Here is a 55,904-nt window from a genome sequence, read left to right on the forward strand (position 1 = left end):
GGGATGTCTCCGAACACATGTCAACTATGTCTCAAGGCCATACAACAAGGGCGGGGATGAGGGGAGTTTAACCCACACGGTTTCCTCAAGTGACCTGCCGGATTACCTTTGTCAGCAGCCTGCTACACCGCTTCGCGCAGCTGCTCGGCCGTCTGCAGATCGACGGAGACCAATTGGGAGACGCCCTGTTCGGCCATGGTGACGCCGAACAGGCGGTTCATGCGGGCCATGGTGATCGGATTATGGGTGATGATGACGAAGCGCGTTTCGGTCGAGGCGGCCATCTCGTCCATCAGGTTGCAATAGCGCTCGACATTGTGGTCGTCGAGCGGCGCATCGACTTCGTCGAGCACGCAGATCGGCGCCGGGTTGGTGAGGAACACCGCAAAGATCAGGGCCATCGCCGTCAGCGCCTGTTCGCCGCCCGACAGAAGCGTCATCGTCTGCGGCTTCTTGCCCGGCGGGCGGGCGAGGATTTCAAGGCCAGCATCGAGCGGATCGTCGCTCTCGATCAGCTGCAGCTCGGCCGTGCCGCCGCCGAACAGGTGGGTGAACAGCCGCTGGAACTGGACATTGACCACATCAAAGGCGGCCAGCAGGCGTTCGCGGCCTTCGCGGTTGAGGTTCTGGATCGCCGAGCGCAGCTTGCGGATCGCGTCGATAATGTCCTCGCGCTCCTTCAGCATCGCCTCCAGCTTGTCGGAGAGTTCCTTCTGCTCCTCCTCGGCCCGCAGGTTGACCGCGCCCAGCCGCTCGCGTTCGATCCTCAACCGGTCGAGTTCGCGCTCGATCTGGCGGATATCCGGCAGCTCCGCATCGACGGCAAGGCCGGTGAGCCGCATCACCTCATGCGGGGCGCAGTGCAGCACATCGCGGATACGGGCTTCGCTTTCCAGCCGCTTTTCGCGGGCGGAGACCAGCCGTTCTTCGGCCCGGCCACGTTTTTCGCGCGTCTCGGCCAGTTCCGACAAAGCCGTCACGGCAATCCGGTCGGCATCGCGCTGGCGGGTTTCGGCTGTGGCGAGCACGTCGGCCGCCGCGCGGCGCGCCTCCTCCGCCTTCGACAGCTCGTTCATCAGCGCGCGGCGCTTTTCGTCGAATTCATCGGGGGCTTCGAGCAGCTCCTCGACCTCCTCGCGGGCTTCGCTTTCGCGCTCGCGCAGGGTCTCGATATGCTCCTGCGCGCTGGCGGCCCTTTCGGTCCAAGTCTGGCGCTCGGTGGCGATGGCACGGATGCGGCGTTGCCGGGCTTCGTTTTCGCGGGCAAGGCCGTCATTGATGGCGCGGGCTTCCGCAGCCAGCGCCCGGTCTGTCGCAACCGCCGTCATCTGGCTGTTCAGCTTCTGCTCCAGGGCGGCCACGTCGGGCGCATCCTCCAGCGCGTCGCGCGCGCCCTCCATCTGCTCGCCGATCTCCTCGACCTGCAGCGAAAGCTGGCTTGAGGTTTCGGCAAGCACCGCCCGGCGGCGGACGAGATCGCCGGAGGCACGCTCGGCCTGCGCCAGCGCATCGCGGGCCTCAGACAGCTTGCGCACCACCATGCGCTGGGTCTCGCGCGACAGCCGCAGCCGCTCGTCCTCAGCACGGATACGAGCGGCAGCGGCGGCAAGCCCGGCCTCGCGCTCCGCCAGCTGATCGCGGGCTTCGGTCAATTCGCCTTCGAGCTCGGCAAGGCGATTTTTCTGCGCCAGTCTGAGCGCTGCCGCACTCGGCGCATCGGCGCCCGTGACATGGCCGTCCCAGCGCCACACCGCACCATCGCGCGTCACCAGCCTCTGACCGGCCTTCAGCGATGGCAGGAGGCGCTTTGCCTCTGCATCATCATCGACAATGCCGATCTGGCGCAGGCCGCGTTCCAGAATCTGCGGGGCACGCACATGCTGGGTGAGCGAAACGGCGCCACCGGGCAATTGCGGATCATCGGCGCCGTCGCCCGGTGCCCGCCAATGGGCAGGCGCCTGCGGATCGAGCGGCGATTCCAGATCTTCGCCAAGGGCTGCACCCAGCGCCGTCTCAAAGCCGCGATCGACCTTCATGTCATCGACGACCGGCGGGGCAGCTCCCTGCACGGCCGATGCCTCCAGCATACGCCGGATGGTGCGGGCTTCGGTCTCGATACCATTGACCGTTGCGCGGGCGGCATCGACGGACGGGCGGGCGGCGATTTCGGCCTGGCGGGCCTCAACCAGCGCCTCCTCGATATCGGCAACGGCATTTTCCGCCTGCTCGAGAGCGGATAAGGCGGCTTCGACGTCCTCCTGCTTTTCAGCGGGATCGGGAAGCGCCGCAATCTGCCGGTCGAGTTCGTCGAGGTCGCGGCTCTGGTCGGACAGCTGGCGGGCAAGACGCGCCTGCCGTTCGCTCAGGTCGCGGATGGTTTTTTCCAGCTGGTTGCGCGATGCCTGGGCCTCGGCCTTTTCGGCCGTCAGCAGGCCGAGCAGGCTTTCGCTTGAAGACAGTTTTTCGCTCGCATCGGCCAGCCGCTCGCGGGCGTCCTCGGCCCGCTCGCCGGCTTCCGAAAGCATATCGGCAAGCTCGCGCTCTTCCTCGTCCAGCCGGGTGAGAATACCGGCATTGTCGGCAACCAGCCGCTCTTCGCGCACGATATCTTCCCGCAGCTGCGACAGGCGGCGCTGCAGTTCGTCGCGGCGGCGCAGGATACGGCCGGCATCTTCCTCCAGCTGCGACTTGGCGATCTGCAGGCGCTGCAGGGCGGCAGCCGCCCTCGCCTCGGCTTCGCGCAGTTCCGGCAATTTCAGGCTGGCGATCGCCTGGGCCTTGGCCGCTTCCATCTGACCTTGCGCCTTTTCGGCCACCAGCGATGTCGCTTGGTTCAGCTGGCTATCGGCCTCGCCCTCGGCCTCCTTGGCCTGCACCCAGCGGATATGCAAAAGCATCGCCTCGTGGCGGCGGATATCGGAGGACAGAAGCTTGAAACGATTGGCCTGGCGCGACTGGCGCTTCAGGCTTTCGATCTGGCTTTCGAGCTGGGAGGTAACGTCTTCCAGCCGCTCGAGATTGGTTTCGGCCCCCTTCAGCCGCAGCTCGGCCTCGTGGCGGCGCGAATGCAGGCCCGAAATGCCGGCGGCTTCTTCGAGCAGCTGGCGGCGCGCCTGCGGCTTTGCCGCAATCAGCTCGCCGATCCGGCCCTGTCCCACCATCGAGGGCGAGCGCGCGCCGGTCGAGGCATCGGCAAACAACAGTTGCACATCCTTGGCGCGGGCTTCCTTGCCGTTGATGCGGTAGACCGAGCCGTTCTCCCGCTCGATCCGCCGCGTCACCTGGATCTCGTCGCTGTCGTTGAAGGCGGCGGGCGCGGTGCGATCGGAATTGTCGAGATAGAGGCCGACCTCGGCCGTATTGCGGGCGGGACGATTGCCGGAACCGGAAAAGATCACGTCGTCCATGCCGGACGCCCGCATATTCTTATAGGAATTCTCCCCCATCACCCAGCGCAACGCTTCCACCAGGTTCGACTTGCCACACCCATTCGGCCCGACCACCCCGGTCAGCCCGCGCTCGATCACGAATTCGGAGGGTTCGACGAAGGACTTGAAGCCAAGAAGACGAAGCTTGGTGAATTTCATGGTTTTACCCTCCCCTTGAGGGGGAGGGTCGGAGCGAAGCTCCGGGGTGGGGTGACGCCTTGCCAGATACGGCGGGGGNNCCCCCCTCAAGGGGGAGGTATACAAAAACGGGCGCACTGAGGCGCCCGCCGGTTGTTCCTGAGAACTGCGATGGATCAGAGCATCGAGTCGATAAGGGCCGACATGGTGTCAACCGACATTTCTCCGGAATACTTCTTGCCATTGACGAAGAAGGTTGGGGTGGCCTTGACGCCGAAATCCTTGTCACCCTTCTGCATCGTTGCCTGCACATCATCCAGAAGTTTCTGGTTCGTCAAGCAGGCCTCGAAGCTCTCCTGTGTAAAACCGGCGAGTTTCGACATCTGCAGCAGCGCATCGCGGCCGTTTTGTGCGGCGGCCCACTGTTCCTGCTGCTTGAACAGCATCGAGATCATCGGGAAATACTGGCCTTCCGGGGCGCAGCGCGCCAGCATGAAGGCGGCAGCCGCACGCGGATCGAACGGGAATTCGCGCACCACGAAGCGGACCTGGCCGCTATCGACATATTTCGCCTTGATGGCGTCATAGGTTTCATTGTGGAAACGGGCGCAATGCGGGCAGGTCATCGACATATATTCGACGATCGTCACCTTGGCATCGGCCTTGCCGACGGACATTTCCGGCAGCGGGCCGGGCGCCATCAGCTTGGCAATATCGACTTCGCCTTCCGATTGCGGAACCTCGACCTTGGCTGCGGGCGCTGCGGCCTGCGCCACCTGCGTCTGCCCGGCATCGGCCGTTGCCGGCGTTGCAGCAGACGATGTGGTGGAGGACGTCGTCGTGCCATCCACAGGCTTGGTGGCGGCCGACATCATCGAACCACCTTCAGCCGGCTTCATCGCCGATGTCGATGACATCATCGATCCACCGGCAGCGGGCGTCACTTCGGTCTTGGCGGCTGTTGCGGTGCTTTCTGCGGCAGGCGTGGTGGCGGCCGTCTCCTTCTTCTCGTCGCTGCAGGCGGCGAGCGTCACAGCAATGGCAGCCACGGCGACGCCGCTCAGGAGGCGCTTGAAAGGGCTCAGTTCAGAAAGGGACATGGGTTCACCTGTGTGAGGGGATGGACGAAATCGGTCTGAAATTCGATAACTTGCCTTGTTCGGGGCGACAAGGGGCTGTTGCTCATCACCATTCAAACAATTGTGACCGGCTGATGGCCCGGTCACTTTTTTCCAGGCGCCAGCACCGCCGTGCCGAGCCGGGTCAGCGCCGCTTTGAGCGCATCGTTCTCGATACCATCGACCAGCGTCTCCAGCCGGCGGGCTGGCTCGCCCGTCAGCGGCTTGGGCTTGCGATAGGGCTTGGGCGGGGCAGAGACCGGTTTTTGCACGATGCGCATCTGGTTGATCGCCGGAAAACCGAAGAACCCGTTGATCCGCTGGATCAGTTCGCCCTGCGCGTGGGTGAGAAACAGGGCGCGCGCGCCTTCGCAGGCAATGGTCAGCACCCCCGGCTGATAGCCCCCCTCGCCCGTCATTTCGGAGGCCCGGCGCGGCCAGGCGATCTTTTCCGGCCGGGTGCAATCGGCGAAATCCTCGCCGGCGATCTCATCCCAGGAACCGAGCAACAGCGTGTTGATCCCGGCGCGCTTGGCCAGCACCGGATCGATCATGCCATTGGCGATCTCGCTGATCTGCCGGCCGCCCTTGCGAGTATAAGGTTGTTTCAACAGATATCTTTCAGGTTTCGAATCCGCCTTGAAGGATGGCGAACACTTCGCCAATGATAGACCCCAACCAACATTCCGGCAAATGATGCAGCAGACAATGACCCCGGCCGATGCGGCCAACCGGCTCCTCTCCTGGTATGACCGGCATCACCGCGACCTGCCGTGGCGCATTTCCCCGCCGATGGCGCGCGATGGCGTGGTGGCCGATCCCTACCATATCTGGCTGTCGGAAGTGATGCTGCAGCAGACCACCGTGCAGGCGGTGAAACCCTATTTCCACAAGTTCCTGGCGCTCTGGCCAGAGGTGACCGATCTTGCCTCAGCCGATACCGAAGAAGTGATGAAAGCCTGGGCGGGGCTTGGCTATTATGCCCGGGCGCGCAACCTGAAGAAATGCGCGGAGGCCGTGGCCCGCGACCATGCCGGCGTGTTTCCCGATACCGAAGAGGGTTTGCGGGCGCTGCCGGGCGTTGGCGACTATACCGCAGCCGCCGTCTCGGCCATCGCCTTCAACCGGCAAAGCGCTGTTCTCGACGGCAATGTCGAGCGGGTGATTTCGCGGCTCCACGCAATTGAGACACCGCTGCCGGCCGCAAAACCACAGATGCGGGCGCTGGTGGCCGCCATGACGCCTGCGGACCGGCCCGGCGATTTTGCGCAGGGGATGATGGATCTCGGCGCGACCATCTGCACGCCGAAGCGCCCGGCCTGCGCGCTCTGTCCGCTCAACGACGGCTGTCTCGCCCTAAAGACGGCCGATCCGGAGACCTTTCCACGCAAGGCGGCGAAAAAGGAAAAACCGCTGCGGGTGGGCGCTGCCTTCGTTGCCATGCGTATCGACGGCGCGGTCTATCTGCAAAAGCGCGGCGAGACCGGGCTGCTCGGCGGCATGACGGAAGTTCCCGGCACGCCCTGGACCTCGCGCATCGACGGCGACAATACCATTTCCGCCCAGCCTTTTGCCGCCCCATGGGAGCCGTGCGGAACAATCACACATGTTTTTACGCATTTTGAGTTGCGCTTGTCGATCTATCGGGCCAAGGTCACAAATGAGAACAAAACAGGAAACGGCTGGTGGGAACCGCTTGTCTCTCTCAAGGCGCAAGCACTCCCGACCGTCATGAAAAAAGCAATCGCCCAGGCTATACCGGACGCTTTCAAGGACGGTCCGGACAGCCTTGGAAACTGAGGAATACCCGATGAGCAGCGTCGAAATCCGCCACATCGTCTTCGACATCGGCAAGGTGCTGATCCACTACGACCCGCATCTCCCGTTTTCGCGAATCATTCCCGATGACGCCGAGCGCAAATGGTTCTTTGCCAATGTCTGCACCCATGACTGGAACATCGAGCAGGATCGCGGCCGCGACTGGCGCGAGGCGGAAGACCTGTTGATCGCGCAGTATCCGGATCATGCCGACAGCATCCGGGCCTTTCGCACATACTGGCACGAGATGGTGCCGCATGCCTATGTCGAATGCGTCTCCATCATGGAAAGCCTGATCGCCAAGGGCTACGACGTGACAATGTTGACCAATTTCGCCTCCGACACGTTCAAGGAAGCGCAGAAGCGGTTTCCCTTTCTCACCTTGCCGCGCGGCGTCACCGTGTCCGGCGATATCCGGCTGATCAAGCCGGATGTGGCGATCTACCAGACGCATGCGGACAATTTCGATCTCGATCCGGCGGCAACCCTGTTCATCGACGACAGCATGCCGAATGTCGAAGGCGCGCGCGCCGCAGGCTGGCAAGCCGTGCATTTCACCGATCCGCAGACGCTGCAATCGGACCTTCTGGCCTATGGACTTTCGGTGTGACAATGACCCTCAATACCTTTGATCCGGCCGCTGCAGCCGAGCGTTTTCATGCGGCAATCGGTGATCTCGACTTCGATACGATCGAAAATTTCTTTGCCGATGACGCCACCTATTCATCCGGCAAAGTCGGCGGGCTGGAGGGACGCACCGACATCATGGCAGCGTTCCGGCGCTATTTCGCCGAATATCCCGACCAGGTGGCGGAAGACAGCCTGATCGTCAAAATCTCGCCGCTGGCAGCCCGCGCCGTCTGGAGCCTGCAGGCCACCAGTTCCTCGACCGGGACGCCGCTCGTCCGCCGGGGCGAGGAGACCATCACCTTCAACGACCAGGGCAAAATCATCAGCGTCGATGTCACCGACTTCTGACACCAAAAGCCCTTTTTGAAATCACTAAAACGCCGCAATTGGTTCAGCTGTCATTCACCTGATCGAGGGCATGATCGGCTTCGAAATTCAGCATCCAACTCATCCGAAAGGCCGCGTTTCCATGGCAAAGATTATTGATGGCACCAACGGCAGCGATACCATCGTCCAGGGCGATTACACCGGACGCCCCGTCGAGATTTACGGCTATGGCGGCAACGACACCATCTATCTCAACGTGACCAGCAGCTATGGCGGCGACAACTATGTCAATGCCGGCTCGGGCAATGACAAGGTCGTCAACTATTTCGAAGGCGGCAACGATATCGTGCTGGGTGACGGCAACGATCTCTACATCGCCGATATCCGCGCCGGCGACAGCAACGGCTACGACATCGTGCATGGCGGCAACGGCAATGACCGTTTCGAAGTGGATACCGAAGCCAGCAAATATTACGGCGATGCCGGCAACGACACGTTTCTCTCCGTCGGCGTCGATAATTACTTCAACGGCGGCAGCGGCACGGACACGATCAGCTACGCACTGCAGGACGATTACGCCTCGCAGCGCGGCAAGGGCGTGACCATCGATCTCGGCAGGCAATGGGCCTCCACGACAAATGGCCACCGGGAAACGCTGATCAGCATCGAAAATGCTACCGGCACCGACAGGGGCCATGACGACATTACCGGCAGTTCCGGCCGCAATATCCTTCAGGGCCTGGGTGGCAACGATATTCTCGACGGCCTTGGCGGCAATGACGATCTTTATGGCGGTGCCGGCAATGACGATCTCTACGGCGGCACGGGCGACGACGATCTGGTCGGCGGTTCCGGCGATGACGATCTCGTGGGTGGTACCGGGGCAGACTATCTGCTTGGCGGCTCGGGCTTCGATTTCCTCAGCGGCGGCTCTGGTGCCGACATTTTCGATTTCGATTTTGCCAGTGAATCCGCCGTTGGCAGCAAGCGCGATATCATCAGCGATTTCCGCGCCTCGGAAAATGACATCGTCGATCTCAGCACGATCGATGCCAATGAACGCGTCAGCGGCAACCAGAACTTCAGCTTCATCGGCGGTTCGGCCTTCCATGGCAAGGCGGGCGAGCTGCAGTTCAAGAACGGCATCATTTCGGGCGACACCGATGGCGACGGCCGTGCCGATTTCCAGATCAAGATGAACGGCGTCACCAAGATGTTTGCCGACGATTTCATCCTTTAACCGGGTGCGTTCCGGCGATCAAAACACAAACGCCCAGGATCATCGCTGATCCTGGGCGTTTAAGTCTCCGTCCGGGACTGAAGGTACGAAACCGGACGAAAACTATCTCTGAAACGGGCGGCTTTCACCGCGCCGTCAAGCATTCTACGGGCTGGCCCGCGCGCCTCGCGTGGTTGATCACACGGTCGTCCTGCTTGCTGTGCAGATTACAGGCGGGATGGTTAAATTGTTCTAAAAGGCGGGCGTCCAGCAACTGATTTGAAAGAGGAAATGGCGGGGCAAACATTGGCTATTCAAGCCCGTTGACACCGGACAATTCAGGACATCCCACCTTGCGGGCGGCACCAAGAATTCCCGTAAATCCGGCATTCTTGCTTCAAGGGAACAAGCCGGGCAGACAATGCGCAAACGCCCACATGGCCGTGATTCGCGGCAGTCACAGTCCCTGTGCGATGGGCGAGGACGCGTAAAAAATCTGTCCCATTTTGAAACTTGTTTTTTCAAGACCTCGTTCAAACCGACAAACGGGGCCAGCCGGGAAACGGGCCAGCCGGCAGACAGAAAAGGCAGAGCATATGAACGAGACCACCGAGATTTCGAAAAAATCCAAGGACGGGCAGCTCGGCCCGGACAACAATTCCGAAAGCCCGGCGCGTTGGGTCATCCATTGCATCGCTTGCGAAGAGCCGGTCGAGCCATGGCAGACCAGCGGCTATGAGTTCGGCTATTGCGCCCGCTGCTTCGACGTTTTGATGGAACCGTCAGGCAAGTCGTGAAGGCGGTCTATTGAGAGTTTCATAACTGCATACACAAACGCCGCGCATCCGATCTGGAGCGCGGCGTTTTGTATTTCCGGGTTGGAAATGATCAGTTGATCTTGGCCATATCACTGCGGATGACGGCGCGCAGGTCGTCGATCGGCTTGAGCGACGTGCCCTCTTCATAGTGCCAGAAGGTCCAGCCGTTGCAGGCGTCGAGCCCTTGCACCTTGGCGCCGAGGCGATGGATCGAGCCGGCGTCGCCGCCGCTTGCCACCGTTCCGTCGGCGCGCACGATGGCGCTGTAGCGGCGCTTCGCATCGGTCAGCACCGTGCCCGGCTTGATCATGCCGCTCTCGATCAGCGTGTTGAAGGCGACGCGCGGTTCCGCCTTCTTGCCGGTCATGACCGACAGGGTTGCCTTGCCGAGCGGCTCGACAGCGGCGATGCGTTCGGATGCCGCATCGATATAGGCCTGCTCGCGTTCGATGCCGACAAAATGGCGGCCGAGGCGCTTGGCGACCGCACCGGTTGTGCCGGAGCCGAAGAAGGGATCGAGCACGATATCGCCCGGCTTGGTCGAGGCCATCAGGATACGGGCAAGCAGCGCTTCCGGCTTCTGGGTCGGATGCGCCTTCTTGCCGTCGTCGCCCTTCAGGCGCTCGCCGCCCGAGCAGATCGGAAACAGCCAGTCGGAGCGCATCTGCACGTCGTCGTTCGAGGCCTTCAGGGCATCGTAGTTGAACGTGTAGCCTTTGCCCTTGGCGCTGGGCCTCGCCCAGATCAGCGTCTCATGGGCATTCTGGAACCGGCGGCCCTTGAAGTTCGGCATCGGGTTGGTCTTGCGCCAGATGATGTCGTTGAGGATCCAGAAGTTCAGGTCCTGCAAGGTCGCGCCGACGCGGAAGATGTTGTGGTAGGAGCCGATGACCCAGAGCGTTCCGGTCGGCTTCAGGACGCGGCGGCAAGCCAGCAGCCAGGCGCGGGTAAAAGCATCATACGCCTCGAAGGATACGAACTGATCCCAGTCGTCATCGACCGCATCGACCAGCGACTGATCGGGCCGGTGCAGCGAACCGCCGAGCTGGAGGTTGTAGGGCGGGTCTGCGAAGACGACGTCAACAGAGTTGTCGGGAAGCGCCTCAAGAGCGGCGACGCAATCGCCTTTGATGATGGAATCGAGCCAGCCTGCAGGGCTGACGCCGCGGGAGATTTCGGCCAACGAAACAACTGATGACATGGACACGCACCTACGCTTACTCGGAACTGATTTCAGCCCTTATGGTTACCGAACTTGGTTACCAAATGCTGAAGGCGGAGGCGGAATTTGTGAAATGATACAGGAGGATGGAAAGTTTAGGGTGGATGCGTTACCCTCTTTCCATGAACCGGAGCGACGCCCCGCGCCTATTTGCGGTTCTCCCTTGCCGCATGAAACACCCGGCTATCCTCCGGTGCCTCGTCCCGCTCGGTCATGCCATAATCGCGGATGACGGCGGCGATGCGCAGGCGGTAGGCGGCGAAGGTGCCGTTGCGGCCGGCGTGCTGGGCGGCCCGGTGTTCGGGGCCGTTGCGCCAGGTGGCGATCGCCGCCTCGTCGCGCCAGAACGACAGGGACAGGATCTTGCCGGGAACCTTCAGGCTTTCGAACCGCTCGATCGACAGGAACCCGTCGATCCCGTTCAGCTTGCCGTGAAGCTGGGCTGCCAGATCCAGATAGGCGCTGCGCCGGTCATCCGCCGGCTCCACCTCGAAGATCACGGCGATCAAAACGACACCGCCTTTGCATGCGGGCCGGAGACGTTCTTGAGGAAAATCCGGTCCTCCTTGAGAATAAACCGTTCTTTCCTTGCGAACTGATAGTTTTCCGCCCCGAGCGGATCGGCGGCAAGGCGGGCGCGATAGGCTTCGTAAGCGGCGAGGCTGTCGATATTGTAGGCGGCATAGGCCGTCGTCGCCGAGCCCTCATGCGGGGCGAAATAGCCGATCAGGTCGGCGCCGTTGCGCGGGATGGCCTGTCCCCAGTTGCGGGCATAGGCGGCGAATTCCTCGCGCTTGAACGGGTCGATTTCATAGCGGATGAAACAGGTGATCATGGGACGCTCCTTCGATTGCGGGTGTCTCCTTGTGCCAGTTTCGAAGTGCCGGATGCTTCGATGACGATCGAAGTGTCGGGCCTTGCCGGTGCTTCTCGCTGCAGTTACCATCGCGGCATGAAAGAAGGTCCAGATATCGCTCTCATCGGATCGCTGATCGGCGATCCCGCCCGCGCCAATATGCTGACCGCGCTCACCAGCGGCAAGGCATTGACGGCGACGGAGCTTGCCGGGACGGCGGGGATCACCCTGCAGACGGCGAGTTCGCACCTCTCCAAGCTTGAGGCCGGTGGCCTGATCGCCCAGCGCAAGCAGGGCCGTCACCGCTATTTCACCCTGGCCGACGACGATGTCGGGCTGATGATCGAGGGGCTGATGGGCTTTGCCGCCTATCGCGGTTTTACCCGCCATCGCACCGGCCCCAAGGACCCGGCGCTGCGCAAGGCCCGCATCTGCTACAACCACCTGGCGGGCGATTACGGCGTGCGCATGCTCGATAGCCTGATCGCCGAAGAGGTGATCTCCGGCGCCGGCGATACGCTGCATCTGACGGCGTCGGGCGCTTCCACCATGACGGCGCTCGGCATCGACCTTGCGGCGCTGAAAAGGTCACGCCGCCCGCTTTGCCGCGCCTGCCTCGACTGGAGCGAACGCCGCTCGCATCTGTCCGGCTCGCTTGGCCAGGCGCTGCTCACGCTGTTTCTCGACAGGGGCTGGGCCCTGCGCGAACCCGGCAGCCGCGCTATCCGGTTTACCGGCACCGGCGAGAAAGCGTTTGCCAAGCTCTTCCCCCTGCCCGCGCCGCCGCCAGCCGAGCGCCAGCACGCGGACGCTATGGGCGTGTGAACCAAAAGGCTGCTACAGCTCCGACCAATTCCTCTCCCTCGAATGCGGCCCATGACAGTGTCCCCCGGTTTTCGCGAGCGCATCGCGCTCTATGCCTGCCTGACCTCGCTGACCTCCATCAGCATCGATGCCCTGCTGCCGGCATTGCGCCAGATCGGCGCGGATGTCGGCGCAGCGCCGCCGCTCTCCACCCAGCATGTCATATCGCTGTTCATCTTCGGCATGGCGTTTGGCGAATTGCTGCTGGGGCCGCTATCGGACGCCTTGGGGCGAAAGAAGGCGCTGGTTCTGGGGCTTTGCGTCTACACGCTGGGAACGGTGATCGCCATGCTCGCCACCTCGCTCGAAATGGTCATCCTTGGACGGTTTGTCCAAGGCATCGGCGTTTCCGGGCCGAAGATTGCGACAAGGGCGATGATCCGCGACCAGTTCGAGGGCGATGCGATGGCCCGGGTGATGTCGCTGATGTTCACGCTGTTCATCCTCGTGCCGATGCTGGCACCGGCGCTTGCTCAGGGCATCATCGCGCTCAGCGGCTGGCGCAGCGTCTTTGCCGTCTATCTGGCCGTCGCAGGCCTGCTTGGGCTCTGGCTGGTGACGCGCCAGCCGGAAACTTTGGCGCCCACCCGCCGCATTCCGCTGCGCCCCCGGCTTCTCCTGTCCAACGGACGGCGCATCCTGTCGAACCGGCGCGTGGTCTTGCTGATCTCGGCAACCGGGCTCGTCTTTGGCGCACAGCTCGTCTATCTCAGCACGGCGGCCGATCTGTTCTTCGACGTCTATGGGATCGCCGATACGTTCCCGCTCTATTTTGCAGGCCTTGCCACCGGCATCGGGCTTGCCTCGTTCCTCAATGCCAAACTGGTTGAGCAATTCGGTGCGCAGACCATGGCGCGCTTCGGTTTTTGCGGGCTTGCCGGGGCGGGATTGATGATGCTGGCGGCATCAGGATATTGGAACGGACGGCCGCCCCTGCCTGTCCTGATGATCACCGCCTTTTCGGCGTTCTTTGCAATCGGCGTGTTGTTCGGCAATCTCAACACCATGGCCATGCGCTCTCTGGGGGACGTCGCAGGTCTCGGCGCCTCGCTGATCGCGTCGGGGTCAAGCCTGATCGCCACCCTGTTCGCCGTCGCATTGGGCGCCTTTTACGACGGCACAACACTTATCCTCGCGGCGGGCTTCTTTGCAGCCGGGATCGGCGCGCTTGCTCTTTGTGAGCTTGCCGTGCGGGCGGATGCCACGCCGGTTATTGCCCTGCGATAAGCCGCTTGCGCTCTAACAACCGGCTCGCGCCACAAGCACGCCGTCGAAATCCGAACCGGCAATGCTGGTACAGAGCGGCGACCATTCGCAGCGCTGGCAGGCATCGCGGATCGAGCCCTCCGCAAAGGCCGCACGCATCCGCGCGAGCCTGCCGGTGCTCAGCTGGATCGATGCGCCGGGACGCGCGGATATGCCGAGCAAAGCCTCGACCGCCTCGCTTGCCTTCAAATCCCGATGCGGCACGCTCTCCTCGTTCAGGCAGTGCATGCCCGGCTCGCCCAGCATCGGCGCACAGATATCGTCCGGCCCCTCGACCACCTCGATATCCTCGCCTGCGGACAGGCGGGCGGCGATGCGGATGTAGTTTTCGGTGAAGGCAGCCGTATAGCCCTTGCCGACGAAGGTCAGCATGCAAAGCAGGTGATGCGGGCGCAGACGGACGGTCATGGAAGCCTTGGCCGGGACAAAATCCGGTCTTACCCGGCAATGCCGCCGGCGGCAACTGCTCGCCGGGCGGAGCCCGCCAACTCAGGCATACGCCATCCGCTCCACCGCCGGGAAAGCGCGGCGGAGCGGATGATGTGCGGTGTCCGGATCAAATCAGGCGGCGATCTCACCAACCTGATCGAGTTCCTTGACGACTTCATCGGACAGCACCAAAGCTGCTGCAGCCAGGTTTTCGCGGAGGTGACCGACGGAGGATGTGCCGGGGATCAGCAGGATATTGGGGGCGCGGCGCAGCAACCAGGCGAGCGCCACCTGCATGGGGGTGGCGTTCAGCCGCGCGGCGACATCCGACAGGGTCGATGACTGCAGCGGGCTGAAGCCCCCGAGCGGAAAGAACGGCACATAGGCGATACCGCCGCTCGCAAGGTCGTCGATCAGGGCATCGTCGCCGCGATGGGCGAGATTGTACTGGTTCTGGACGCAGACGATCTTGGTAATGGACTGGCCCTCGGCGATCTGCGTGGCCGTGACGTTGCTGAGCCCGATGTGGCGGATCAAACCCTGGCGCTGCAGATCCGCCAGCACGGTCAACGGTTCTTCCAGCGATCCTTCCGCCGGACCGTGCACATCAAACATCAGGCGAAGATTGACGACATCGATGACATCGAGGCCGAGATTGCGCAGATTGTCATGCACGGCCTGCGTCAGCTCCTCGCGCGAGAAAGCCGGGTTCCAGGACTTGTCCTCGCCGCGCCGTGCGCCGACCTTGGTGACGATAACGAGATCGTCGCGGTAGGGATGCAGCGCCTCGCGAATGATCTGGTTGGTGACATGCGGACCGTAGAAATCACTGGTGTCGATATGATCGACCCCGCTTTCAACCGCCTCGCGCAGCACGGCGAGCGCCGCATCATGGTCTTTCGGCGGGCCGTAGACGCCGGGGCCGGCGAGTTGCATGGCGCCGTAGCCGAGCCTTTTGACGCTGCGGCCGCCGAGGGTGAACGTACCGGACTGTTCGATAATGGACATGATCTCACTCCTTTCAAGAGCTGATCTGAACATAGGCGTTGCTGGCTTACGTGATAACGGGTCATAATCAGCACAGGCTGTGCGGGATGGCGAACAATGAAGACGGACCTTGGTGATCTCAACGCATTCGTGGCGGTGGCGCGCGCCGGTGGTTTTCGCGAGGGCGCCCGCATCACTGGCGCCAGCGCCTCCTTCCTCAGCGAAGCCGTGCGGCGCCTGGAGACGCAACTGGGCGTGCGGCTGCTCAATCGCACCACCCGCAGCGTGGTTGCGACGGAAGCGGGCAAGGGCCTGCTGGAGCGGCTTGGGCCGGCGCTGAGCGAGGTCGAGGCGGCGCTGGAAGTGGTCAACGGCTTTCGCGGCCGGCCGGCGGGAACCCTGCGGCTGAATGTGCCGGTCAGTGCGGCGCGGCTGGTGCTGCCGGCCATCGTACCGCCATTCCTGGCTGCCTATCCCGATATCCGGCTGGAGATTATGGCCGAAGACAGCTTTGTCGATATGCTCGCCGCCGGTTGCGATGCCGGTATCCGCTACGACGAGCGGCTGGAGCAGGACATGATCGCAGTGCCGATCGGGCCGCGTGTGCAGCGCTTTGCCACTGCGGCCTCGCCCGGCTATCTGAACCGCTGTGGCCGCCCTTCGCACCCGCGCGACCTGCTTGACCACGCCTGCCTGCTCGGCCGCTTTTCCAGCGGCAAGACGACGGCACCCTGGGAGTTCGAGCGCGACGGCGAGGTGGTGCTTGTCGATCCGGCCGGACCGCTGATCGTCAGTGTCGGCGGCTCCATCGACCTTGCCGTCGATGCCGCCATTGCCGGGACCGGGATCATTTCCTTGTTTGAGGACTGGCTGCGCCCGCATCTCAACGCCGGCACGCTGGAGCCGGTTCTGGAACCGTGGTGGCAATCCTTCTCGGGGCCGTTTCTCTATTATCCCGGACGGCGCCTGGTGCCTGCGCCGCTCCGGGCCTTCATCGATTTCGTCAAGGCGTTGCCTGGCCAGAAATGACGCCGCGCGTTGGGAAGACCCCGCACATAGGGAACGGCTGTGCCATCGGCATCACCTTCGTCCGTTGCGCCTCCCGCGCATGGCAGGTTTCCGCCGGGCGCGGTTGAGCTTTTCGAAGGCATCGTGTAAACGGCCAGCATCTCCCCCAAGGATTCTCCCGGCATGACCAGCATTGATCTCATCATCTTCGATTGCGACGGCGTTCTCGTCGATTCGGAAATCATCGCCAGCGAAGTCGAAGCCGAGCTTCTGACGGAGGCGGGTTACCCGATCAGCACCGAGGAAATGGCCGAGCGCTTTGCCGGGATGACCTGGCACAACACGCTGCTGGCCATCGAGAAGGAAGCCGACATCCCGTTGTCGGCCTCGCTCCTCACCAAGTCGGAAGCCATTCTCGACAAGCGCCTGGCAGAAGACCTCAACATCATCGAGGGCGTCAAGCCGATGCTGGCGCAGCTCAAGCTGCCGCATTGCATCTGCTCGAACTCGACCTCGGCGCGGCTTGCCTCGATGCTGACGAGGGTCGGCATCAAGGATCATTTCGGCAAGCATATCTATTCCGCCCGCGATCTCGGCGAAGACCGGGTCAAGCCGAAGCCGGACATTTTCCTGCACGGCGCCAAGCAGTTCGGCGTCGATCCCTCGCGCGTCCTGGTGATCGAGGATTCCGTCCACGGCATTCACGGCGCGATTGCCGCCGGCATGCGCGTCGTCGGCTTCACCGGCGCCTCGCACACCTATCCCTCGCACGCCGACAAGCTGACGGAAGCCGGCGCCGAAACTGTGATTTCCCGCATGAGCGCCCTTCCGGGCGTGATTGCAGCGCTGTCGGAATGGTCGGAAACGCTGACGGCTTGATAACTTTGCTGCAAGGGGCATCTTTACCTCTCCCCTTGCGGGAGAGGACGCAAAATCAACATCTTGGCTTTAGCCAAGTGTTAGATTTTGCTGGTGAGGGGATCGCTTTCCTTTTCCCAGACCTACCCCCTCTCTTGCAATTTCTAGCACTTAGCTAAAGCTAAGATGCTGAAATTGCTTTCTCCCCCGCATGGGGGGAGATAAATCCGGCGCCCGCCTCCGTCTCATTTGATACTGATGATGGGGTGCAAAACAGCCTTCGGAAACGCTGCGAGTTTGAGTCACCCTACCTCTCCCCTTGCGGGAGAGGACGCAAAATCAACATCTTAGCTTTAGCTAAGTGTTAGATTTTGCTGGTGAGGGGCTCACTTCTTTTCCCAATCCTTATTTCTTCTTCTTCGCCGCAGCCGGGCCCTCGTCGAAGCCGATATAGACCTTGGCGAAATCGCCGGCGCCGCCGGGGAGTGCGATGTTGGTCTTGGTGAAGATGAACTGGGTGGTGCCGACGCCGGTGGGGACTTCGACGGGGTATTGTGTCAACTCCGAATAGAGCGTGTTCTTGCCGTCGGTTGCGGCAACGCGGATCGGCAGGTTGACGGTGCCGGCACCACCGGCAGGGCCTGCAACGACGCGGCCCTGGACGACGACGGTCATGACCAGCTGGCTCTCGTTCTGGACGCATTGGCGGGTCGTGTCGGCGAGCGACGCCTGGTAGACGATCTTGGTCGGATCATCCTTGGCGCCCTTGGCATAGGTGCGGTAATTGGCGGTGCCATCGAGCAGGTAGACCTGCGGGCATGTGCCCTGGATGACGGCCGGTGTCGGTGCTGCCGCATTGCCGCCAGCGTCGATCGCGCCGCCCGTGTCTGTCTTGTTGCAGCCTGCGATGACCACGAGAAGTGAAATTCCGAGAAGACGGATGGAAACTTTACCAAACACCTGACTTGACCCCCTGCCTTGCACAAATTGATGCCGCAGGCGTGACTGACCGTAAAATAAGGTATTTTTCGGTTTTCTGCCCTGCAACTTGAGCCTTTCAAGACCCTTGGCGATGGTCTATAGCAGCGACGCATTGAAAAATCGATTGGAGTCTGATGCCGCAACGCCAATTTTTCAGCGCGCGCTGAAAGGGACGGTGACAGACGAAAATCCGATATTTCCGTCAGCTTTGCCAAGGGCTGACGCAAAGAGAACCGCAATTCCCGCCCGCTTCCACTAGGGTGCGGCTCAATTCCCGCCGCAACGTCTGCGGCAGCAAACAGACGACGAAGGATGGTCACGGTGAAGTATATCTCGACGCGGGGCGAAGCCCCTTCGCTGGGTTTTTGCGATGCGCTTCTGGCGGGGCTTGGCCGCGACGGCGGGCTTTATGTGCCGGAACAATGGCCAAGCTTCACCAAAAAGGAAATTCGGGCGCTGCGCGGACAATCCTATCAGGATATCGCGTTCACGGTTCTGAGCCCCTTCATCGACGGTGAAATCCCGGACGCCACGTTCCGCGCGATGATCGACGAGGCCTATTCGACCTTCCGCCATCCGGCCATCGCGCCGGTCGTCCAGACCGGGGCAAACGCCTTCATCATGGAGCTTTTCCACGGCTCGACGCTCGCCTTCAAGGATGTGGCGATGCAGCTTTTGGCGCGGCTGATGGATCATGTTCTGACAGAGCGCAACGAATGCGCCACCATCGTCGGCGCCACATCGGGCGACACCGGCGGTGCCGCGATCGACGCCTTTGCCGGACGCGACCGCACCGACATCTTCATCCTCTTTCCGCATGGCAAGGTCTCGCCGGTGCAGCAGCGCCAGATGACCACCTCGACGGCCAGCAATGTCCACGCGGTGGCGATCAACGGCAATTTCGACGATTGCCAGAGCCTCGTCAAAGAAATGTTCAACGACATTTCCTTCCGCGACAGCGTGGCGCTCTCCGGCGTCAACTCGATCAACTGGGCCCGGATCATGGCCCAGATCGTCTATTATTTCACCACGGCTCTGGCGCTCGGCGGTCCCGACCGGATGGTGTCGTTCACCGTTCCGACCGGCAATTTCGGCGATATTTTTGCCGGCTACGTGGCCCGCCAGATGGGTCTGCCGATCGACAAGCTGGTCGTTGCCACCAACGAGAACGACATTGTCGCCCGCACGCTGGAGACCGGCCGCTACGAGATGCGCGACGTCAAGGCGACCACCTCGCCATCGATGGATATCCAGATCTCATCGAATTTCGAACGGCTGCTGTTCGAAGCCTATGGACGCGACGCTTCCAAGGTGCGCGGCGCCATGGCCAGCCTGAAGCAGTCCGGCTCCTTCGAGATCGAGGAGGATGCGCTGAAATCCATCCGCAAGGTGTTTCGCGCGGGGCGCGCCACCGAGAAGGAAGTGGCCAAAACGATCGCCAAGACGCTGGAGACCACCGGCTATCTTCTCGATCCGCATACGGCGATCGGCGTCTTCGTTGCCAACAAGCACGAGACATCCAGCGTTCCCATGGTGACGCTTGCGACCGCGCATCCAGCGAAATTCCCGGCCGCAGTTAAATCGGCCAGTGGTATTGACCCGGCGCTTCCAACGTGGCTTGCTAATCTGATGGTCAGGGAGGAGCGTTTCGACGTTCTTGACGCCGAGCTAAAAGCTGTTGAAACCTTTATCAATGAGCGGGCCCGCATCCGGAAATAAGGACGCAGAAAGACGTATGATGAAAGTTGAGTGCACCCGGCTTCAATCCGGGTTGACGGTCGTCACCGAGAACATGCCGCATCTTGAAAGCGTCGCACTCGGGGTCTGGATCAAATCCGGTTCACGCGATGAAACCACGGACGAGCACGGAATTGCCCATCTGCTGGAACATATGGCGTTCAAGGGCACAGCACGGCGCACAGCCCGCGACATTGCCGAGCAGATCGAAAATGTCGGCGGCGAGGTCAACGCCGCGACGTCAACCGAAACCACCTCCTACTACGCCCGCATTCTTCAGGACGACGTTCCGCTCGCGGTCGATATTCTCGCCGACATCCTGACGGAATCCTCCTTCGACGAGGACGAGCTGCAGCGCGAAAAGCAGGTCATCCTGCAGGAAATCGGCGCCGCCAATGACACGCCCGACGATGTCGTCTTCGACAAATTCGCCGAAACCGCCTTTGCCAACCAGACGATCGGCCGCCCGATCCTCGGCACGCCGGAAACGGTTCTATCCTTCACGCCCGAACAGATCCGCACCTATCTCGACCGCAACTACACCACAGACCGCATGTTCGTCGTCGGTGCCGGCGCGATCGATCATGATAGCTTTGTGCGACAGGTTGAAGACCGTTTTTCCAGCCTGCCGCAAAAGCCGGTAGCGTCGCCGGTTGCCGAGACCGCCCATTATACCGGCGGCGACGTGCGCGAAGGCCGCGACCTGATGGATGCGCAGGTGCTTCTCGGCTTCGAGGGCAAGGCCTACCATGCCCGCGATTTCTACTGTTCGCAGATCCTTGCCAATATTCTCGGCGGCGGCATGTCGTCCCGGCTGTTCCAGGAGGTGCGCGAGCATCGCGGCCTGTGCTATTCGGTCTATGCCTTCCACTGGGGCTTTTCCGATACCGGCATCTTCGGCGTGCATGCGGCGACCGGCGGCGAGAACCTGCCGGAACTGATGCCCGTTATCATCGATGAGCTGCGCAAGTCCTCGATGAACATCGAGCAGCAGGAAATCGACCGTGCCCGCGCGCAGATCCGGGCCCAGCTTTTGATGGGGCAGGAAAGCCCGGCAGCGCGCGCCGGCCAGATTGCCCGCCAGATGATGCTCTACGGCCGCCCGATCCCGAATGAGGAACTGATGGAGCGCCTGTCCGGCATCACCGTGGAACGCCTGACGGATCTTGCCGGCCGCTTGTTCTTCGACACCGTACCGACGCTGTCGGCGATTGGTCCGGTCGAGAAGCTGGCGCCGATGGGCGATATTCTGGGTGCACTGTCCAACAAGGCCGTCCGGGCTCGGGCTGCCAACGGCTAATTCTTTTCTGATGAGCGACCTCCGGGCGTTCGCCGAGCGCCCGGCACTCTCGCATATGGTATCAACCCATCCGCTGCGGAGGCTTCCATGACACGATCGGTGTTTCGGTTTCTGTCGAGGCAGCCGGGTCCGATCGAAATTGGCAATGCGGCGCACATGCTGCGCCTGCCCAAATCCACCGATTACCGCCAATGGTACCAGCTGCGCAGCGAAAGCCGCGCCTTTCTGGAGCCTTGGGAGCCGACATGGCGGGCCGACGAGATGACCGAAAGCGCCTTTCGCACCCGCGTCATCCGCAATGAACAGGAATTTTCCTCCGGCCAGGCCGTTCCCCTGTTCATCATTTCACGCGACGAAGACCAGCTGATCGGCGGCCTGACCATCGGCTATATCCGCCGGGGCGCCGCCCAATGCTGCATGATCGGCTACTGGATGGGCGAAAGATTTGCCGGCAAGGGGCACATGGCGCAGGCCGTCAAGCTCGCAATCCCCTATATCTTTTCGAGCCTTCAGTTGCACCGTATTGAAGCAGCCTGTATTCCCGAGAACCACAGAAGCATCCGGCTCCTTGAAAAGGCCGGGTTTCAGCGCGAAGGCTATTTGCGGGAATACCTGAAAATCAACGGGCAATGGCGGGATCATCTGATGTTTTCCCTCCTCTCGCAGGACAGCATGCAACATAAGAATTCGAGTGATTGATGTTTTTGACCCGCCTGCCACCTCACCCGTCAGCACGCAGACTTTTGGCGCTTCTCACCGCCATGATGATCGCGTTCTGCCTGATCGGGAGCGGTGCTGCGCTTGCCACCGAGCCAGTCAAGATTTCGCGCGAGGACACGGCGCTTGATCTGACGGCAACGACGGAAATCTATACCGGCCGCGGCGAAGCTTTTCAGGTTTCGACGGCGCCCGGCACAGACGGCATCGTGCGGCGCATCGAGGTTCGTTCCAGCGCCGACAACCATCAGGGCGACTGGGCGGTGTTTGCGCTGGCCAACGTGTCGGAGGAGCAGCTGGAGCGCGTCATCGTCGCCCCGCATTTCCGTCTGGTGAATTCGAAGCTGTTCTGGCCGGACCTCGGCTCGCAGCGCATCCTGTCGATCACCCCGAGCGAGGGGTTTGCGCTCGACCGCCAGCCGAGCGACGAGGCCGACGTGTTCCGCATCACGCTCAATCCCGGTTCGGTCATCACCTTCGTCGCCGAACTTGCCGGGCCCGACCTGCCGCAGATCTATCTCTGGCAGCCGGACGCCTACAAGGACACGGTGAACGCATTCACGCTCTATCGCGGCATCGTGCTCGGAATTGCCGGCCTCTTGGCCGTGTTCCTCACCATTCTCTTCGTCGTCAAGGGAACCTCGATGCTGCCGGCGACGGCGGCACTGGCCTGGGCGGTGCTTGCCTATATCTGCGTCGATTTCGGCTTCCTGTCGAAGCTGATCTCTATCACCGCAGGCGACGAGCGCATCTGGCGTGCAGGCAGCGAGGTGTTTCTCGCCGCCGGTCTCGTCATCTTCCTGTTCACCTATCTCAACCTCAACCGCTGGCACCAGCACCTGAGCTATGCGACGCTCGCCTGGATCCTCGGACTTGGCCTTTTGTTCGGCGTGGCGATCTACGACCCGGCGATTGCGTCCGGTATTGCCCGCCTCTCGTTTGCGCTGACCGGTACCGCCGGTATCGTGCTGATCGCCTATCTCGGCTTCAACCGCTACGACCGCGCCATCCTTCTGGTGCCGGCCTGGCTTCTGATCCTCGTCTGGCTGTTCGGCGCCTGGCTGACCGTCACCGGCCAGCTGGCCAACGATATCGTCCAGCCGGCGCTCGGCGGCGGCCTTGTTTTGATCGTGCTTCTGATCGGCTTCACGGTGATGCAGCATGCCTTTGCCGGCGGCGCCTATAGCCAGGGGCTGTTTTCGGACCTGGAGCGCCAGTCGCTGGCGCTGACCGGTTCGGGCGATACCGTCTGGGACTGGGACGTGGCGCGCGACCGCGTCGTCACCATCCCGGATATTTCCGGCCAGCTCGGCCTCTCGCCCGGCACCATGCACGGCGCTGCCCGCAACTGGCTGCCGCGGCTGCATCCCGACGACCGCGACCGGTTCCGCGCCACGCTCGACGTGCTTCTGGAACATCGCAGGGGCCGTCTCAACCACGAGTTCCGCGTGCGCGCCGAAGACGGGCATTATCACTGGCTCTCGATCCGCGCCCGCCCGGTGCTGGGCGCCAACGGCGAAATCATCCGCTGCGTCGGCACCATCGTCGATATTACCGAGCAGAAGAATTCGATCGACCGGCTGCTGCACAATGCGCTGAACGACAACCTCACGGGCCTGCCGAACCGGCAGATTTTCCTCGACCGGCTACAGTCGCTTCTGTCGCTGGCACCCGGCTCGACGGCGGTGCGCCCCACCGTCATCACCATCGATATCGACCGCTACAAGCAGGTCAACGACATGCTGGGCATCGCTGCCGGCGACAATATCCTGATTGCGCTGACCCGCCGCCTGCGCCGTCTGGTCAAGCCCCAGGACACGCTGGCGCGGCTTGGCGGCGACGAATTCGGGCTGATCCTGATGTCGGAGCGCGACACGGCCAAGGTCGCCGATTTTGCCGACGCCGTTTCCAAGGCGATCATGGTACCGCTCAATTTCGGCAACAGGGAAATCAACCTGACGGCCTCGATCGGCCTCGTCTCCTGGGTCGATCAGCAGGAAAATGCAGCTGGCCTGCTCGACGATGCCGAGCTTGCGATGTTCCGCGCCAAGAAGGCCGGCGGCAACCGCGTCGAACCCTTCCGCCCGGCCTTCCGCGCCTCGGGCACCGACCGCCTGCAGCTCGAAACCGACCTGCGCCGCGCCATCGAGCGCAAGGAACTCAGCCTCGTCTATCAGCCGATCGTGCGCCTGGTCGATGCCGAGATCGCCGGTTTCGAGGCGTTGATGCGTTGGGAACATCCCAAGCGCGGCAGCATCTCGCCGTCGGAATTCATTCCGATCGCCGAAAATTCCGATCTGATCAACGAACTCGGCATGTTCGCCTTCGAAAAAGCCACCAGCGACCTGACCGAATGGCAGATCCAGACCGGCGAGTTGCCGATCTTCGTTTCCGTCAACCTGTCGAGCGCGCAACTGCTCAACAACGAACTCTATGACGACATCCGCGCGGTCTTGAACAAGAACCATTGTGACCCGCACAAGGTGAAGGTGGAACTGACCGAATCCGTCGTCATGGAAAACCCGGAACAGGCGCGGCTTGTGCTGGAGAAGCTCAAGGATGCGGGCTTGCGGCTGGCGCTCGACGATTTCGGCACCGGCCATTCGTCGCTTGCCTACCTTACCCGCTTTCCGTTCGACACGATCAAGATCGACAAGTCGCTGGTCCGCGACCCCAGCGACAAACGCTCCATCCTCCTGCGCTCCGTCATCACCATGGCCCGCGAACTGGAGATGCAGGTCGTCGCCGAAGGCATCGAATCCGAGGAAGACGCCATCCAGCTCGCCCAGATGGGCTGCGATTTCGGCCAAAGCTTCCTCTTCGGCCCCCCCATCGGCTCGGACTCGATCCAGCGGCTGCTGAAGGAGCGGTTTCCGTTGATGAAGCGGGCGTGATGTCAGAGGGCGAATTTGCTACGATGTAGCCAGTTCGACAGGCGTCAGCTTTGGCTGAAAGCGGTTACGAGAGGTAAGGCAATCACTTCAGTCGTAGGAAGTGGACCCATACCGACATTCCTCGTTTCTGCATTCTGCGTCTGGTCGGTATTTTGCAAGATGACGGCAAACCATCCGCTCGGAGCAAATCAATTGCATCAGTGCCCCGTTGAACAAATGGCAGCCATTCCGCTTCCGACTCTGTGTGGCTTCCCGAGTGCCTCTGTACTCGTATCGCGGCTAGCTTGGTGATGCCGTTCTTAGTCTACTTACTCGAGTATAACCCCTAGAACGACCAAAGCCACCCGCGAGGGTGGCTTGGCTTATGAGTCTCCTTGCGGAGAGACGGCGACCTCATCGGCCCCGCGAATGATCTATATTTAGCTTTGGACTCTGTCGTAGTCAACACCCATGAAGCCGTGCTGTATCGAGATCGATCACGCTGCGTCATCTCAGAGGCTTCCGTTCCGTCTTCGTTTGTACTGTTTCTACCGTCCCAGCAACGGCCGTTGATGGGGTCACTCGGACGGCCGTGTTTTTGTAACTGCTACGTTCGCCGGCAGAGGTGGCACCCACCCCGCAATGATGGCATGCGCCTTCTGTAAAATCACCGTTAGTTCGTCACCCTTTAAACGCGGCGGAGTGTTGCTCACATTGTCGAGCCTGCTGGTTGCCACTGTCATGAGATGGTCACACACTACCCATGTACGCTTGCCATCAATCCTGCCTTGCATTTCGGCGCTGATCTCAATGGCGTTCGCATTCTTCGCGTTGTCGTCATCCGTAGTCATCGGCAATACCGTGACCTTACCGTGCAAGGTTGCGTTCTTGCTGACGACAACGACAGGGCGCTTTTTCCAGAATTCAGGGATATGGATCACGTTTTCGGGGTGTAAGTCACACCAGTAGATGTTTCCCACTTTGGGCGCAGCTTTTATACGTATTCCATACTTCGTTGCCATTGTTATGCCGTTGCGTGTCCAACAAGCGATAGCTCCGGATCGCAATTAGCCCGTTGTCCGCTTTTGGTGCAAGACAGACGAGGCGGCTGACGGTTATATGACCCAATTTGGTCACCCGACGAGCGATCCGACGGCAACGTCTGTAGACAAACAGCCGTCGGCAGCACCTAAGCCACCGACGGCGTTTACGACGTAAAATCGGGGTATGCCGCCTTCCGTCAACGGCGGCCGATGTTCAACCTACTGCCCGTACACCGCCCCTGCACGGCGGATCAAACTGTTGATGAAATCGAGTTTTTGCACCACCGGGGGTGACAGCACGAACGGGTAGCTGTCGGGCTGGCCCATGCTGCGCTGGATGCTGTTGAGTGCTACGCTTAAGGGGACCCAGGCATCGACGAGGCGTTGGGCATCGTTCGCGCGGTAGGGGTCGAAATCGACTTCGGCGGCCATGTCCTCGTGGCGGCGGGGCTCGGTGGACAGGCCGAAGGAGCGGGCTGTCTCCAGCGTATCGACGATGTGGAAGAAATGCGCCCAGCATTCGGCGAAATCTTCGGCCGGGTGGGCGCTGGCATAGGTGCTGATGAAGTTCAGCTGCCAGTCGGCCGGCGGTCCCTGCTCGTAGTTGCGCTTCAGCGCCTCGGCATAGTCCTCGCGCTCGTCGCCGAACAGGGCGCGGGCTTCGGCAAGCGTTTGCTCGTCGCGCACCAATTGCGCCCAGTAGAAATGGCCGATCTCATGACGGAAATGGCCAAGCAGCGTCCTGTAAGGCTCATTCATCGAGACACGCACGCTTTCGCGCGTCGCGTCATTGGCCTCGGCTGCACGCAGGCTGATCAGGCCGTCTTCGTGGCCGGTCATGGCGGGAACCACATTGCCATTCGCATCCACCTCGTCGGCCAGGAAATCGAACACCAGGCCGCCTTGCGGATCGGCGTCGCGGCCGGGGCGTGGCAGTTTCCAGCGCAGGAGCGAATAGAACAGATGCCGCTGCGCCTGGCCAATCTTCTGCCAGCGCGCCAAGCCCTCCGGATTGTCGGTCACCGGGACGATGCGGTTGTAGCGGCAGGCCTGGCAATAGGCGTGATCGTCATTGGTGGAGATCAGCCAGTTGCAGATATCGTGGGCCGCATTGGCGCAGAAGCGCACATCGGCCACCGGACGCGAAGATGCCTGCCACAGGTCTTGCCCTGCGGGTGTTACCGCCTGCATCGACATGGCCTCCGGCAGAAAGCCGAGTTGCGATCCGCAATTGATGCAGACGCGATTGTCGAAATGGACGGGATTTCCGCAGTTACCGCATTCGTAAAGTCTCATAAAAATCGCCCCGCCTATGGCTCCGCCGATGATGAATGAAAAAGAGTGACTGCCGTAACAGCCATCGCCCGAATATGTGGTGTGTCGCAAAGAAATGCCCGCCGGCACAAGGCACAGCGGGCATCGGCGCTGAAATCTTCTATCCAGTTGAACCCGTCAGGACAGTCGATTCGCGCACTTGGGAGCCGCCGGTGGCCAATGAGGCCTGCCAACGGCAAACCGGATTACATGCGATCAACGGTACCCTTGACGGCGTCCTTGGCCTTGCCTGTGGCCGTCTGGACCTTGCCCTTGACTTCCTGGCCCTTGCCTTCAGCCTGCAGCTTTTCGCTGCCGGTTGCCTTGCCTGCTGCCTGCTTGACCTTGCCTGCTGCCTGATTGGCGGCGCCGGAAATCTTGTCGGAAGTGCTACCCATGATCAGTCTCCTTGAGAGGTTGAGGTCAGGATCGGATCGTCCTGTCCTTACGACTGGAAAACGGAGAGCGGCTGAATTTGTTCCGGCTTAAGACAACAAAGTCGAAAATAGATTGGCCCTATGCATGGCCGGCATCGACCGACAGCATGGCAGGCGCCACACCCATCGAGGCCAGAGCCCGGTCGTATTTGTCGCCAAGGCCGCGGTCGAAGATCAGCTCTTCGCTGGCCGGGCAATTCAGCCAGCCATTGTTGGCGATTTCATTTTCAAGCTGGCCCGCACCCCAGCCGGCATAGCCAAGCATCATCATCGCCTTGGCAGGCCCCTCGCCGCGCGAAATCGCCCGCACGATATCGAGCGTTGCCGTCAGGCAGATGTCGTCATTGACGGGAATGCTGGATTCGCTGAGGTAATCATCCGAATGCAGAACGAAGCCACGGCCGGTTTCCACCGGGCCGCCGGTCTGGATCTGGAAATCGCGGGTAATGCCCGGAAGCCGGATGGCCTGCTCCTGATCGATGATCTGCAGATGCAGGAGAACGTCGGGAAATGTCAGCTGCTGCGGCCGGTTGAGCACGAAGCCCATGGCGCCGTCGTCCGAATGGGCGCAAACGAAAATGACGGTGCGGGCAAAATTGCTGTCGAACATGCCGGGCATGGCGATCAGGAACTGACCGTCCAACACCCCGCGTTCGCGCTTTTTCTGGAACGTCGCCATCATGGTCTTAGCCTCAGGTTCAAATGAAAAGCGCTTCCACTCTGGTCTTTTCTCGAGGATGTTCCGCGCCTTGAAGCCGTGTGCCATCAAGAGAAAATGATCGCGAGGTGAGAGCCGGCATCTTTCAAGCCTGCCTCAAAACCGGTAAGCCTCAGCGTCATGAAACATCATCGCCTCCGAGAGATTGTGCCTCATTTGGCTGCGCTGGCAACCCTTGCAGCGTATTTTTTTATTGCCCCGGCCGCCATGGCCGCACAAAGCCAGTGGGTGCAGTCGCAAGGCGGCGAGGTTCGCATCGTCGCCGCCAAACCGCTCGCTGATGGCACGATCCCGGCCATTCTCGACATCCGGCTGAAGCCCGGCTGGAAAACCTACTGGATCGAGCCCGGTGCCAGCGGGATCCCACCGCAGGTCACCATCGACCCGAAGGACGGCATTGTCTTTTCCGGTCTGCGCTTTCCAGCGCCGAAGGCATTTCACGACGGCATTGCGGGGTATGCGGGCTATGATCATTCGGTGGCCTTTCCGCTCTCTCTGAAGCGCGAGAAAAGCGGCGATCTCAGCCTGAATGCCTCGGTGTTTCTCGGGATCTGCAAGGATATCTGCATCCCGGTGCAGGCAGACCTGCACCTTTCTTTGCCTGAGGGACTTGCGGAAAACCCGCTCGACCGGGCCCGGATCGAGGATGCCGTCGCGGCGCTGCCGATGCCGCCGTCCGGCACGTTCAAGGTGACGGCCGCCGCCTTCGACGCGGCTGAAAAACGCCTGCACCTGGAACTGGTAACGCCAGCGGCAATGCCTGCGGAAATCTTCCTGTCCGGTCCTGCCGGCTATAGTTTCGGCACGCCGGACACTGTTGTCGCGCAGGATGGCAAGGTGACGGCGGTGGTGCCGGTCAGGGTTCCCGCCAAGGGCGGCGCCTTGAAAAGCGGCGCGGTGACGCTGGTTGCGCGTTCGGGCGATCAGAGCATCGAAACCCCGCTTGCCTTTGACTGAACCGAATCTATATTCCCATCGACCACGGAGCCTTCAGCGCTCCGGCCTTCCCGAAAAAGACTTCAAGGAGTGAGACCGTGACCATTTCCGTCGGAGACAAGCTGCCTGCCGCCACCTTCAAGGAAAAGACCGCCGATGGCCCGGTCGAAATCACCACCGACCAGCTGTTTTCCGGCAAGAAGGTCGTGCTCTTTGCCGTTCCCGGCGCTTTTACGCCGACCTGCTCGCTCAACCACCTGCCGGGTTACCTGGAAAACCGCGATGCTATCCTTGCCCGCGGCGTCGATGATATCGCCGTCGTTGCCGTCAACGACCTGCATGTGATGGGCGCCTGGGCAACCGCATCGGGCGGCATGGGCAAGATCCATTTTCTCTCCGACTGGAACGCCGCCTTCACCAAGGCTCTCGGCATGGATATCGATCTCTCGGCCGGCACGCTCGGCCTGCGCTCCAAGCGCTATTCGATGCTGGTGGAAGACGGCGTGGTGAAAACCATCAATGTCGAGGAAAGCCCCGGACAGGCGACCGTCTCTGCCGCTGCCGCCATGCTCGAGCAGATTTGAGGTCTGGCGTTCAGGCCGGATGATCGCAGCATTGCCTGCCGGTTGAACCGGCAGGCCTTGGCGCCGGTGAAACTTACTGAACCCGCTTCTCGACCAATGTTGCAAGCTGGCCAATGACCGTGCCCCAGCCGTCGAAGAAGCCCAGCTCTTCGTGCATTGTCCGGTCGGCATTGCTCTTGTGCATGACATGAGCATGGTAATTGGTGCCGTCTGGATGATCCTGCAGCGTGACGATGGCTGTCATGAAGGGCTGTTCGGCCGGGCGCCAGCCGCCGGTCAGCGCGTTGGTAAAGACGATCCGCTCGCCGTCCCGCACATCCAGAAAACAGGCGGAGAGATGCGGCTGGAAATCGCCGCCGTTTTCGCTCATCTGCGTCGTAAGGGCTCCGCCCGGGCGCAGGTCCATGGCGACCACCTTGCATTTGGCCGGTGCGGGGATCCACCATTGCTCGAAGCGTGACGGATCGGTCCAGGCGCTCCAGACAAGCGATCGCGGCGCCTTGATGATCCGGGAAATCGTCAGGTCGAGCCTGGGGTCGGGTGTGGTCATTGTCAGCCTCCTTGTTTCTTAAGTCTTGGTTTCTTGTGTCCTGGTAACGAACTGCTCAAGCCTGTCGGTACGGCCCTCCCACAGCGAACGCTGCGCCGACAGCCACGCATCGACTGCGGCAAACTGCTGTTTCTCGATGGTGCAGGTCCGGACCCGCCCCTGCTTGCGGGTCTTGATCAGGCCGCTGCCCTCCAGAAAATGAATGTGTTTCATGAAGGACGGCAAGGCCATGGCGAAGGGTTCGGCAAGGTCGCTGATGCTGGCCGGTCCATTGCCCAGCCGCACCAGCACGGCCCGCCGCGTCGGGTCTGCCAGCGCCTGGAAAATGCCGTCGAGCTGGTGTGAATACTGATCCATAAGGCTAAGTATCACGACGTAACACTTACCGCAAGGGCTAAGTGTTTTCCTCCGGTCCTTGACTTGCCATGGCGAGAGGGCATGTTTTCATGGAAGACGAATTCGGGAGGTCACGATGAAGACGTTTTTTCGTATCGGTGCGGCTATTGCCGTCATGACGGTGGCTGGCCAGGCCGCAGCCAAGATTCCGCTTGTGAACGCCACCTGCCCCGGCAATATCGAAGTTCATGCCGATCAGGGCGGTCCGGTCTATATCAACGGCAAGGAAGGCAAGCTCAAGGTCTTCAACGAGAACTATTATGAAGCCAAGGGCGGCGGTGTCACCATATCGCTCACCATCAGTCCGGATGGATCGGCGGATGTGTCCTATACCGGCAAGGGCGGCGCCAATGGTGTCTGTACCGTGAAGTAACCGGCAAGGGGATGTCATGAACCAGAGCATCGCGCTGATCGCGCTCGTCGTTGCCGATTATGACGCGGCGATTGCTTTTTACGTCGGCAAGCTCGGTTTCGTGCTGGTCGAGGACAGTTACCAGCCCGAGCAGGCCAAACGCTGGGTGGTTGTGCGGCCGCCTGGCAAGGGCAGCACAGCGCTGCTTTTGGCAAAGGCGTCCTCGCCGGTCCAGGAACCGTTCGTCGGCAATCAGGCGGGCGGGCGCGTGTTCCTGTTTTTGCAGACCGATGATTTCTGGCGCGATCATGCAAAGATGGTCGAGACAGGAATCCGCTTTATCCGCGAACCGAAAGAGGCTCCCTACGGCATCGTCGCCGTGTTCGAGGACCTCTATGGAAATCTCTGGGACCTGGTCGAGTTTACCGACGGACGATAGAGCTTACCGCTTCTTCTTGAACGGTTCCATGCCCTTGCGGGCGAGTTCGTCGGCGCGTTCGTTTTCCGGGTGGCCGGCATGGCCCTTGACCCAGTGCCAGGTGACCTTGTGGCTCTGGTTGGCGGCATCGAGCGCCTGCCAGAGTTCGCCGTTCTTCACCGGCTTCTTGTCTGCGGTCTTCCAGCCGTTCTTCTTCCAGCCGTGGATCCACTTGCCGATGCCGTCCATGACATATTTCGAATCGGTATAGAGATCGACTTCACACTGCGTCTTCAGGCTCGTGAGCGCAGTGATCGCCGCCAGCAGTTCCATGCGGTTGTTGGTGGTTTCCGCCTCGCCGCCGCACAGGTCCTTCTCGGTTTCGCCATAGCGCAGCACCGCGCCCCAGCCGCCCGGACCGGGGTTTCCGGAGCAGGCGCCATCGGTGAAGATATCGACATGTTTCATGCGGGCATTGTCTCGTTGGTGAGGCCGTATTCGGCTGATGTTGCGACGGAGCGGTGGAACTGCAGCTTCTTCAGATATTCGAGCGGGTCCTTCTTGACCACGAGGGCACCGGCCGGCGTCATCAGCCAGTCGTAGAGCCGCGTCAGGAAAAACCGCAGCGCCGAACCGCGCGCAAGCAGCGGCAGCGCTTCGATCTCGGCAGATGTCAGCGGCCGCACGCTCTGGTAACCCGCAAGCAGCGCCATGCCCTTGGTGATGTTGAACGCGCCGTCCTTTTCGAAGCACCAGGCATTCAGGCAGACCGAGACGTCATAGGCGAGCAGGTCGTTGCAGGCGAAATAAAAGTCGATCAGCCCGGACAGTTGGTCGCCAAGGAAGAAAACGTTGTCGGGGAAGAGATCGGCATGGATGACGCCCTCCGGCAGGTCCTTCGGCCAGTTGGCCTCGAGAAAATCCAGTTCATGGGCAATCTCATCCGCCAGCCCCTGTTGCACCTCGTCGGCGCGGTCGCGCGAATTGTTCCACAGCGGCCGCCAGCCGCCGACGGACAGCGCGTTCGGACGGCGGATCTCGAAGCCCTCGCCGGCCACATGCATGGCGGCGAGCGCCTTGCCGACCTCGCGGCAATGGCTGGCATCTGGCTTGCGCAGCCACATGCCCTCGAGGAAGGAAATGACGGCGGCCGGACGGCCCGAGAGATGGCCGAGCAACGCACCATCGGCACGCGGCAGAGGCAGCGGGCAGGACAAACCGTTGCCGGCCAGATGATGCATCAGCCCGAGGAAAAACGGCAGATCGTTCTGGTCCACCCGCTTTTCGTAAAGCGTCAGGATATAGGCGCCCTTGGTGGTGTGCAGCAGAAAATTGGTGTTCTCGACGCCTTCGGCAATGCCCTTGTAGGACGTCAGCGTGCCGACATCATATTGCTTCAGAAAGCCGTTGAGATCGTCTTCGGTGATATCGGTGTAAACTGCCAAGGTCGGATCTCTGAGCTAGAATAGGTGGAAGGGGTTTGCCTGCGAATGGATCCTCGGGTCAAGCCCGAGGATGACGGAGAGTGGGACGGCCACAGCGCAGGCAATTGGCTTCAAAACATAACAAACTCGAAGCCGTCATCCTCGGGCTTGACCCGAGGATCCACGCCGCATGCACGTTTTGCCGTCACTCCCCATTCACAAACGCCATGTCCTGCGCCGTCAAGGGAACGTGGCGCAATTCGCGGTTGACGAGGAAGTTTTCGGTTTCCTCGACCGTGTCGGCCAATTCCACGGCGGCATCATAGCGCACGCGAAAAGCCTCGATAATCTCGTTGACGATGACTTCCGGTGCCGACGCACCCGCCGACAGGCCGACTGTAGAGATATCGGCGAAATCATCCCAGTCGATTTCCGACGCCCGCTGGACAAGCACCGATTTTTTTGCCCCGGCGCGCAGTGCCACTTCGACCAGCCGCTTGGAATTGGACGAATTCGGTGCGCCGACGATGATGAAATGATCGCAGCCAGGAGCCGCCTGTTTCACCGCTTCCTGGCGGTTGGTCGTCGCGTAGCAGATCGAATCGGCGGCAGGCGCCGTCAGGTTCGGGAAGCGCTCGTGCAGCCGCTTGATGACGCCTGCCGTATCATCGACAGAGAGCGTGGTCTGTGTGACGAAACCGAGATTGTCGGCATCCGGCGGCATATAGGTTTCGGCGTCCTCGACCGTTTCCACCAGCGACACCGCACCTTCGGGCAATTGACCCATCGTGCCGATCACCTCGGGATGTCCGGCATGGCCGATCAGCACCACATGGCGGCCGAGCTTCTGGTGGCGCATGGCCTGCTTGTGGACCTTGGAGACCAGCGGGCATGTGGCGTCGAGGTAGAAGAGATTGCGCTGCGTCGCATCGGCCGGAACCGATTTCGGCACGCCATGGGCGGAAAACACCACCGGTTGCTTGCGATGCTCAGGCGGGATCTCGTCGAGTTCCTCCACGAAGATCGCGCCCTTGGCCTCAAGCCCCTCGACGACATAGCGGTTGTGAACGATCTCGTGGCGGACATAAACAGGCGCGCCAAATTCCTTCAGCGCCAGAACGACGATCTGGATCGCCCGGTCGACCCCGGCGCAGAAACCGCGCGGGCCGCACAGGCGCAGGGTGATCGGGGTCTTTGCTGGAAGGGACGTCGCCATTGATCAGAATGCCAGTAAGGTGAACACAAGGCCGAGAATGGCCGGGCCGCCCTGCACGAGCAGGATGCGCGGCTTGACCGACCATGCGCCATATATAGCGGCAACGATCACGCACACAAGGAAGAACAGCTTCAACTGCACGGCAAATTCGGGCGGCGCAGTGATCAGCGACCACAGAAGTCCGGCGGCGAGAAAGCCGTTATAGAGCCCCTGATTGGCGGCCAGAACCCTGGTCGCCTCCGCCTGTTCCGGTGTCATCCGGAAGATTTTTCGCGCCTGCGGCCCGGTCCAGAGAAACATTTCGAGCACGAGAAACCCGGCATGCATCAGCGCCGTCACGGCGATCAGGATGTTTGCAAGAATGGCCATTAGATTCCCTCCGGCTCAGGACTGGATCGACCTTATGTCTTCCGCCGGAAGATGAAAATCCCGCTGATGACGACCAAGGCTGCGGCCAGCCCGTACCAGGTCATCGCATATTGCAGATGGCTGTTGGGAAGATCGAACTGCGTCACGCCGCCGATCGGCATGCCGCCGTCATGCGCCGTCGCATCGGCATCGATGAAGAAAGGCTCGACCTTGGCGGGATCGAGGCCGGCGCTCGATGCCATGACATCGAGATCCTTCCAGTAGAAGATGTTCTTGGCGATATCATTGTCCGGCACGGCCCAGGATGGTTTTGCAAGCAACTTGGCGCGGGACAGCCCGGTGACGGTCTGCTCGCCGGTCAGCTGGCCCTGCTTGCGCATTTCCGGTTCCTTCGCCTCGAAAGTGACGAAGCCGCGATTGACGAGAACGATCCGGCCATCGTTCAGCTCAAGCGGCGTATAGACGTAATAGCCGGTGCGGCCGCCGAAAGTGGCGAAGAAATGCCTCTCCTTGTTGTTGAGATAGGTGCCAGTAACGCGCACCGTGCGGTAATCGACGTCGTCTCCGGCCTTGGCCAGAGCCTCGATGGCCGCGAGGTCAACGGGCGGTGCCGCGCGCCGCTCCGCAATCGAGGCCAGAAGCCCCTCTTTCCAGGCCAGCCGTTCCATCTGCCATGTGCCGAGCGCCAAGAGGATCGCCAGCGCGACGAGGACCAGCACGATGCCGGCGATGCGGCCGACCAGACCGCCGCCCTTCTTCGTTGACACGCTATCAGCCACGATCGATCTCACCCTGGCGCGCATTGTTGCGGAACTGGACATTGATGAGCACGCCCTTGAGCATGCGCATCAGCGCCAGACTAAAGACGATGGCGAGCGGTATCCACAACAGGAAATGCACCCAGAGCGGCGGATTGATATTGACCTCCATCCAGAGTGCTGCGCCCACAACGATGAAACCGACGATCAGGATGACGAACACCACCGGCCCATCGCCGGCATCGGCAAAGCCATAATCCAGGCCGCAATTGGCGCAGGCCGGCTTCAATGTCAAAAAGCCGTCAAACAGCTTGCCCTGTCCGCAGCGCGGGCAAAGCCCCTTGAGCCCGGCCCTCACCGGCTCGACCGGTGGAAAATGTGCGCTGTCTTCGTTCATCCGGTTCTTCCAAACTGTTCGCGGCGGCTGTGTGCCAATGAGTCAGCCGACTACGTAACCCCAGCGCCCGCCTTCGTCCAATGGCAAAGCCTGCGACAAAGACGCATCGTGCGACGGGGAGCAAAGTTGCACTCAAGGTGTTGGGCGATCGGCAACAATCGTCATCTTCAACCCGAGCGTATTAACGATCTTGTGGAGCGTTTCAAACCGGGCCTTCGATCCGCCCCGCAGCGACTTGTAGAGGCTTTCGCGGCCAAGCCCCGAGGCCCTGGCAATCTCAGTCATTCCGCGCGCCTTGGCGACATCACCAAGAGCCGCGATGAAGACATCGGGATTGTCATCCTCCATCGCAGCCGTGAGATATTCGGCGACAAGGTCATCGTCATCGAGAAACTCGGATGCGTCAAATCTGGAGACCGTTGTCATGATTTACCCTTCTAAAGCGACTTCGCCATCTTCAATGCGGCTGCTATGTCCCGCTTCTGGCTGGACTTGTCGCCCCCGGCGAGCAGGAGATAGACAACGTCGCCACGTCGTTTGAAATACAAGCGATACCCGGGTCCATAATGGATCCGCATTTCCGAGACACCCTCGCCAACCGGTGCGCAGTCTCCCAGATTGCCGAACTCGGCGGAGCGTATCCGCGCAAGAATTCTGGCCTTCGCCTTCACGTCCCGCAGCGAAAACAGCCAATCCTTGAACACATCGGTTGTTTCAAATACGAGCATGATCAATCGTATCCGAAAGGATACATTCCGTCAATTTACCCTCAGCCATCGCTTCAAACAGAAACGGCCGCATTGCTGCGGCCGCCCGAAAATTTTGTGTATCGTCCGATCAGCCGTGGATCGGGGCACCCCAGCCGCCCCAGACGTAGATCGAGAAGAACAGGAAGAGCCAGACCACGTCGACGAAATGCCAGTACCAGGCGGCGGCTTCGAAGCCGAAATGCTGCTTGGGGGTGAAGTCGCCCTTCAGCGCGCGGATCAGGCAGATGGCGAGGAAGATCGTGCCGACCAGGACGTGGAAACCATGGAAGCCGGTCGCCATGAAGAAGGTCGCGCCGTAGATCGAGTCCTTGAAGGCGAACGGAGCGTGGACATATTCGTAGGCCTGAACGCCCGAGAACAGGATGCCGAGCAGGACCGTCAGCGTCAGGCCGTTGATCAGGCCCTTGCGGTCGCCGTGCAACAGGGCGTGGTGCGCCCAGGTGACCGTGGTGCCGGACAGAAGCAGGATGACGGTGTTGTAGAGCGGCAGGTGCCAGGGATCGAGAACCTCGATGCCCTTGGGCGGCCATGTACCGCCGGTGAAGGCGGCGCGGGTGGCCTGGATGGCCTCGCCCGGAAACAGGCTGGCATCGAAATAGGCCCAGAACCAGGCGACGAAGAACATCACTTCCGAAGCGATGAACATGATCATGCCGTAACGCAGGTGCAGCGACACGACGCGGGTATGATGCCCCTCATGCGCTTCCTTGATCGTATCGGCCCACCAGCCATACATCGTGTAGAGCACGACGGCGAGACCGATGAAGAAGAACCACGGATGCGCCCAGTTCAGGCCGAACAGGTGCAGCGTGCCGCCCGACAGGTATCGCATATAGCCGACGCCGCCAAAGGCCATGACGAAGGCGCCGATCGAGGCGATCAGCGGCCAGGGGCTCGGATCGATGATGTGGTAGTCGTGATTTTTCTGGTGCGCATCGGCCATGTGGACTATCCCCGATAAGTCTTTCTCATGTCGTCATTTCCGGCTTAGCCGAAAACTGTGATCTGTCAAAGTTTTCTGTCAGTTTCGGCAGGTTTTGCCTTGAGCGCCGCGACCGGCTTCGACGGCTCGCGGGCGTAGAATGTGTAGGAGAGCGTCAGCGTGTTGATCCCCTTGGTCTCAACCGCCTTGACGATTTCCGGATCGATGAAGAACACCACCGGCATCTTCAGGTCTTCGCCCGGCTGCAGCGTCGTCTCGGTAAAGCAGAAGCACTCGACCTTGTTGAAATAGGCGCCGGCCGCCATCGGCGTGACGTTGAAGACCGCCTGACCGGTCGTCGCTTTCTTCGCCACATTGGTTGCTTCGAACTCGACCTGCACGGTTTCGCCGATCTTCAGTTCGATCTCGCGCTGCACGGGCTTGAACACCCAGGGCAGGTCCGATGCGATATTGGCATCGAACGTCACCTTGATCTTCCGGTCGAGGATGACGTCGGACGCCTGCTCGACGCGTTTGGTCGTGCCGTTATAGCCTGTCACCCGGCAGAACATGTCGTAGAGCGGCACGGCGGCATAGGCCATGCCCGTCATGCCGACGACGAAGGCGATGCAGGAGGCGACGATGACGCCGTTTGCCCGCTCCTTCTTCTGCTCCGGTGTTTTGATCGGGGCCATGATCTCTCCCTATTGAACCATGCCGTTGCTGAACTTGATCAGCGTTACGACATAGAAAATGGCAACGAGACCGAAGAGGACGGCACCCAGCGCGATATTGCGGCCGCGGCGCGACTTCTTCTGGGCGTCCGTGAGTGTCACGAGTTCCATCAGGCAACCTTTCCGGCAGTAAGCCACAGCGTGGCAATCAGATGATCGACCATCAGCGCGGAGAAGATCGCGAAGAGATAGAGGATCGAAAATGCAAAGAGCTTCTTGGCCGGCACCATCTTCTCGTCCCCTTCCGGCATCCGGTGCACGCCGATGGAGTACCAGATGAAGCCGAGGCCAAGCGCTGCGGCAAAAGCGCCGTAATAGGTGCTCGAGAAACCGAGGATGGACGGCACGACGCCGATGATCGCGGTGAGCACGGCGTAGATGACGATCTGCGTCTTGGTGGTCGCCTCGCCCGAAACATTCGGCAGCATCGGCACGCCAACGGCGCCGTAATCGCGCATCTTGAACAGGGCGAGCGCCCAGAAATGGGCCGGCGTCCACAGGAAGGTGATGAGGAAGAGCACGATACTCTCGATGGCGATGCCATTGGTAACGCAGGCCCAGCCGATCATCGGCGGGAAAGCGCCGGCAGCACCGCCGATGACGATGTTCTGCGGCGTCGAGCGCTTCAGCCACATCGTGTAGATCACCACATAGAAGAAGATCGTGAATGCGAGCAAGCCGGCCGACAGCCAGTTGACGACGATGCCGAGAATGCAGACGGAAAAGGCAGACAGCGTCATGCCGAACGACAGCGCTTCCTGCGCCGTGATCTTGCCAGACGGGATCGGCCGCTTTGCCGTGCGGGTCATGACGGCGTCGATATCCGCGTCGTACCACATGTTGAGGGCGCCTGACGCTCCAGCACCCACGGCGATACAGAGGATCGCAATGAAACCGATGAACGGGTTGATGTGCCCGGGTGCCATCACCATGCCGGCGAGACCCGTGAACACCACCAGCGACATGACGCGCGGCTTCAGCAGCTCGAAATAATCGCGCGCAGAGGCCTCAGAGAGACGAACGCCGCCTTCCGTGCCGATTGCTTCGTGATTGTCGATAACCTGCATGTCCGTTCCGTTTCTGTTGTCCGGTTTTGCTGTCCGGGAGAGCAGGCCTCATGGCCTCCCTCTCCTTCGTCACCGCCGGGCTACTCTACCCCATTGTCATCCTCAGGCCTGACCCGAGGATCCATTCCCAAGCATGCCAGCCCAGGCATACCGGAGGGAATGGTGTGGATCCTCGGGTCTAGCCCGAGGATGACGGAGGGTGGTTTGCCGGGTTTGGCCTAACGAACCATCGCTCCCGGCCGGTATCAGCTTTCCCTCAAGTCGAGGAGCCGCCGTTGCCGGCGGCCCAGGTTTTGCAAGCGCTTACTTGATGCGCGGCAGCTGTTCCCACTGGTGGAACGGCGGCGGCGATGTCAGCTGCCATTCGAGCGTGTTGGCGCCCTCACCCCAGGGGTTGTTGCCGGCAACGCGCTTCTTGGAGAAGGCTTCAAAGACGCCGAACAGGAAGATCAGGACGGCGAAAGCCGAGATGTAGGAACCGTAGGACGATACGGCGTTCCAGCCGGCATAGGCATCCGGATAGTCGATGTAACGGCGCGGCATGCCGGCAAGGCCGAGGAAATGCTGCGGGAAGAACACAAGGTTCACGCCGACGAACATGACCCAAAAGTGCAGCTTGCCGATCAATTCCGAATACATGTAGCCGGTCATTTTCGGGAACCAATAGTACCAGCCGGCAAAGATCGCAAACACCGCGCCGAGCGACAGAACGTAGTGGAAATGGGCAACCACGTAATAGGTGTCGTGCAGCGAACGGTCGAGGCCGGCATTGGCGAGCTGAACGCCGGTGACGCCGCCCACGGTGAACAGGAAGATGAAACCGATCGCCCAGACCATCGGCGTGGTGAAGCGGATCGAACCGCCCCACATCGTCGCAATCCAGGAGAAGATCTTCACGCCGGTCGGAACCGCGATGACCATCGTCGCGAAGACGAAGTAGCGCTGCGTGTCGAGCGACATGCCGACGGTGTACATATGGTGCGCCCAGACGATGAAGCCGACGGCGCCGATGGCGACCATGGCATAGGCCATGCCGAGGTAACCGAAGATCGGCTTGCGCGAGAAGGTCGAGACGATGTGGCTGACGATGCCGAAGCCGGGCAGGATCAGGATGTACACTTCCGGGTGACCGAAGAACCAGAACAGGTGCTGGAACAGGATCGGGTCGCCGCCGCCTTCAGGCGCGAAGAAGGACGTGCCGAAGTTGCGGTCGGTGAGCAGCATGGTGATGCCGCCTGCCAGAACCGGCAGCGAGAGAAGCAGAAGGAAAGCGGTGATCAGAACCGACCAGGCAAACAGCGGCATCTTGTGCAGCGTCATGCCGGGAGCGCGCATGTTAAGGATCGTGGTGATGAAGTTGATCGCACCGAGGATCGACGAGGCGCCGGCAATGTGCAGGCCGAGGATCACGAGGTCCATGGAGGGTCCGGGCGTTCCCGCCGTCGAGAGAGGCGGATAGATCGTCCAGCCACCCCCGGAGCCATAACCACCGGCCGGGCCTTCGACGAACATCGACAGGAGCACCAGCAGGAAGGCCGGGATGATCAGCCAGAAGGAGATGTTGTTCATGCGCGGGAACGCCATGTCAGGCGCACCGATCATGATCGGCACCATCCAGTTGGCAAAGCCGCCGATCAGCGCCGGCATGACCATGAAGAAGATCATGATCAGCGCATGCGCCGTGGTGAAGACGTTGAACATCTGCTTGCCGCCGTCGATGGCAGCGTCGCCTTCGAAGCCGTAGACCATGGAGGCCAGGCCGTGGAAGATCTGGATGCCCGGCTCCTGCAGCTCGGCACGCATGAAGACCGACAGCGTGCCGCCGACGATGCCCGCGAAGATCGCGAAGATCAGGTACAGCGTGCCGATGTCCTTGTGGTTGGTCGAGAGGAACCAGCGCTGAAAGAAGGTCAGCGGCTTGTGGGCGTGGTCATGGTCATGCCCGTGATCGTGGGCATGGTCATGAAGGTGGTCGTTTTGCGCGGTTGTTCCGGCCATTGGGTCGAGCTCCCCTTCGAATTCTGTAGGGCGAATTACTGTGCGGCGTTTTCAGCGACGTCTACGGTCTTGGCCGCGCCGTCGATGGAAGCCATGAGTGCCTTGTTCGCTTCACCAACATTGGTGGCGGCGGCAGCAAGCCAAGTGTTGTACTTGTCTTCGCTGACCACACGGATGGCGATCGGCATATAGGCGTGATCCTTGCCGCAGAGCTCGGAACACTGGCCGTAGTAGAGACCTTCGCGCTCGGCCTTGAACCAGGTTTCATTGAGACGGCCGGGAACGGCGTCGATCTTCACGCCGAAAGCCGGCATGGCGAAGGCGTGGATGACGTCGGCTGCGGTGACCAGAACGCGAACGGTCTTGCCGACGGGAACGACGACTTCGTTATCGACGGCCAGAAGACGCGGATATTCGTGCTTGTCTTCCTTGCCGAGCGAGGCGCGGTCTTCTTCCTTCATCATCAAGCTGTCGAAGGAGAGCGGGCTTTCGCCGATTTCATATTCATAGGACCAGTACCACTGGTTGCCTGTCGCCTTCAGCGTGATATCCGGATTTTCCGGCGGCGTCAGCTGCGCGGTCAAAAGCTGGAAAGAGGGAATGGCCAGGAACAGGAGGATGACCACCGGACCCAGCGTCCAGACGATCTCGATCGCCGTGTTATGGCTGGTCTTGGAGGGAACCGGGTTCTTGCTTTCGCGGAACCGGATCACGATCCAGACCAGGAGCGCCAGGACGAAAAGCGTGATCGGAATGATGAACCAGAGCGTGTAATGCTCGAACCACGTAATTTCTTCCATGATCCCGGTTGCTGCGGTCTGAAAGTTGGTCTGCCATGCGACCGGCTTGTCAGCCAAAGCATTCGAAGCGAAGAGCAGACAGGCAATCGATGCCAAAACTGCAAAAGCCTTGTTTTTCACTATAGTGTCTCCCTGGGCGCTTGATCAGGATCAAACCGTAACGCAGAATCCTTAGCCATACTGAAGCGCTTCAAACCACAGTTTGATGAACGCCGCAACATCTGTCCATTCAAGCCCATGCGGCATTTTGCGCAAACTGTGCTTTTCACACAAACTGTTCAGCCATGCGGCGCCCACCGTTACCGGCAGCGGCTCCATACAGCACGCGCGCCATGCCAGTCTTTCACGCCAGTCTTATCGCCCCTATAGCATATATAAGGAACGACCGGCACTCCATCCGCAGCCTAATAAAGCGGCGTTTCGCTAAAACCGGACCATTTAGACCGGTCCAGGAGCCCCATTTCCGCCACACCGGGCTGGAATGTACCGCGCGGGGCTTTTCATTTGCGGCTACGCGCTTCAAGAATAGCCAGACTGATTCTTAAGTTTGAGGTTTTCATGGGCCTGTCCCTCCTTTCCCGGCTGCCGATCGCGGCGTTCGGACTTGCTGCCACACTCTTTTCCTATACGGCAGCGGCCCAACAGCCCGGAGCACAACAGCCAGGTACACCCGGCACCGTGAAATCAAACCATGGTGCGTGGTCGATCGTCTGCGACCAGCCGGCCGGCGCAACCGCCGAACAATGCGCGCTGATGCAGAATGTCATTGCCGAGGACCGTCCCGAGGTGGGCCTTTCGGTCGTCGTCCTGAAGACGGCGGACCGCAAGGCGAAGATCCTGCGCGTGCTTGCTCCGCTCGGCGTTCTCTTGCCGAACGGGCTTGGCCTCAATGTCGATGGCAAGGATATCGGCCGCGCCTATTTCGTCCGCTGCTTCTCCGACGGCTGCTATGCCGAAGTGGTTCTGGAAGACGAACTCCTGAAAACCTTCCGCTCCGGCGCCCAGGCAACCTTCATCGTCTTCCAGTCTCCGGAAGAAGGCATCGGTATTCCGGTTGACCTGAAGGGGTTCGGCGAAGGCTACGACGCACTGCCGTAAGCAGTTTCTTTTTCTCTTCTCCCCAGCGGGGAGAAGTGCCGAACGCAGTGAGGCGATGAGGGGGCCAAGGGCACGGACTGTCTGTGAGGCTCCCCCTCATCCGGCGCGACGCGCCACCTTCTCCCCGCTGGGGAGAAGAGGAGCCGCCCGCTTTTTTGCAAAAATGGCAAACCAATGCATCACGGCGGTAGCGTCTCCACATCTGTGCTTGCCCCTTCTCTTACGGGTCCCTAGATAAGCAGGGTCCCCCTCTGCATATGGAGCCCCTCGCCCATGAACACCGATCTCATCAAACTGTTCGACAGCGACGAGGCTGCCATTCGCGACGTGCTGGCGCAGACCTTGGCGGGCGCCGATGATGGCGAGCTGTTCATCGAGCATAGCCAGTCGGAATCGCTATCCTTCGACAATGGCCGTCTGAAAGGTGGCAGCTTCAACACCGATCAGGGATTTGGCCTGCGGGCGGTTGCCGGCGAAGCTGTTGGCTATGCGCATGCGGGCGATCTTTCGCTGTCGGCTTTGAAACGGGCTGCCGATGCGGTCGGCGCCGTGACGCGGGGTTATTCCGGCACTTATGCGGCAGCACCCCAGCGCACCAACAAGAAACTCTATGGCGACGAGAACCCGATCGGCGAGCCGAGCTTCGAGGCCAAGGTTAGGCTGCTGCAGGAGATCGATGCCTATCTGCGTGCCAAAGACCCGAAGGTCCGCCAGGTGACGGCCTCGATCGCTGCCAGCTGGCAGGTGGTCGATATCCTGCGCGCCGATGGCGAGCGCATGCATGATATCCGGCCGATGACGCGCCTCAACATCTCCGTCGTGGTGGGCGACGGTGACCGGCAGGAAGCCGGCTCCTACGGCGTCGGCGGCCGTCGCGGCTTTGGCGATTTCATTGCTGCCGGCAATTGGCAGAGTGGCGCCGACGAAGCGCTGCGCCAGGCGCTGGTCAATCTGGACGCCATCGACGCACCGGCCGGAACCATGGATGTGGTTTTGTCCTCCGGCTGGCCGGGCGTCATGCTGCATGAAGCGGTCGGCCATGGCCTGGAGGGCGATTTCAACCGCAAGAAGACATCGGCTTTTGCCGGGCTGCTCGGTCAACAGGTGGCGGCCAAGGGCGTTACCGTGGTCGATGACGGCACGATCGAAAGCCGCCGCGGCTCGCTCACCATCGATGACGAGGGCACACCATCCGCCTATAACGTGCTGATCGACGACGGCAAGCTGGTTGGCTATATGCAGGACCGCCAGAACGCCCGGCTGATGGGCATGAAGGCGACCGGCAACGGGCGGCGCGAATCCTACGCGCATGTGCCGATGCCGCGCATGACCAACACCTATATGCTTGGCGGCGACAAGAGCCCGGACGAGATCATCGCCTCCGTCAAGAAGGGTATCTATGCGGTTTCCTTCGGCGGCGGCCAGGTGGATATCACCTCGGGCAAGTTCGTCTTCGGCTGCACCGAGGCCTATCTGATCGACAACGGCAAGATCGGCGCGCCCGTCAAGGGCGCGATGCTGATCGGCAATGGCCCGGACGCCATGCAGCGGATCACCATGATCGGAAACGATATGAAGCTCGATACCGGCATGGGCAATTGCGGCAAGGGCGGCCAATGGGTCCCCGTCGGCGTCGGCCAGCCGCATCTGCGCATGAACGAAATGACCGTTGGCGGCACGCAGGCCTGATTGAAGAAAGGCCGCATTTTGGAGAGACCGGCAGCAACGACGGCCGGGCTCACCAGTTGCCAAGCCCCTCCCCGTCAGCCGCGTGACGGCAGCAGCATGCAGTCGTAGGAGTGCTGCTTCAGCCAGTTGCAGGCGGCATCCGCCTCGTCGCGGCTGTCGAACCCGACGAACCGGGCGCGGTAGATGGTGCCGGCCCCTTGGCCGACGGCTTCCGTATAGGGTGAGGCTGATTTCAGCGTATGGCCGGCAACGGAGCGTGCCTGCGCCAAAAGTGCCCGCGCGGCTTCCTGCGTCGGTGCCGCTGAAATCTGGATCTGCCAGGCACCGGCGGGCAAGATATCCGCCGTCTTTTCCAACTCGTCCATGACGGCCGGGCGCTCGGCCGGGATTGTCGCGTGCGACGAGGCGATCAGTGCGGCAACGGCGTCGCCGCCCCGGCGCTTGGGGGCGGCAAAGGGCAATGGGACATCGGACGCACCGAGCGCTGCCACCTCGACCGCGCCACCGGTCTTGGCCGCAGCGAGCAGCGCGCGGCTGCCTGCGTTCGACGCCTTGCCCAGATGACGGTCGAGAAGGGCTGCCATCTTGTTGTCGCGGCTTTTTGCCGTGCGGCCGCCGAGCACCACGCCGACCACACGCCGGTTGCCATGGCGCACGGCGCTGACCAGGTTGAAGCCGGAGGCATTGGTATAGCCGGTCTTGATCCCGTCCATGCCGTCATAGCGATACATCAGATTGTTATGGCCACGCACCTTGCGGCCGCGAAACATGAAGCTCTGCGTCGCAAACAGCCTGTATTCCCTTGGGAAATCCCGCATCAGCGCGATGGCAAGCGTGGACATGTCGCGCGCCGTGGTCACCTGGGCCGAGGCCGGCAAGCCGGAGGCATTGATGAAGACGGTGCGGCTCATGCCGAGCTGGCGCGCCTTTTTCGTCATCATCTGGGCAAATCTCGCTTCCGTGCCGCCGAGCTTTTCCGCCATGGCGGCCGCAGCATCGTTGCCCGAGCGCACGATCATGCCCAGCACTGCCTCGCGCACCGTCAGTTTCATCCCGGCCTTCAGCCCCAGCCGCATCGGCGGCTTGGCCGCCGCCGTCTTCGACACCTTGATCGTGCTATCCCAATCGATCGTGCCGCGATGAAGCGCCTCGAAAGCAAGATAGAGCGACATCATCTTGGTGAGCGAGGCCGGATGATTGAGCGTGTCTGGATTTTCCGAGGACAGCACCTTGCCGGTGCGGGCATCGATGATGATTGCGGCACTGCCGGCCAAGGCCACGGACGGCGCAAGCGCGAATGTCAATATTGCCAAAAGCAGGCAGCGGAAGGTCATCATGCCGGTCCCCCTCAATCGCACCGGCAAGCAGGCGCCGTGCGTCATAGGGAGACAGAGCCGTGTCTTTGCTGCAACTTTGCGGCCGATTGCGTTTATACGGCACAACTTTTGTCCGGCTGGTAAACGAAGATTTAACACGGACACCGTCCGGGCGGGACCAAAGCCGCCAGCCAACAGGCTTCCACCAAGGCTCCGGGCGGCAATCCTGTTCATTTGCTGCAAGGTTCAGTTGTCGCGGGAACCAAACGCCCCTCGCCGCGTTATTCGGGCACGCCGCATAACCGTTTGAAAAAGCGGCCGGTTCATTGCAAGGAGAGACATCATGGGACGCGGAATTCTACTTTGGCTGCTGGGGGTTCCGATCCCCATTATTATCCTTCTCGCCCTCTTCTTCCGATAGGTGGCGCGATGACAATCCCGGTCTCAACGGTGCCAGCCGGCACCACCATCGAATCATCGGATTCCGCTGTCAGCTGGGGTGCAATTATCGCAGGCGCCGTGGCGGCTTCTGCAATCACGGTCGTTCTGTCGCTGCTCGGATCCGGCATCGGACTGAGCATGGCGTCACCCTTTTCATCCGAAGGCGCATCCCTGACCACCTTCGCCATCACCACGGCGATCTGGCTGATCATCGTGCAATGGGCGTCTGCCGGTTTCGGCGGCTATATTGCCGGACGTCTGCGGACGAGATGGACAGGCGTCAACCGTGACGAAGTGTTCTTTCGCGATACGGCGCATGGCGTGCTCGCCTGGGCACTGGCCACATTGATCGTTGCTGGTGCTCTGGGTTCGGCCATTTCTGCCACGGTCGGCGCTGGTGTGCAGGCGACTGCAACGGTGACCGCCGGTGCAACGGCAGCGGGTGCAGCGGCCGCGTCTTCGGATGCGGGCAGCAATGCGACATCTTACTTTGTCGATAACCTGCTGCGTCCGACAGCCCCGTCGCCTGCAGCTGCAGGCTCTGCCGACGATACGGCAGGACAGGTGTCGCGCATCCTCATCAACAGCGCTGCGAATGGCGAAATGTCTGCGGGCGACCGCACCTATCTCGACCAGCTCGTGGCCTCGCGCACCGGTCTTTCCGAAGCCGATGCCAAGGCCCGCGTTGATGGCGTCCTGAAAAGCATCGACGATGCAAAGGTTGCCGCGACCGAAGCAGCCGAAACGGCACGCAAGACCAGTGCATCGGTTGCCCTGTTCGGTGCCTTGTCCCTGCTGATCGGCGGCTTTGTCGCTGCGGTCGGTGCGGCACTGGGTGGCCGCCAACGCGACGAAGTTGATGGCGTGCTTGCCCGTTAACAGTCTGGCCCGTTAACAGTCTGGACTGAAACAGTATCGAAGGCGGACTGCGAAAGCGGTCCGCCTTTTTTATTTGTGCGAAAACCACATGTGGCAGCGTTCAGGCGGTGTTAACGCCGCCGCCGTTAATGTTGCGCTGTTCATTTCGACTGGGGACCACGCTTGAAATCCATGCTGCGACAGGCTGTCAAACGCTCGGCCATTACCGTTGGCCTGAACGCTGCATTCGTGTTGCAAGCCTGTGGTGCCATGCGGCAGGCGCGCGGGCGCGGCGCGATCTTCACACTGCATCATGTGCGCCCGAAACAGCCGCGCGCCTTCGATCCCAACGCCCATCTGGAGATCACGCCGGAATTTCTGGAAACGGCATTCGTGACGTTGAAGCGCGATGGCTACCGGTTCATCGCGCTTGATGCCCTGCCCGCCCATCTTGCGTCCGGTGATCCCCAGCCCGTTGCGGTCTTCACGCTGGATGATGGCTACCGCAACAATCTAGACTATGCCGCGCCGGTATTCTCCCGGCACGGCGTGCCCTTCACCGTATTTGTTGCAGGCGGGTTTATCGATCGCACGCACACGCTCTGGTGGGAAACGCTTGCCGATCTGCTGGAGGGGCAATCCAGCCTGACGTTCGATTTTGGCGCAGGCGAGGAGACTGTCACGCTTGGCACGCTGCGTGAGAAACAGGCCGTATTCGACCGGTTTGCGGCCTTTCTTCACGCCATCGATGAGGCCACGGCGATCACCCGTCTCAACCAGACAGCGCAGGCGTTTGGCATCGATCCCATGGGAATAACCGCTGCCCTGACGCTGGACGAAACAGGGCTCAAACGTCTCACTGACAATCCGCTCGCCAGCCTTGGGGCGCATACGATCAGCCATCGCTCGGTGACGCGCCTGAGCGAAGAGACGGCCGGCATGGAAATGGAGCATTCAGCCCGCAGGGTGGAAATGATCACCGGAAACCGGCCGGCATCGCTTGCCTATCCCTATGGCTTTGCCAGCGCCGTTTCTGCGCGCGACCACAAGCTGGCGGCGTCGCTGGGATTTACGACCGCAGTGACCACGCAGCCGGGAACCCTGCCGGGGACCGCCGGCATGACGGCCCTGCCGCGCATATCGCTGAACGGCCATTTCCAGAAGGCGCGTTATGTCAGCGCGCTTGCTTCCGGCATTGCCTTCAAACTGATGGGCGCGCGCTGAGACCCTTCCTATTTCGTCAGGGATACATCCGCACCTTGTTCCAGTCGCCTTCCGCCTCGTCGCGGCGGAATTCGATGCGGTCGTGCAGGCGGAAAGCGCCGTCCTTCCAGAACTCGATCGAGGTCGGCTTGATGCGGAAACCCGACCAGTGGTCGGGGCGCGGAATATCGCCGATGGCGTATTTCAGCGTATATTCGGCAACCGCCTTTTCCAGCGCGAACCGGCTTTCGAGCGGCCGCGATTGCTTGGAAGCCCAGGCACCGATGCGGCTGCCGCGCGCCCGCGTCTTGTAATATTCGTCGGCCTCCTGGGAGCTGACGATCTCGACAGGGCCGCGCACCCGGACCTGGCGGCGCAAAGTTTTCCAATGAAAACACATTGCCGCCTTCATATTGCCGAGGATTTCCTGCCCTTTCTGGCTTTCGAAATTGGTGTAGAACACGAAGCCGCGCTCGTCGAAATCCTTCAACAGCACCATGCGCACATCCGGCAGGCCATCGCCGTCCACCGTCGCCAGCGCCAAGGCATTGGGATCGTTGATTTCTGCGGCCTGCGCCTCTTTCAGCCATGTGCCAAAAAGGGAAAAGGGCTCATTCTCTTGCGTGAAGTCACCAGTTGTTAACCCAGTCTCACTCATATTGCCATCCAATGCCGTAATGTGTGGCGCGACACCGTTTCGCCCGCCGAACAAAAAATGTCAGAGCTCGCACGTTGCGTCTCCGGACCTTGAAGCCGCTCTTTCCAGTCTGACAGGTATGCCATTGCAAGACATAGCAAAGTGGATCGAGGACAGAAAGGTTTTATCCCGGTTGGGCGGGATTGCCGCACTGTGCCTGACTGCGACCAGCCTTTCGGGATGCCTCGGCGGCCTTGACTTCTCCGGAACGCCGGATGTCGACAGGACCGTTTCGACAAGCTCAGTTCCGGCTGTGCGCAGTGACGAAGACAATTCCGATGCCGTCACTGTCAGAAACGCCGTGTCATCGGCCGATGTGACCCGCATGTCCGGAAATCCCATTCCCTGGGCGAATTCCAGCTCGGGCAGCGCCGGCGTGATCAGCAGCATCGCCGAGGAACAGGTCAACGGCACCACCTGCCGCCGCTTTACCACCACGCGTCATTCCTATCAGGGCATCGCCAAATTCGACGGTAACACCTGCCTTCTGGGCAATGGCGAATGGTATCTGACCAGTTTTGGCCCGCGCAGCTGATCCTTTGCCGATACCGCCCGTTAACCACGCTGCAACAAAGGCGCGGTGGAGGGCGATTTACACAACCGGCGGGCGCCCGCAGCTAACCGGAATTTAAGCAGCCGCTTTACATCATCACCGCAAAAGGGACAAAGCCGCCGGCGCGGCTTCCCGATTGTTTCAACAGGCTGAAGCGAACCGCAACATGCGGCCTCGGTCTTCAAGGGCGGTGACAGGCATGCGTGATCCCTATTCAGTGCTCGGCGTCAGACGCAATGCCGGACCCGACGAGATCAAGGCCGCCTGGCGCTCCGTGGCGAAAGCCGTGCATCCCGACCAGAACAAGGACGATCCGCTCGCCACGCAGCGCTTTGCCGAGGCCGGCCGCGCCTATGAGGTGCTGAAGGACCCGAAACTGCGCAACCGCTACGACTATGCCCGCCGCGAGGCCGAACTGCGCCGCATGGAAGACATGAAGCGCAAGGCGCGCGGACCAGAGGAAGAGACCATCGATCCGGAAACCGCCGAAGACATGATCTCGCGCATCTTCGGCGCCGACGACCGGGCAAAGGCCGAGAACGCCCGCCGCGAAGACCGCAAGCCGGCAGCCGGATCGCAGGCCGCCACACCAAAGGCAAAGCCGGACGCGAAGCCGCAACAAAGAGCCGAACCGAAGTCCGAGGCGAGGCCCGAACCCAAAGCCGAACCTAAGCCCGAACAAAGGGCAGAGGCAGAACTGGAGACCGGCACCGAAGCAAAGGCCGAACCAGCGGACAAGATGCCGATCTTCGGCGGCTTTCCGCGCGCGGCGGCACCGGCCGCAGACCTGGTTTCGGCCATCGTGCGGCGGATCCGGGGTGCGGCAAGCAAACCCGCGCTTGAAAAGGTGCCGGATATTTTCTGCGACGTCACGGTTTCGATCGAGGACATTTTCCGCCGGGAAAAGCCTGTGGCAACGCTGCCCGACGGCAAGACCCTGAAGGTCGCCCTGCCCCTGGGCACCACCGATGGCAGCGTCGTGCGCCTCAAGGAAATGGGCTACCGGCTGAACGGCATGCAGCGCGGCGATGTCGTCGTTGCGGTGCGCGTGCTTGAGGATGGCCGCTTCCGCACCGACGGTACGGACCTGCGCACCACCCTTCCCGTCAATATCCAGGACGCAATCCTTGGCTGCGATATGACGGTCGAAACCCTGACCGGCCCGGTCAGCGTCACCATTCCAGCCTGGTCGGGCTCCGACCACGTGATCAGGCTGGAGGGCCATGGCCTGCCGGCAGCTGAGGGCAGACGTGGCGACCTTCTGGTGGAACTGCGGCTGATGCTGTGGGAAAAGCCGGATGAAAAGGTAACCGACCTGATGCGCAGCCTGCGCAACGGCCTGTTCCTGTAACGGTTTTGCGACAAAATCCTGGGATGACGGCGGCCTTTCCGGCTACTGACCCAATATTACGGGGACTAACAGTTCCTGATCTCCCCCGCGCTTGAACCACCGGGACGGCTATGTCATAGCCAATGCTCGAAAAATTCAGAGCCGACGCGACCGCAAGGGGCGCGAGGGCTCCGGCAAGTTCAACATATGCGCATTTCCAGCCGGCACAGGCCTGGCTGATGAAAGCATAGGCTTTATTGGGGGCATAACATCATGTCGCAAACATCCGGTCTGATGAAGGGCAAACGCGGCCTCATCATGGGGGTCGCGAACAACCGGTCGATCGCATGGGGCATTGCCAAGGCAATTCACGCGCAGGGCGGCGAACTGGCATTCACCTATCAGGGCGATGCACTGAAGAAGCGGGTCGAGCCGCTGGCCGAGGAACTCGGTGCGGTTCTCGCCGGGCATTGTGACGTCAGCGACGAGACCACCATCGACGCCGTCTTCGAACATCTGGAAAAGACCTGGGGCAAGATCGACTTCCTCGTTCACGCCATCGGCTTTTCCGACAAGGACGAACTCACCGGCCGCTATGTCGACACGTCGGCTGCCAACTTCGCCCTGACGATGAACATCTCGGTCTATTCCTTCACCGCCGTTGCGCGGCGCGCCGAAAAGCTGATGACCGATGGCGGCTCGATGCTGACCATGACCTATTACGGCGCCGAAAAGGTGATGCCGAACTACAACGTCATGGGCGTTGCAAAGGCGGCGCTCGAAGCCAGCGTCAAATATCTTGCCGTCGATCTCGGCCCGAAGAACATCCGCGTCAACGCGATCTCGGCCGGCCCGATCAAGACGCTTGCCGCCTCCGGCATCGGCGACTTCCGCTATATTCTCAAGTGGAACGAATATAATGCACCGCTGCGCCGCACCGTCACCATCGAGGAAGTCGGCGATGTCGGCCTCTACATGCTGTCGGACCTGTCACGCTCGGTGACCGGCGAGGTCCATCATGCCGATAGCGGCTATCATGTCGTCGGCATGAAGGCGGTCGATGCGCCGGATATCGCCGTCGTCAAGGACTGACACGCAGACGAAAGCATTCCGGGGCTGCTGCAGAAAAGCCGCCCCGGCTCCTGCCTTGGGTCTCAAGGACCCCTCTCCCGGAGTTTCTCCGTGACCATTTACATGATCCGCCACGGCCAGACCGACTGGAATGCGCAAATCCGCATGCAGGGACAGAAGGACATACCGCTCAACGATACCGGCAGGCGGCAGGCGAGCGGCAATGGCCGCGCCCTTCTCGATCTTCTGGGACAGGAGGCGAACACATTCGACTTCGTCGCCAGTCCGCTTCACCGCACCCGCGAGACCATGGAACTCATTCGCGAAGCCATAGGCCTTGCCCGCTCCGGATACCGGATGGACGACCGCTTGAAGGAAGTCTCCTTCGGGGATTGGGAAGGCTATACAATGGCCGAACTCGAGCGGGACATGCCCGAGCGTGTCGCCGAGCGGGAATTGTCGAAATGGGATTTCATCCCGCCGGGAGCGGATGCCGAAAGCTATGAGATCCTGTCATGGCGGGTCGGCGCCTGGCTTTCCAGCGTTTCGGGCCCAACCGTCTGCGTCAGCCATGGCGGCGTCATCCGCACATTGTTCAAGATATGCGGTGCGATGGACGCGGAAGAGGCAGCGCTTGGCGCCATCCCTCAGGACCGGATTTTGAAAATTGAGAACGGCACGATCGGCTGGCTCTGAACCCAAACCGACTGAGCAACACTGAACCGGTGGTACCAGACTGCTGCCACTGAATAAGCTTGTTTGACGAGAACGATACCTCACTCTCCGTCATCCTCGTCCTTGTGGCGGGGATCCAGCGACCCGACGTCCGTCGGGTCAAAAGACTCTTTCAGCTCAAGGACTTGAGCTGGCTGGATCCCCNNTGCAACCCGCTCAAATTCCCCAGTGACCTGCAGGATTGTTAGATAATACCTTTGTTTATCACCAGTCTGCGGCACTGTACCGGTGCTGCGAATGCAATCTTGTATTGAGGATCGATAGCGCCAATCCTTGGCGCTTCATCGGCCTTTAATCTTACTGCACGATTTCCAGATCGTTGATGACTCGCTTGCCGTCAACCTCGGTGTAGAACACCAGAACCTTGACGCCCGCTTTGAGGCCATCGAAATTGAATTCCTCTGGCGCCTGGTAATTCTTGCCGTCGTCCAGCGACAGGCTCAGCTTGTCCGTATCGACGCCGGTGATCACGGCTTCGACATCTGCACTTTCGGCGAACGCGGCAAGCGGTGAAAAGAAACCGGCTGCGGCCATCAACGTAGCAACGATGAAACGCATCTGTCTTGCCCTCTTCAGTGATTCATTCAATTTTGTTGTGCCCATTATTTGACCCCTGATTGTGGCAAAAATCGCCCGTTGTCGTGTCATTTAAAATTTTATCGAATTTGGAACGCACATGGTTAACGAAGCCTTGACCGGTCTTTGCCAACCCCTTCCGCAAGCGCAAATTTCATAACAGGATCAGAGCCTAAAGCCAATCTTAAGACTCCCTCTCTACCGTGAACCGGTTGAATATGAGGTGCATGGCTTTTGATCAAAAATGCTACAATCCGTCATCGCGTCTGGACGCTTGCCCGGCTGGCGAAACCGTCGCTTATTCCCGCGTTCATCGCAGCCGCCGTCGTCTTTACCGGCGGCTATCTGTTTGCGGAACAGAACCGTGCAAATTTCCGCAACGAGCTGAAGAGCAGCGTTCAGAACGACCTCAATCTCGTCTCGCTGCGCCTGCAGAGCGAAATCAACAACAACATCACGGCGCTGCGCGGCTTTGCCAACAATTTCTCCGCCGATCCGAATATTGCGCAATCGCTTTTCGACCAGCTGGCCACCAAGCTCCTCATCCAGAACCCGCAGATGGTGCGCGTTAGTGCCGCACCCAATGCCGTGATCCAGATGACCTTTCCGCTTGCCGGAAACGAGCGGATGATCGGAACCGATTTCAAGAAATTCCGCTCCTCGCGGGTCGCCATGGACCGGGCCGCGTCGAAGGCCAAACCCATTCTGGCAGGGCCGGTCAGGCTTCCCAGCGGCCGGACAGGCTTCAATCTGTTTTCACCCGTTTTCATCAAGGCGGGTGACAACCTGGTCTTCTGGGGCTTCATGGAAGCCGTCATCGATGAGCGGGATATCTACGCCAATGCGGGTCTGATCGACACCGGCCAGCATGACGACGAGGCCGACGGCACCAATCACCGCACCAATATCCAGCTGGCGATCCGCGACGTGTCCGTGCAATCGAGCATCCAGGACGCATTCTTCGGCGATACCGATCTGTTCGAGAAATCTCCGGTGATCCGCCAGCTGCAATTGCCCGGGGGAACCTGGGAACTCGCCGCCATCCCGGCCGAGGGCTGGGCGCAGGAACCGGCCAATGGCACATGGATCGACATTGCCATTTTCATCGCTGCGGCGATCATCATCATTCCGATCTTCCTCACCGGCGGGTTCGTCAACGAGCGACAGCGCAACATCGCCAAGCTGCGCTTGCGCGAACGCGAATTGCTGACCGTCTCGCACCGGCTGAACCTGGCGCTGGAATCCTCCAAGATCGGCATCTGGGAGATCGACCTCGACACCCAGGAACGGTCCTGGGACGAGCGCATGTACCATCTGCACGGCCTGCCGCCGGGCAATGGAGCGCCGCAATACGGGGAATGGCGCGGCACGGTGCATCGCGACGATATCGGCGCGGCATCGATGACCTTGTTCCGGGCGCTGGACGAGGATCTGGAATACCGTTCGCAGTACCGCATCATCGTCGCCGACGGCAGTGTGCGCCATGTGCGCAATGCCGGCTCCACCCATGTGGGCGCCGACGGCAAGGCCAAGATCACCGGCATGAGCTGGGACGTCACCGACGACGTGATGATGACGGAGCAATTGCGCACGGCAAAAGCCATTGCCGACGAGAAGAACGCCGAGCTGGAAAAGGCACTCACCGGTCTTTCCGAACGCGAGCAGCAGCTGGAGCTAATCACCAGACGGCTGGATCTGGCGCTGGATTCCTACAAGTGCGGCATGTGGGAGGCGGATCTCGATGCCGGCGTCACCTATTGGGACGAGCGCATGCATCAGCTCTACGGGCTGACCTATATCGATGGCGTCACGTCGCATGAAACCTGGGTGGGCACGATCCACCCGGAGGACCGCGAAGAAACGCTGACAAATGTCGGCCGCACGATTGCAGATGGCGTTCCCTATGTTCAGGCATCGCGCATCGTGTTGCCCGATGGTACGATCCGGCATGTGCGCTCCGTCGGCAAGATCCACGAGACGCCGGGCTCCAGCCGCAAACTGGTCGGCATCGCCTTCGATATCACCGACGACGTGTTTTTGACCGAACAGCTGCGCACGGCAAAAGCCTTGGCAGAAGCCAAGAACGGCGAACTCGCCGACGCCAAGGACCGCATCGAGCACAATGCCCTGCACGATCCGCTGACGGGACTTGGCAATCGCCGCATGCTCGACAAGGAGCTGGAAACGCTTTCCAACGCACGACGGGACGGGCTGAAGAACATCGCCATCCTGCATATCGACCTCGACCGCTTCAAGCAGATCAACGACACGCTCGGCCATGCGGCGGGTGACGCGATGCTGGTGCATGCGTCGAAAATCCTGCGCGCCAATGTCCGTGCCGGCGATATGGTGGCGCGCATCGGCGGCGACGAATTCGTCGTGCTGGTCACCAATCCGCCGGGCAAGGACTTTCTGTCCGGCCTGTCCGACCGCATCATCGTGCAGATGCGCCAGCCCGTGGATTATAACGGCTTTCCCTGCCGGTTCGGCGTCAGCATCGGGATCGCCTCTGCCGGCGACATGGCGATCGACGAGCGCCA

At 61.1% G+C, this 55,904-nt stretch carries 58 protein-coding genes (1 of these 58 running past the window's edge); 26 read left to right on the plus strand and 32 right to left on the minus strand.

The genetic code is table 11. The annotated features are described in order from the left end of the window. Positions 1-122: 122 nt before the first annotated feature. From ASD32_RS02750 to ASD32_RS02760, 3 genes are all read right to left on the minus strand, one after another. Positions 123-3,587: a chromosome segregation SMC family protein gene (locus tag ASD32_RS02750; protein WP_060636379.1), complete on the minus strand. Its 3,465-nt coding sequence runs from the start codon at positions 3,585-3,587 to the stop codon at positions 123-125. Positions 3,588-3,742: 155 nt separating this feature from the next. Continuing rightward, entirely contained in the window at positions 3,743-4,465 is a 723-nt protein-coding gene (locus tag ASD32_RS02755) for a DsbA family protein (protein ID WP_244490092.1), read from the minus strand. 323 nt (positions 4,466-4,788) lie between these two features. Next, positions 4,789-5,295, minus strand: a complete 507-nt coding sequence (locus ASD32_RS02760) for a DUF721 domain-containing protein (RefSeq protein WP_060636380.1) — start codon at positions 5,293-5,295, stop codon at positions 4,789-4,791. Positions 5,296-5,380: 85 nt separating this feature from the next. Here ASD32_RS02760 and mutY point away from each other — a divergent pair, with 85 nt between their 5' ends. The 5 genes from mutY (at position 5,381) to ASD32_RS02785 (ending at position 9,475) form a co-directional block, all read left to right on the plus strand. Next, on the plus strand, positions 5,381-6,484 hold the full coding sequence (gene mutY / locus ASD32_RS02765) for an A/G-specific adenine glycosylase (protein ID WP_156383045.1): 1,104 nt from the start codon (positions 5,381-5,383) through the stop codon (positions 6,482-6,484). A gap of 10 nt (positions 6,485-6,494) precedes the next feature. Continuing rightward, complete coding sequence (locus ASD32_RS02770; protein ID WP_060636382.1) at positions 6,495-7,112, plus strand: HAD family phosphatase; 618 nt, start codon at positions 6,495-6,497, stop codon at positions 7,110-7,112. Positions 7,113-7,114: 2 nt separating this feature from the next. Beyond that, the gene (locus ASD32_RS02775; RefSeq protein ID WP_060636383.1) at positions 7,115-7,480 is read left to right on the plus strand and encodes a nuclear transport factor 2 family protein; all 366 of its coding nucleotides are present in this window, start codon (positions 7,115-7,117) and stop codon (positions 7,478-7,480) included. A gap of 121 nt (positions 7,481-7,601) precedes the next feature. Then, positions 7,602-8,699 (plus strand): calcium-binding protein, encoded by a 1,098-nt coding sequence (locus tag ASD32_RS02780; RefSeq protein ID WP_060636522.1) that lies wholly within the window; start codon positions 7,602-7,604, stop codon positions 8,697-8,699. A gap of 575 nt (positions 8,700-9,274) precedes the next feature. Further along, positions 9,275-9,475, plus strand: a complete 201-nt coding sequence (locus tag ASD32_RS02785) for a hypothetical protein (RefSeq protein WP_060636384.1) — start codon at positions 9,275-9,277, stop codon at positions 9,473-9,475. Positions 9,476-9,566: 91 nt separating this feature from the next. Here the strand turns inward: ASD32_RS02785 and ASD32_RS02790 are convergent, their stop codons facing one another. The 3 genes from ASD32_RS02790 to ASD32_RS02800 all read right to left on the minus strand — a co-directional run bounded on the left by ASD32_RS02790 (position 9,567) and on the right by ASD32_RS02800 (position 11,553). Then, a complete protein-coding gene (locus ASD32_RS02790) occupies positions 9,567-10,697 on the minus strand; it encodes a site-specific DNA-methyltransferase (RefSeq protein WP_060636385.1) in 1,131 nt (376 codons plus the stop codon). Between the two features lie 167 nt (positions 10,698-10,864). Then, positions 10,865-11,227: an antibiotic biosynthesis monooxygenase gene (locus ASD32_RS02795; protein WP_060636386.1), complete on the minus strand. Its 363-nt coding sequence runs from the start codon at positions 11,225-11,227 to the stop codon at positions 10,865-10,867. Continuing rightward, positions 11,224-11,553 carry an NIPSNAP family protein gene (locus ASD32_RS02800; RefSeq protein WP_060636387.1) on the minus strand — a complete coding sequence of 110 codons (330 nt, stop codon included), beginning with the start codon at positions 11,551-11,553 and terminating at the stop codon, positions 11,224-11,226. The genes ASD32_RS02795 and ASD32_RS02800 overlap by 4 nt, the downstream gene beginning before the upstream one ends. Positions 11,554-11,670: 117 nt before the next feature. Between ASD32_RS02800 and ASD32_RS02805 the strand changes: the two genes are divergently transcribed. Beyond that, positions 11,671-12,399 carry a winged helix-turn-helix domain-containing protein gene (locus ASD32_RS02805; protein ID WP_060636523.1) on the plus strand — a complete coding sequence of 243 codons (729 nt, stop codon included), beginning with the start codon at positions 11,671-11,673 and terminating at the stop codon, positions 12,397-12,399. A gap of 51 nt (positions 12,400-12,450) precedes the next feature. Next, positions 12,451-13,665, plus strand: coding sequence for a multidrug effflux MFS transporter (locus ASD32_RS02810; protein WP_060636388.1), 1,215 nt, complete (start codon positions 12,451-12,453; stop codon positions 13,663-13,665). Positions 13,666-13,677: 12 nt separating this feature from the next. Here ASD32_RS02810 and ASD32_RS02815 read toward each other — a convergent pair whose 3' ends face one another. Further along, positions 13,678-14,112, minus strand: a complete 435-nt coding sequence (locus tag ASD32_RS02815; RefSeq protein ID WP_060636389.1) for a DUF1284 domain-containing protein — start codon at positions 14,110-14,112, stop codon at positions 13,678-13,680. Between the two features lie 153 nt (positions 14,113-14,265). Further along, positions 14,266-15,141 carry an aldo/keto reductase family oxidoreductase gene (locus ASD32_RS02820; RefSeq protein WP_060636390.1) on the minus strand — a complete coding sequence of 292 codons (876 nt, stop codon included), beginning with the start codon at positions 15,139-15,141 and terminating at the stop codon, positions 14,266-14,268. Between the two features lie 96 nt (positions 15,142-15,237). Between ASD32_RS02820 and ASD32_RS02825 the strand changes: the two genes are divergently transcribed. Together ASD32_RS02825 and ASD32_RS02830 are read left to right on the plus strand one after the other, a co-directional pair. Beyond that, complete coding sequence (locus ASD32_RS02825) at positions 15,238-16,149, plus strand: LysR family transcriptional regulator (RefSeq protein WP_060636391.1); 912 nt, start codon at positions 15,238-15,240, stop codon at positions 16,147-16,149. Positions 16,150-16,311: 162 nt separating this feature from the next. After that, positions 16,312-17,007 (plus strand): HAD family phosphatase, encoded by a 696-nt coding sequence (locus ASD32_RS02830; protein ID WP_060636392.1) that lies wholly within the window; start codon positions 16,312-16,314, stop codon positions 17,005-17,007. Positions 17,008-17,391: 384 nt separating this feature from the next. Here ASD32_RS02830 and ASD32_RS02835 read toward each other — a convergent pair whose 3' ends face one another. Beyond that, positions 17,392-17,946, minus strand: coding sequence for a hypothetical protein (locus tag ASD32_RS02835; RefSeq protein ID WP_060636393.1), 555 nt, complete (start codon positions 17,944-17,946; stop codon positions 17,392-17,394). 333 nt (positions 17,947-18,279) lie between these two features. On the opposite strand from ASD32_RS02835, the gene thrC reads away from it, so the two are divergent. The 4 genes from thrC (at position 18,280) to ASD32_RS02855 (ending at position 24,615) form a co-directional block, all read left to right on the plus strand. After that, positions 18,280-19,686 carry a threonine synthase gene (gene thrC / locus ASD32_RS02840; RefSeq protein ID WP_060636394.1) on the plus strand — a complete coding sequence of 469 codons (1,407 nt, stop codon included), beginning with the start codon at positions 18,280-18,282 and terminating at the stop codon, positions 19,684-19,686. Between the two features lie 16 nt (positions 19,687-19,702). Next, complete coding sequence (locus ASD32_RS02845) at positions 19,703-21,004, plus strand: pitrilysin family protein (RefSeq protein ID WP_156383036.1); 1,302 nt, start codon at positions 19,703-19,705, stop codon at positions 21,002-21,004. Between the two features lie 87 nt (positions 21,005-21,091). Further along, complete coding sequence (locus tag ASD32_RS02850; protein ID WP_060636395.1) at positions 21,092-21,703, plus strand: GNAT family protein; 612 nt, start codon at positions 21,092-21,094, stop codon at positions 21,701-21,703. Further along, positions 21,703-24,615: a sensor domain-containing phosphodiesterase gene (locus ASD32_RS02855; RefSeq protein WP_060636396.1), complete on the plus strand. Its 2,913-nt coding sequence runs from the start codon at positions 21,703-21,705 to the stop codon at positions 24,613-24,615. Before ASD32_RS02850 ends, ASD32_RS02855 begins: the two co-directional genes overlap by 1 nt. A gap of 557 nt (positions 24,616-25,172) precedes the next feature. Here ASD32_RS02855 and ASD32_RS02860 read toward each other — a convergent pair. From ASD32_RS02860 to ASD32_RS02875, 4 genes are all read right to left on the minus strand, one after another. Further along, positions 25,173-25,616 carry a type II toxin-antitoxin system PemK/MazF family toxin gene (locus ASD32_RS02860; protein ID WP_060636397.1) on the minus strand — a complete coding sequence of 148 codons (444 nt, stop codon included), beginning with the start codon at positions 25,614-25,616 and terminating at the stop codon, positions 25,173-25,175. 240 nt (positions 25,617-25,856) lie between these two features. Then, positions 25,857-26,933 carry a putative zinc-binding peptidase gene (locus tag ASD32_RS02865; RefSeq protein ID WP_060636398.1) on the minus strand — a complete coding sequence of 359 codons (1,077 nt, stop codon included), beginning with the start codon at positions 26,931-26,933 and terminating at the stop codon, positions 25,857-25,859. Positions 26,934-27,157: 224 nt separating this feature from the next. Then, on the minus strand, positions 27,158-27,349 hold the full coding sequence (locus ASD32_RS02870) for a CsbD family protein (RefSeq protein ID WP_060636399.1): 192 nt from the start codon (positions 27,347-27,349) through the stop codon (positions 27,158-27,160). Between the two features lie 118 nt (positions 27,350-27,467). Beyond that, on the minus strand, positions 27,468-28,067 hold the full coding sequence (locus tag ASD32_RS02875; protein ID WP_060636525.1) for a YqgE/AlgH family protein: 600 nt from the start codon (positions 28,065-28,067) through the stop codon (positions 27,468-27,470). Positions 28,068-28,253: 186 nt separating this feature from the next. On the opposite strand from ASD32_RS02875, the gene ASD32_RS02880 reads away from it, so the two are divergent. Continuing rightward, on the plus strand, positions 28,254-29,063 hold the full coding sequence (locus tag ASD32_RS02880; RefSeq protein ID WP_244490084.1) for a protein-disulfide reductase DsbD domain-containing protein: 810 nt from the start codon (positions 28,254-28,256) through the stop codon (positions 29,061-29,063). Between the two features lie 77 nt (positions 29,064-29,140). Continuing rightward, positions 29,141-29,626, plus strand: coding sequence for a peroxiredoxin (locus tag ASD32_RS02885; RefSeq protein WP_060636401.1), 486 nt, complete (start codon positions 29,141-29,143; stop codon positions 29,624-29,626). Between the two features lie 73 nt (positions 29,627-29,699). On the opposite strand, the gene ASD32_RS02890 is transcribed toward ASD32_RS02885, so the two are convergent. Together ASD32_RS02890 and ASD32_RS02895 are read right to left on the minus strand one after the other, a co-directional pair. Beyond that, positions 29,700-30,176 carry an SRPBCC family protein gene (locus ASD32_RS02890; protein WP_060636402.1) on the minus strand — a complete coding sequence of 159 codons (477 nt, stop codon included), beginning with the start codon at positions 30,174-30,176 and terminating at the stop codon, positions 29,700-29,702. 18 nt (positions 30,177-30,194) lie between these two features. After that, positions 30,195-30,533, minus strand: a complete 339-nt coding sequence (locus ASD32_RS02895; protein ID WP_060636403.1) for a metalloregulator ArsR/SmtB family transcription factor — start codon at positions 30,531-30,533, stop codon at positions 30,195-30,197. Positions 30,534-30,648: 115 nt separating this feature from the next. On the opposite strand from ASD32_RS02895, the gene ASD32_RS02900 reads away from it, so the two are divergent. Together ASD32_RS02900 and ASD32_RS02905 are read left to right on the plus strand one after the other, a co-directional pair. Further along, entirely contained in the window at positions 30,649-30,945 is a 297-nt protein-coding gene (locus tag ASD32_RS02900) for a hypothetical protein (protein WP_060636404.1), read from the plus strand. A 16-nt stretch (positions 30,946-30,961) separates the two neighbouring features. After that, positions 30,962-31,363, plus strand: a complete 402-nt coding sequence (locus ASD32_RS02905) for a VOC family protein (protein ID WP_060636405.1) — start codon at positions 30,962-30,964, stop codon at positions 31,361-31,363. 3 nt (positions 31,364-31,366) lie between these two features. Here ASD32_RS02905 and rnhA read toward each other — a convergent pair whose 3' ends face one another. From rnhA to coxB, 14 genes are all read right to left on the minus strand, one after another. Continuing rightward, positions 31,367-31,810 (minus strand): ribonuclease HI, encoded by a 444-nt coding sequence (gene rnhA / locus ASD32_RS02910; RefSeq protein WP_060636406.1) that lies wholly within the window; start codon positions 31,808-31,810, stop codon positions 31,367-31,369. Beyond that, positions 31,807-32,787 (minus strand): homoserine kinase, encoded by a 981-nt coding sequence (locus ASD32_RS02915; RefSeq protein ID WP_060636407.1) that lies wholly within the window; start codon positions 32,785-32,787, stop codon positions 31,807-31,809. The genes rnhA and ASD32_RS02915 overlap by 4 nt, the downstream gene beginning before the upstream one ends. A gap of 184 nt (positions 32,788-32,971) precedes the next feature. After that, positions 32,972-33,982, minus strand: a complete 1,011-nt coding sequence (gene ispH, locus ASD32_RS02920; protein ID WP_060636408.1) for a 4-hydroxy-3-methylbut-2-enyl diphosphate reductase — start codon at positions 33,980-33,982, stop codon at positions 32,972-32,974. 3 nt (positions 33,983-33,985) lie between these two features. Beyond that, positions 33,986-34,351: a DUF1304 domain-containing protein gene (locus ASD32_RS02925; protein ID WP_060636409.1), complete on the minus strand. Its 366-nt coding sequence runs from the start codon at positions 34,349-34,351 to the stop codon at positions 33,986-33,988. 32 nt (positions 34,352-34,383) lie between these two features. Then, positions 34,384-35,154, minus strand: coding sequence for an SURF1 family protein (locus tag ASD32_RS02930; protein ID WP_082546618.1), 771 nt, complete (start codon positions 35,152-35,154; stop codon positions 34,384-34,386). Beyond that, on the minus strand, positions 35,123-35,506 hold the full coding sequence (locus ASD32_RS02935) for a DUF983 domain-containing protein (protein WP_060636410.1): 384 nt from the start codon (positions 35,504-35,506) through the stop codon (positions 35,123-35,125). Before ASD32_RS02935 ends, ASD32_RS02930 begins: the two co-directional genes overlap by 32 nt. A 132-nt stretch (positions 35,507-35,638) precedes the next feature. Next, positions 35,639-35,932: an addiction module antidote protein gene (locus tag ASD32_RS02940; RefSeq protein ID WP_060636411.1), complete on the minus strand. Its 294-nt coding sequence runs from the start codon at positions 35,930-35,932 to the stop codon at positions 35,639-35,641. An 11-nt stretch (positions 35,933-35,943) separates the two neighbouring features. Next, complete coding sequence (locus ASD32_RS02945; RefSeq protein WP_060636412.1) at positions 35,944-36,234, minus strand: type II toxin-antitoxin system RelE/ParE family toxin; 291 nt, start codon at positions 36,232-36,234, stop codon at positions 35,944-35,946. A gap of 109 nt (positions 36,235-36,343) precedes the next feature. Then, entirely contained in the window at positions 36,344-37,219 is an 876-nt protein-coding gene (locus ASD32_RS02950) for a cytochrome c oxidase subunit 3 (protein WP_060636413.1), read from the minus strand. Between the two features lie 65 nt (positions 37,220-37,284). After that, positions 37,285-37,893 carry a cytochrome c oxidase assembly protein gene (locus ASD32_RS02955; RefSeq protein WP_060636414.1) on the minus strand — a complete coding sequence of 203 codons (609 nt, stop codon included), beginning with the start codon at positions 37,891-37,893 and terminating at the stop codon, positions 37,285-37,287. A 9-nt stretch (positions 37,894-37,902) separates the two neighbouring features. Continuing rightward, positions 37,903-38,043, minus strand: a complete 141-nt coding sequence (locus ASD32_RS30215) for a hypothetical protein (RefSeq protein ID WP_060636415.1) — start codon at positions 38,041-38,043, stop codon at positions 37,903-37,905. Then, positions 38,043-38,999, minus strand: a complete 957-nt coding sequence (locus ASD32_RS02965) for a heme o synthase (protein ID WP_060636416.1) — start codon at positions 38,997-38,999, stop codon at positions 38,043-38,045. Before ASD32_RS02965 ends, ASD32_RS30215 begins: the two co-directional genes overlap by 1 nt. 303 nt (positions 39,000-39,302) lie before the next feature. Beyond that, entirely contained in the window at positions 39,303-40,997 is a 1,695-nt protein-coding gene (ctaD, locus tag ASD32_RS02970; RefSeq protein ID WP_060636417.1) for a cytochrome c oxidase subunit I, read from the minus strand. A gap of 35 nt (positions 40,998-41,032) precedes the next feature. Next, positions 41,033-41,917, minus strand: a complete 885-nt coding sequence (coxB, locus tag ASD32_RS02975) for a cytochrome c oxidase subunit II (RefSeq protein WP_060636418.1) — start codon at positions 41,915-41,917, stop codon at positions 41,033-41,035. Between the two features lie 438 nt (positions 41,918-42,355). On the opposite strand from coxB, the gene ASD32_RS02980 reads away from it, so the two are divergent. Together ASD32_RS02980 and tldD are read left to right on the plus strand one after the other, a co-directional pair. Next, positions 42,356-42,895, plus strand: coding sequence for an invasion associated locus B family protein (locus ASD32_RS02980; RefSeq protein ID WP_060636419.1), 540 nt, complete (start codon positions 42,356-42,358; stop codon positions 42,893-42,895). Positions 42,896-43,168: 273 nt separating this feature from the next. Further along, on the plus strand, positions 43,169-44,584 hold the full coding sequence (tldD, locus tag ASD32_RS02985; protein ID WP_060636420.1) for a metalloprotease TldD: 1,416 nt from the start codon (positions 43,169-43,171) through the stop codon (positions 44,582-44,584). A gap of 74 nt (positions 44,585-44,658) precedes the next feature. Here tldD and ASD32_RS02990 read toward each other — a convergent pair whose 3' ends face one another. Further along, positions 44,659-45,921 (minus strand): D-alanyl-D-alanine carboxypeptidase family protein, encoded by a 1,263-nt coding sequence (locus ASD32_RS02990; RefSeq protein ID WP_244490085.1) that lies wholly within the window; start codon positions 45,919-45,921, stop codon positions 44,659-44,661. 408 nt (positions 45,922-46,329) lie between these two features. Here ASD32_RS02990 and ASD32_RS02995 point away from each other — a divergent pair, with 408 nt between their 5' ends. After that, entirely contained in the window at positions 46,330-47,220 is an 891-nt protein-coding gene (locus tag ASD32_RS02995) for a hypothetical protein (protein ID WP_060636421.1), read from the plus strand. A gap of 171 nt (positions 47,221-47,391) precedes the next feature. Further along, positions 47,392-48,423, plus strand: coding sequence for a polysaccharide deacetylase family protein (locus ASD32_RS03000; protein WP_082546619.1), 1,032 nt, complete (start codon positions 47,392-47,394; stop codon positions 48,421-48,423). 16 nt (positions 48,424-48,439) lie between these two features. Here ASD32_RS03000 and pdxH read toward each other — a convergent pair whose 3' ends face one another. Beyond that, entirely contained in the window at positions 48,440-49,060 is a 621-nt protein-coding gene (pdxH, locus tag ASD32_RS03005) for a pyridoxamine 5'-phosphate oxidase (RefSeq protein WP_060636528.1), read from the minus strand. Positions 49,061-49,184: 124 nt separating this feature from the next. Here pdxH and ASD32_RS03010 point away from each other — a divergent pair, with 124 nt between their 5' ends. From ASD32_RS03010 to ASD32_RS03025, 4 genes are all read left to right on the plus strand, one after another. Beyond that, positions 49,185-49,634 (plus strand): RT0821/Lpp0805 family surface protein, encoded by a 450-nt coding sequence (locus ASD32_RS03010; protein WP_060636529.1) that lies wholly within the window; start codon positions 49,185-49,187, stop codon positions 49,632-49,634. 217 nt (positions 49,635-49,851) lie between these two features. Further along, positions 49,852-51,003 (plus strand): DnaJ C-terminal domain-containing protein, encoded by a 1,152-nt coding sequence (locus ASD32_RS03015; RefSeq protein ID WP_060636423.1) that lies wholly within the window; start codon positions 49,852-49,854, stop codon positions 51,001-51,003. A gap of 252 nt (positions 51,004-51,255) precedes the next feature. After that, on the plus strand, positions 51,256-52,074 hold the full coding sequence (fabI, locus tag ASD32_RS03020; RefSeq protein WP_060636424.1) for an enoyl-ACP reductase FabI: 819 nt from the start codon (positions 51,256-51,258) through the stop codon (positions 52,072-52,074). 90 nt (positions 52,075-52,164) lie between these two features. Beyond that, complete coding sequence (locus ASD32_RS03025; RefSeq protein WP_060636425.1) at positions 52,165-52,749, plus strand: histidine phosphatase family protein; 585 nt, start codon at positions 52,165-52,167, stop codon at positions 52,747-52,749. Positions 52,750-53,085: 336 nt separating this feature from the next. On the opposite strand, the gene ASD32_RS03035 is transcribed toward ASD32_RS03025, so the two are convergent. After that, positions 53,086-53,346 carry a DUF1344 domain-containing protein gene (locus ASD32_RS03035; protein WP_060636427.1) on the minus strand — a complete coding sequence of 87 codons (261 nt, stop codon included), beginning with the start codon at positions 53,344-53,346 and terminating at the stop codon, positions 53,086-53,088. Between the two features lie 252 nt (positions 53,347-53,598). Between ASD32_RS03035 and ASD32_RS03040 the strand changes: the two genes are divergently transcribed. Then, positions 53,599-55,904, plus strand: partial view of an EAL domain-containing protein gene (locus ASD32_RS03040; RefSeq protein WP_060636428.1) — the 5' portion only. 874 nt of this gene lie beyond the right edge of the window; 2,306 of the gene's 3,180 nt are visible here — the first part of the coding sequence; the start codon lies at positions 53,599-53,601; its stop codon lies beyond the right edge, outside the window.

The organism is Rhizobium sp. Root483D2 (assembly GCF_001426685.1).
Taxonomy (GTDB): domain Bacteria; phylum Pseudomonadota; class Alphaproteobacteria; order Rhizobiales; family Rhizobiaceae; genus Pararhizobium; species Pararhizobium qamdonense.

Coding starts and splice junctions, on each gene's coding strand:
- ASD32_RS02930 (WP_082546618.1), bottom strand. CDS start 35,154: ATGCGCGCCAGGGTGAGATCGATCGTGGCTGATAGCGTGTCAACGAAG.
- ASD32_RS02865 (WP_060636398.1), bottom strand. CDS start 26,933: ATGAGACTTTACGAATGCGGTAACTGCGGAAATCCCGTCCATTTCGAC.
- ASD32_RS02820 (WP_060636390.1), bottom strand. CDS start 15,141: ATGTCCATTATCGAACAGTCCGGTACGTTCACCCTCGGCGGCCGCAGC.
- ASD32_RS02770 (WP_060636382.1), top strand. CDS start 6,495: ATGAGCAGCGTCGAAATCCGCCACATCGTCTTCGACATCGGCAAGGTG.
- ASD32_RS02905 (WP_060636405.1), top strand. CDS start 30,962: ATGAACCAGAGCATCGCGCTGATCGCGCTCGTCGTTGCCGATTATGAC.
- ASD32_RS02800 (WP_060636387.1), bottom strand. CDS start 11,553: ATGATCACCTGTTTCATCCGCTATGAAATCGACCCGTTCAAGCGCGAG.
- ASD32_RS02870 (WP_060636399.1), bottom strand. CDS start 27,349: ATGGGTAGCACTTCCGACAAGATTTCCGGCGCCGCCAATCAGGCAGCA.
- ASD32_RS02790 (WP_060636385.1), bottom strand. CDS start 10,697: ATGTCATCAGTTGTTTCGTTGGCCGAAATCTCCCGCGGCGTCAGCCCT.
- ASD32_RS02950 (WP_060636413.1), bottom strand. CDS start 37,219: ATGGCCGATGCGCACCAGAAAAATCACGACTACCACATCATCGATCCG.
- ASD32_RS02855 (WP_060636396.1), top strand. CDS start 21,703: ATGTTTTTGACCCGCCTGCCACCTCACCCGTCAGCACGCAGACTTTTG.
- ASD32_RS02850 (WP_060636395.1), top strand. CDS start 21,092: ATGACACGATCGGTGTTTCGGTTTCTGTCGAGGCAGCCGGGTCCGATC.
- ispH (WP_060636408.1), bottom strand. CDS start 33,982: ATGGCGACGTCCCTTCCAGCAAAGACCCCGATCACCCTGCGCCTGTGC.
- pdxH (WP_060636528.1), bottom strand. CDS start 49,060: ATGAGTGAGACTGGGTTAACAACTGGTGACTTCACGCAAGAGAATGAG.
- ASD32_RS02965 (WP_060636416.1), bottom strand. CDS start 38,999: ATGCAGGTTATCGACAATCACGAAGCAATCGGCACGGAAGGCGGCGTT.
- tldD (WP_060636420.1), top strand. CDS start 43,169: ATGAACACCGATCTCATCAAACTGTTCGACAGCGACGAGGCTGCCATT.
- ASD32_RS02750 (WP_060636379.1), bottom strand. CDS start 3,587: ATGAAATTCACCAAGCTTCGTCTTCTTGGCTTCAAGTCCTTCGTCGAA.
- ASD32_RS02860 (WP_060636397.1), bottom strand. CDS start 25,616: ATGGCAACGAAGTATGGAATACGTATAAAAGCTGCGCCCAAAGTGGGA.
- fabI (WP_060636424.1), top strand. CDS start 51,256: ATGTCGCAAACATCCGGTCTGATGAAGGGCAAACGCGGCCTCATCATG.
- ASD32_RS02945 (WP_060636412.1), bottom strand. CDS start 36,234: ATGCTCGTATTTGAAACAACCGATGTGTTCAAGGATTGGCTGTTTTCG.
- ASD32_RS02990 (WP_244490085.1), bottom strand. CDS start 45,921: ATGATGACCTTCCGCTGCCTGCTTTTGGCAATATTGACATTCGCGCTT.
- ASD32_RS02775 (WP_060636383.1), top strand. CDS start 7,115: ATGACCCTCAATACCTTTGATCCGGCCGCTGCAGCCGAGCGTTTTCAT.
- ASD32_RS02895 (WP_060636403.1), bottom strand. CDS start 30,533: ATGGATCAGTATTCACACCAGCTCGACGGCATTTTCCAGGCGCTGGCA.
- ASD32_RS02755 (WP_244490092.1), bottom strand. CDS start 4,465: ATGAAGCCGGCTGAAGGTGGTTCGATGATGTCGGCCGCCACCAAGCCT.
- ASD32_RS02805 (WP_060636523.1), top strand. CDS start 11,671: ATGAAAGAAGGTCCAGATATCGCTCTCATCGGATCGCTGATCGGCGAT.
- ASD32_RS30215 (WP_060636415.1), bottom strand. CDS start 38,043: ATGGAACTCGTGACACTCACGGACGCCCAGAAGAAGTCGCGCCGCGGC.
- ASD32_RS02825 (WP_060636391.1), top strand. CDS start 15,238: ATGAAGACGGACCTTGGTGATCTCAACGCATTCGTGGCGGTGGCGCGC.
- ASD32_RS02845 (WP_156383036.1), top strand. CDS start 19,703: ATGATGAAAGTTGAGTGCACCCGGCTTCAATCCGGGTTGACGGTCGTC.
- ASD32_RS02925 (WP_060636409.1), bottom strand. CDS start 34,351: ATGGCCATTCTTGCAAACATCCTGATCGCCGTGACGGCGCTGATGCAT.
- ctaD (WP_060636417.1), bottom strand. CDS start 40,997: ATGGCCGGAACAACCGCGCAAAACGACCACCTTCATGACCATGCCCAC.
- ASD32_RS02780 (WP_060636522.1), top strand. CDS start 7,602: ATGGCAAAGATTATTGATGGCACCAACGGCAGCGATACCATCGTCCAG.
- ASD32_RS02900 (WP_060636404.1), top strand. CDS start 30,649: ATGAAGACGTTTTTTCGTATCGGTGCGGCTATTGCCGTCATGACGGTG.
- ASD32_RS02955 (WP_060636414.1), bottom strand. CDS start 37,893: ATGGCCCCGATCAAAACACCGGAGCAGAAGAAGGAGCGGGCAAACGGC.
- ASD32_RS03015 (WP_060636423.1), top strand. CDS start 49,852: ATGCGTGATCCCTATTCAGTGCTCGGCGTCAGACGCAATGCCGGACCC.
- ASD32_RS03035 (WP_060636427.1), bottom strand. CDS start 53,346: ATGCGTTTCATCGTTGCTACGTTGATGGCCGCAGCCGGTTTCTTTTCA.
- ASD32_RS02875 (WP_060636525.1), bottom strand. CDS start 28,067: ATGGCGACGTTCCAGAAAAAGCGCGAACGCGGGGTGTTGGACGGTCAG.
- ASD32_RS02890 (WP_060636402.1), bottom strand. CDS start 30,176: ATGACCACACCCGACCCCAGGCTCGACCTGACGATTTCCCGGATCATC.
- rnhA (WP_060636406.1), bottom strand. CDS start 31,810: ATGAAACATGTCGATATCTTCACCGATGGCGCCTGCTCCGGAAACCCC.
- mutY (WP_156383045.1), top strand. CDS start 5,381: ATGCAGCAGACAATGACCCCGGCCGATGCGGCCAACCGGCTCCTCTCC.
- ASD32_RS02830 (WP_060636392.1), top strand. CDS start 16,312: ATGACCAGCATTGATCTCATCATCTTCGATTGCGACGGCGTTCTCGTC.
- thrC (WP_060636394.1), top strand. CDS start 18,280: ATGGTCACGGTGAAGTATATCTCGACGCGGGGCGAAGCCCCTTCGCTG.
- ASD32_RS02940 (WP_060636411.1), bottom strand. CDS start 35,932: ATGACAACGGTCTCCAGATTTGACGCATCCGAGTTTCTCGATGACGAT.
- ASD32_RS02815 (WP_060636389.1), bottom strand. CDS start 14,112: ATGACCGTCCGTCTGCGCCCGCATCACCTGCTTTGCATGCTGACCTTC.
- ASD32_RS02980 (WP_060636419.1), top strand. CDS start 42,356: ATGGGCCTGTCCCTCCTTTCCCGGCTGCCGATCGCGGCGTTCGGACTT.
- ASD32_RS02810 (WP_060636388.1), top strand. CDS start 12,451: ATGACAGTGTCCCCCGGTTTTCGCGAGCGCATCGCGCTCTATGCCTGC.
- ASD32_RS02785 (WP_060636384.1), top strand. CDS start 9,275: ATGAACGAGACCACCGAGATTTCGAAAAAATCCAAGGACGGGCAGCTC.
- ASD32_RS02995 (WP_060636421.1), top strand. CDS start 46,330: ATGACAATCCCGGTCTCAACGGTGCCAGCCGGCACCACCATCGAATCA.
- ASD32_RS03000 (WP_082546619.1), top strand. CDS start 47,392: ATGCTGCGACAGGCTGTCAAACGCTCGGCCATTACCGTTGGCCTGAAC.
- ASD32_RS02935 (WP_060636410.1), bottom strand. CDS start 35,506: ATGAACGAAGACAGCGCACATTTTCCACCGGTCGAGCCGGTGAGGGCC.